Genomic DNA, 57302 nt, shown 5'->3' on the forward strand with positions numbered 1-57302 from the left:
AAGGAGGAAGAAGAAATGGCGAAGGAAATCAAACAGTTGCCTGATGCGGAAAAAATAATGGAGCTGCCGATTTCGTATGAAGAGCGTGGAATTGAGAAAGGGAAAGAGATTGGGAAAGAAATTGGCAAAGAAATTAGAACCAAAGAAGTAGCGACTGAAATGTTGAAAAAAGGGATGTCCATTGAACTAATAGCGGAAGTAACACATTTGGAACATGAGGAGATTGAACGGTTGCTGAAAACGCTGGAATAAAAGAAATGGATCCAGGACATGACGGGTGTCTTGGATCCATTGCTTTGTTTATGTCATCAAGTTGTTTTAATCCAGCGTCAATTTTAGATTGAATATATATTTCCTCCATAATATCCTCATAAGTTGCATCGTTAGGAAGTTCTTCTATTACTATACATCATACCCAAAGGGCTAAGGTGGTGCAACTTTATTTCAAGCCACATAATGATTCAGTTGGGGTAAATTATTTAGCTTTAAGAATGTCGATTACTTCTTTTGTTGCCAGTTCAATAAGTTTATCATCAGTATCCGCTTCCTCTTCATCATGGCTGGAAAGAATGGCTAAAACAATCGGCTCTTTTTTCGGGGGCCAAATAACAGCAATGTCGTTTCGTGTTCCATATGATGCTGACCCAGATTTATCCGCTACAACCCAGTTTTTTGGTACTCCTGCACGAATCAATGTATCACCAGTGGCATTTCCCTTAAGCCAATCTGTTAAAAGCAAACGTTTCTCCTTTGGAAGTGCGTCACCAATTACGAAGGACTGGAGACTGCTAGCAAGCGCCTTGGGTGTACTAGTATCATGGGTTTCACCAGGTTTCACTTCATTTAACTCCGGCTCGAATCGTTCAGGATTTGTCACGTCATCGCCAATTTCTCTGAGTGCTTTTTTAAGTTCATCAGGTCCACCCAACTGCTTAAGGATAAGATTTTCTGCTGTATTATCACTATATCTTAGGGAAGCCTCACATAGTTCTCTCAGCGTCATTCCTGTATCAACATGCTTCTCTGTAATTGGATTATAATTTACAAGGTCATCGTGCTTATAGGTGATCCTTTGGTTAAGGTCTTCTATTGATATTTGCTGTAGCAGTGCACCTACAGCTAAAGCCTTATGTGTGGATGCATACGTAAAACGCTCATTTGATCGGTAAGTGACGGTTTGGTCTGTACCCGTATCAAGCGCATAGATACCAAGTCTGGCATCAAATTTGTCTTCCAGTTTGGCAAAATTATTATTTTTTGATTCGGATGGATCGGGTTGAGCACTATCCTCTGAACAACCTGCAAGTGCCACACATGAGAGAAGCAGTACAGGTACCAATTTCTTAAATGTACCAAAGATTGGTTTCCTTAAATTCATTAAAATCAAACCTCTTTCTATCTTTTATTTACCTTCCTATGTTAGTTATACATATCAGGTTTGGCGGCCAATCAAACCCGGATGATATTTCGTGCTCCATAAAATGAAGGGTATAAATTAAAACTACATATGTAATACTACATTTGTAGTTTCCGTTTGTCAAATAGTTTTTTAGCAAAATAGGCTGCTTTATGAATCGACCTTGGTGGATTCATTGACCTGTTGTGAGGGATTGAGGCTGGGGGAAGTTAGAACCAAAGAAGTAGCATGTGAGATGTTGAAAAAAGGGATGTCCATTGACCTGATCGCGGAAGTGACGCATTTGGACAGTGAAGAAGTTGAACGGTTGCGGGAGACGTTGTAACACGATAACCCAAGACTTTCTACGTCTTGGGTTATCAGACTGGATTTCAAATATTCGTAGTCACTTTTCCGCAGTTTTCCGGCTCCATTTGACGGCTATCTCCTTCATATTTTCATATACTAATGTGATTAATCCCCAGTTGTATATGAAAAAAACCAGGATTGCCAGACAAATGCTGATCACGATCCCAACCCAGTTAAAGATAAACGGAACAATCATGGCGATTGCTGTCAGTGGTAATAAAACAGCCATGTCCCGGTAATTCATTTGAATATGGAAATACGCCCCGGCAAAATATACACGCATAAGCCACATGACCAGAAAGGCGACAAAGGTCGAAATCGCTACCGCATATAACCCAATATACTGGATCAATAGCAGGTTTACCAATACATTAATAGCCGCGCCTACCAAGGATGAAATGAAAATAAGGTTGGTTTTTTTGGCGCCGTGATATCCAGCTGCCCAGAATTGTGAGAATGCACTTACCAGCGTTGCCAACAAGAGAAATCCGATATATTTCCAAGAACTATAAAAATTATTGGCAATGAAGATGGCCAAGACAGGTTTGGTTAACAATGCCAGGCAAATGACTGATGTGGTCATTAACCGGAAAAAATGATGAAAAACGTTTGTATAATAGTTATCCTTGTCTATGGAATCATACGCTAAGATCGCGCTGTCTTTCCAGGCAAGCGAAAAGACCGAGCTGATCATCATCAATATGGCGGGGATCTTGTTCGCAACCGCATAAATTCCATTATCGTCCATCCCTAAAAATACTGTGATAAAATACCGATCCGACATAGTCATTACCCACCAGCTGGCAGCCCCGGGGATGATCGGCATCGAATAGATGAGCAGGGACTTGATGATGCTTTTGGAATAAGCCTTGGCTGATAAGTAATGGCTAAATTTCATGGTCAGCCAGCCAACAATTGTGACTCCAATCCCAGCGATAATAGCCGAATAGAAAAATGCGTCCAGCCGTAAATGGAAAATCAGAATAAAAACAAGGTTTAGCGCCACTGTGATCACTGTTTGCGGAACCCCAATCAGGGCAAATAGTTTATTGTACCCAAGCCCCCTTGCGCATTGCTGAATAAAACTGACGACAATGGAGATATCTACATATAACAATGCAAGCCAGCCGTATGGAATGGAAGTCAATAGGAGTACGGCCACAGCAACCACATTGAAAAGGAGCAGGTTACGTAAAATGATGACTGCTCCAGTGGTAATAATCTGTTGCTTTTTGCTTTCATCCGTTTCCCCGAGCAGCCACCTGTAAACCCCAGCAACTAATTCAAATGTAATAAATGGTGCGAGCAATGTTGCTGTGGTTACAACAACATCCCAAAGTCCGTATTCTGCAGTTGTAAAATAACGGGTGTACAGTGGGAGCATGAAAAAGACGAGTATTTTTGAGCCAAAATTAGCAACCGCATAGAGTATTGTATTCTTTAATAAATTGTTTCCATTTGCCATACAACGTCTTTCCTTTTGTAGATGTTTTTTAATATCCCGGACAAAACAACTATTTCATGTATTTATCCAAATGCAAAAAGTGCTCCTCCGCTTCCTTCACGGGATTGGAAACATTGATTGTACTGTTGTTTAAGCTGGCAAAGACATCATTTGCTTTTAATGTATGCAATGCGTCGAAATCACAGTATTTCCCGGTAAAATGTAAATCCTGCATAACATTGGTCATTTTTCGGCTGTACACAATCGGAAATACTGGTTTTTCCATGACCCAGCCAAGAATCATCGCATGGAATCTGGATGCGACAATAAAGCTGGATTGTGCCAGAATTTGCAGTGCTTCATCTATATGATATTGATATACATAGGTTGCGACGTTTGAGATCAAATGTTTTGGAATACGTTGTTTGATTTCAGTGAGAGCCTCATCATCTTGTTCGATTACGCAAAAGGCCATTAGCGTTACCTGGTATCCTCTCTCTATAAAGTGAATCGCAACCTCACTCATTTTTTGATAATACAGCTGATCACTATTTACCAAGTGCTTGCGAATCGATGGCTTAATTACAGTTAGGACGACCATTTTTTCCTGTGTATTGGCTGTTGGCATTTGCAATTGAAAGACGATGTCAGCTGCCATTCGTGTTTGTGGCAAGTCACGGAACAGTTCAAGTGAATGACGGTCGCGAAAACAAATATCTGTATATGTATGAAACAGCTTCTTATATGCTATATAGAATTCATCGTCATCATAGGGTCCGAAATTTGCCCCTAATAGAAAAAATGGTTTATTTGTTAACTTTAATGCTTTATTGTTCCTGAACTCCTTCTTCCAATTTTCACCTTGAATGAAAAGAGATCCCCCGATGTAAACTGCCATGTCATAGTTTTTGGCAATTATGTTACATAAAACATGTTCCAGATGAAGTTTCCGGGATAATAAACGGACGCCACGAAACCATAATGTATCGCTAGGGAAAACCCGGAGATTCGGTAACATGTGAAATAATTTTTGGTAACCACGTGGCGCATAAAGCAGAAACTGTGTGTCCGGATAGCGTTCGCATAGTATTTTTATAAATAAATCATCACCCAGATTAAATTGTGTGTACGCATAAATGATCACCTTTTTCATGCTGGTCATTCCTCGCTTTAACAAGGGGATTCAATCCCGGGATTACTATACCTGCATGGTTGCACAATACAGACTGTTTTAGACATGAAAAGTCATGCCATTTTACAGGTCCAAACAACCGAAGATGCTAAAGACATTGTTTGGTACAAGTTTTCTTAAATTGGTGAACGGTGATTGAATATATCAGCGATTTCTTGCATTATATCAGCGACTTTGCACGATATATCAGCGGTTTTAGCACTTATATCGGCGATTTTACGTGCTTTATCAGCGATTTCAGCATTTATATCAGCGATCCCCAAAATTAGGAAAAAACCTTTTCTCGGTCCATCGCACTTTGGAATTTGTGCCATCATCTCAATAGTTGCTGCCCAAGCCCTAAACCGGAAAATCAAGAGAACCGTTTATATCCATGCCGGCATGCCCCCCTCATCTTATCGCCGGCTAGTTGAGTTGTTTCAGCAAGTTAAATACGGGATGGAGGCGTTGGTGGAGCAGGTTTTTTGCAGCGAAAAACCAGTATATGGCATGTATCGCTTGACGTTTAACCAGTTTTCCAACTAAACGAGCTTGCAAGGTGTCGGAAAAATGGGCCATGGGTACATAGCTTGCGGTAACGATAGCGTTGATTGCTTGTTTTTTTTGTCTGGATGTAAGCGGACTGTCTGGGTGAAATAGATTGTTCAGACCATTCACAATGCTATTGGCTTGAATCATGGCCATGAAATATTGATTATCCGCGGTGAAACAGTTTTTTTTACGCAGATAATCTTTGACCCGAACAAGCAGTACTTGCTGGTTTTCCATCAAGTCCTTCTTAAACGCTTTCGTTAATGAATCCTGGTTAATACAATACGTATATAATGGATCGGTGATGATATGGATCTGCTCACATGCTTCAATATAACCAAGGTTAAACAGCAGATCTTCACCCATGGAAAAATGTTTGTCAAATTGAATATGGCAATCGTTAATCAGAGTAGCATCATATAGTTTGTTACAGGGTGAAGGAAGAATGATGTTTTTATAAAGTTCCCCGATATGCTGCATGAAGTCTGTTTTGGAAAAGATGCCAGTAATGGATGGGATAATCGGTTGTTTCATTGTTTTTTGGGCAATATGATATCCGCAAACAACCATCTGAATACCGGGCTTCATCGCTTCCACCAAACGTTGGGTCATGGTTGGTTCCAGATGGTCATCGGCATCGACGAACTGAATAAAGTGTCCCGTTGCTGCTTTGATACCACCGTTACGCGCAACGGATGGTCCGGCATTTGGCTGATGAATGACCCGCACCCGCTGATCCCGTTTGGCGTAACGCTCACAAATAAGCCCGCTGTCATCGGTAGATCCATCGTTAACCAAGATCACTTCAATCAGCTTGTATGTCTGTTGCAAAATACTGCTGATGCATCTGCTAAGATATTTCTCAGCATTGTATACAGGTACAATAATACTGACTATATTAGGGGACGTCATATTTTCCCACCTCAATATTTTCCCGAACTAAAGCAATCATACCAATGGTTACATATGTCATAACAGATGGCGCAAATAATACATGACCGGCTAATGCAGCTATACCAAGGCATAATCCGAGTGTACAAGCCAAAATAAGTTTTCTAATGGTAAATGGAAACATGTTTTTGCAAAGCTTACTGACTAAAAAGATGAGCGGCATGACTAATAAAAAACTGCCAATAATACCATAGCCAAAGAATAAATCAAAGAAGTCCATTTCAATCAACTTCTCAACATCTTGATTATCACCAGCAAACCCTAGTCCGAATAATTTCCTTGCCACCGTAGCATCGGCAAATTCTGTTTTTGTTTGTTGCAGATACATATCACGAGAACTAAGGATATTCGTTGGACTTTTGGTTTCGGTTTGATCAGAGACAGATTCTATTTGCTCTGTTTTATGATCCGCCCCATGTCCCAACTGTCCCGTTGCTGAAAAAATCGGTGTTTTTGGAATAAGACAAATGAATAAGATAACGATTGCCAGGAAAAGAATGGCGCTTTTTTCTCTCCCAACGTGCCGAATAAAAAGCAGTATATATCTCACACCTGTTAATAGGAGGGCGACTCCACCTACAAAAGCTGTTTTTGTCCCGATCATTGGCACCATGCTGATCATGAATGCTAAAGAAAACCAGGAGAGATATGTTCGTTTATAGGTAAGGTGAACCAGACTTAATCCCAGCAGAACAATGACAATAACACTCAATTCATTCGCAGCGAAAAACCACCCGGAAAAGCCCGCACTCCCATAGCGGTAACTGTCAATACCTGTGCCGGTTGCAATGGCCAGCCAGTAACTGACTCCAACGATCAGACTTGTAACCGCTGCCGCCCTGTATATGGTTGCTTTTGATAATATTCTTTGTTTGAGTAAAAGGATTGATACATGAATCATGACTAGGTAATAGCCGGTTTTAATCGCAAAATTTATTTCCTGAAACAAGTTAAGTTGGGGTTTATATAGCATCGTTATGGCCAGCATCAGTATAATCGCAAAATAGGATGCAAAAAAAGCCCATACCTGTTCCTGTTTATATAAGTATATGAAGCGTATCATCCAAATAAACAACCCAGCCATTAAAATTGCCCGAAAAAGGGAACCGATTGTAACAGTCATCCCATGGTAGCTGGAAATAGATGTCGCAATATCTATAAGCGGCTGAATGATAATTAATAAAAAAATCCACTTTTCCCGCTTCTCTATTATTTCCATGTGAATAGTCCTTTCATGTCACGATCATTCCATATTCACAATTATGGGCAGTTATGTAACAAATATGCATAGGAGGCTTATAGGAAGCGGGCGTTCTTTCGCCATATTACGGAAAGAAAAACCCGCCGATAATACTAAAACATACAGCCCGGATTCAACAAAAGCACGAACTACATTGCAAATGCATCCCCTAAAAAAGCATGAAAACAGCCATCCTTGGGCAACCTGTAAACAGATTCAATAAAAGGTAGTGAAAGTTACATATGAAAATTTTACATTTAAATGCCGGAAATGAAACAGGCGGCGGGATGCATCATATTCTGGGGCTGTTAAAAGAATTTAACCGGGATGAATTTGTTTTAGGTGTTTTAGAAAAAGGCGAACTGCTCAAACAGGCGAAAAAATGGGGGATTCAGACCGTTTATTTTTCCAATCACCTGAAATTAAGTATTCCACTGATGCGTAAAATTGCCAGCTTTATCAAAAAAGAGCGCATTCGTTTCGTTCATACTCACGGGCCACGGGCGAATGTGTACGCAAAGATATTAAAGAAAATGGCTTCCTTCCATTGGATAGTTACAGTTCACAGTGATCCAGCCCACGACTTTATGGGGAAGGGGCTGTACGGGAATTTCCTCAGCCATATCCATTTAAATGCAATTCGGCATGCTGATCGTGTGATTGCAATTTCTGAACCATTCCGTACCAATTTAAACGGTGCCGGGGTAGAAAACAGGAAAATTATCACCGCATTAAACGGCATTGACTTTCGGAAAAAGCTTGATTCCCCACATGTAAGGGACGACTTTGGTTTCTCTAATCATGATTTTTTATTTTTGATGGTAGCAAGGCTGGAACCGGTAAAGGGTCACCAAATTGCCTTCGAAGCTTTGGCACAATTACTAGCCGGACATGCAAATTGTCACTTGCTGCTGGCGGGTGACGGCTCCCTTACCGACAAATTAAAAGATGCTGCACGCGATTTGGGCATCGAAAATCATGTTCATTTCCTCGGGCACAGACAGGATATCGACAAATTTTACGGGATGGCAGATGTCACGATGCTAACCTCGTTAAGCGAAAGTTTTCCGCTCGTATTGCTGGAATCTGCCCGGGCGAAAACACCAGTGATCGCATCAGATGTTGGCGGTGTAGCGGAATTACTTTGTGACAAATCATACGGATGGCGTACGAGTCCGGGAAATATCCGGGAATTGACCAGTGCGATGGAAGAGGCGATGGTTTTTCGTGATAGGGGAATGCTGCAATCGATGGGGGAAAAGCTCAAATCTCATGCATCAAGTAAATTTTCATTGGAGATTTTTGCTGAAAACGTTTATAATATATATTTAAGTATGGAACATGTAAATGACAGTATAAAAAGCAGATGGATTTGAGTACCTGCATACAGATTTCTGGTGTAAAGGCCGAATATATATAGTATAGAAATAAGAAGCAGGCAGATGGTGAAAATAAAAATTGCATGCGTAAATGCTGGCAAACGGGGTGGGCTAAGTGATAAAGATAGTGGGATTAGCCTTTTTAACACTGTTCATTTCATTAATCATAACGCCGATTTTGATAAAAGTTTCATTGAAGTTTAACGCAACAGATAAACCAAATCAACGAAAAGTTCATAAAGCGCCGATTCCAACGCTGGGTGGAATCGCCATTTATTTAAGTTTCCTCATTGGCTTATGTATACTACAACCGATCAATCAATACCATATTGCCATTCTTTGTGGCGGTTTTGTTATGGTGCTCGTTGGTTGTATTGACGATTTATTTGACCTCTCTCCAAAGGTTAAATTTATAGCCCAAACGGGAGCTGCTTGTCTAGTCGTTTTCTGGGGCGGCCTGCAGGTGGAATTTATTAACCTGCCGTTTGGTGGACAAATTGAATTTGGCTTTTTAAGTTCAGTAGTTACGATTATTTGGATTGTCGGGATTACGAATGCCATTAACCTGATTGACGGCCTGGACGGGCTTGCCGGCGGGGTATCCGCAATTGCCTTATTTACCATTGCCGGAATGGCCGTAATTATGGGCAATATTTATGTAGCGACGATAGCTTTGATCCTATTTTTTAGCACAGTTGGCTTTTTACGATATAACTTTTTCCCGGCCAAAATTTTTATGGGAGATACTGGTGCATTATTTTTAGGTTATATGATTGCAGTATTGGCACTGCTCGGGTTTAAGAATGTAACGATTATTTCGTTTATCATTCCGATCTTTATTTTGGGTGTGCCGATTTCCGATACCTTGATTGCCATGGTTCGCCGGTATATTAATAAACAGCCGATATCGAGTCCGGACAGTTCACATTTGCATCATCGCTTGGTTAAGTCCGGATTTACCCATAAGCAAACTGTGTTAATTATCTACACGCTTAGTGGTATGTTTAGTGTTGCAGCAATTTTATTCTCGATGACAACAGTTTGGGGATCGCTGCTGATTTTCGCGATTTCCTTGGTAGCAGTACAATTTTTAATTGAAAATCTGGAATTAATCAATGCTGAATATAAACCTTTGACAAATTTGGTGAAAGGGTTGAAGCATAAATAGCAGTGGCTCGGGTGGGTTGCTGCTATTGATCGTGTGCGAGATGATTGGCTACAAGCTTCAAATCAGACTTGTTTATGGAGTCGGACACGGCCATAAACCCAGAATTTTCATATCTTCTTATCTCGTAAAAAACCCCGCTAGTTTTATAACTAGCGGGTTGTTTATATTAATAGGTCAAATCCGGGTTCGTCTCCGGTTCTGTTCCTGCTTCAGTGCCTGTTTCCACGTTGTTATCGTCACCCGCGGTTGCACTCACCGAATCAGACAAATCCAGTTGTTTTCTTAGTATATGCTGTGTTTCTTCCAGTGCCACTTCATCCAGCTGGTAATAATAGACATTGGCTGGCTGGTAATCCTGCCCCTCCAATGTTAGTGATTCGATGTCTAAATCTTTGCTTGTTCCATAGGATATAAAGCTTTTCATTTCATCGAATGTCATGTTGGTGGTCATATTCTTGCCAACTGCTTCAATAACATCGTCATATTTTAAGATGGAATTCATTGATATTGCCCTATTCATGATGGCTTTGATTACTTCCTGTTGCCGTTTGCCCCGTTCAATGTCATTATCCTGTTTTCTTGTTCTGGCAAATGCCAAAGCCTCTTCACCATTTAATTTCTGCTTTCCCGGGAGCAAGTGAATTTTGTTCGCCTTATCTTTGGAGTCCTGTTCATACATTTCGTATGGTACATTAACATCCACACCATCGACTGCGTTAACCACATCGATGAATGCTTCGAAGTTTACTTTGACATAATAATCTACAGGAATGTTCAGCAGGTTCTCCACAGTTTCAATCGTTGACTTTGGTCCGCCATAGGCATGAGCGGCGTTAATTTTTGACTGAAAGCCCGCTTCAGGAATATAAACAAAGGAATCACGTGGAATGCTAAGCAGTTTTACACTTTTATCATCTTTGTTCAATGTGGCAAGCATCAATGTGTCCGTACGTGAATTGTTGCTATCTTTATTATCACGAACATCACTGGCATCTACACCCATGATCAAAACGGATACATTATCGATGGAGGGGTCAACTTTTGTTTCACGTAAACTTGATTTCTCCCTTCCATCATCCTGAAATGACTCGGAGAAAACAGAGCCGGCTTTCATATATAGATATGTGCCATAGGTAGCAACTCCGATAAATACTAATAAAAATGGGACAAGGATGAAAACAACCTTTTTCCGCAGTTTACGTTTTCTTCTGTGTCGCACAAAACGTGTTTGATTGGACATATTCATTCCCCTTTTATGCGTAATACCTATATATTAGTATTATGCATGAATATTTAGCTATATTTCAAAATGCGTTAGAAAAATCTAATGATACATGATATGATAATTTCGAGTATTTTCTACATAAAATTCGAAAGCTATCATTAATTTTACTAGAAAAACAATCAGCAGTAAATTAAAATTTGATAACAATTTTGCACCTTATATGTAAATTGTTACAAACATGGTCGCTACTTTTAACGCTTGTCGAGGGCAAAAGGAATTAAATTATAAAAAACGATGGCTTCAGCTAGATAGAGGGCGATAAGCTGAGTTTTCAATAGAAAGGTTGCGAAATATGACGAATTCCAGGACTTCAGTAACTATTATGGGCATCCCATTTATCCATACAACGAAGCAGGAATTTCTTGAAAAATACCTTGCACCAAGAATCGCGAATCAGGAGAATACATTTGTAGTTACGGCTAATCCGGAAATCGTAATGCATGCCCGCGAACACCCAGCCTATAAGGAGATTGTTCTTAGTGCCGATTATGTAGTTCCGGACGGTTCAGGCATTTTGATGGCAGCAAAATATCAAAAAGAACCATTGCCGGAGCGAATTCCCGGCTTTGATCTCATGCTTGATTTGCTTGATCATGCAGAACGGTGGGGATACCGCTGCTTTTTTCTGGGTGCTGAAGAAACTGTCAATGAAAAGATGGTAAAAGAAGTCAAACATAAATATCCCGATTTGAAGATTGCCGGACACCATCATGGTTTTTTTGATTTGGATGACACGGAAATTGCTGCTAAGGTGGAGCGCACCAATCCTGACATCATTTTTGTTGCGCTTGGATTTCCCAAACAAGAGGAATGGATTGCCAAATACAGACAGCAATTTTCCAAGGGATTGTTTATCGGGTTAGGTGGGAGTTTTGATACGATTGCCGGAGTGACCAAGGCAAAACGGGCTCCGCAATTTTGGATTTCGCTTAATCTGGAATGGCTGTATCGTTTGATTAAACAGCCAACACGATTGAAACGAATTTTGAAAGTATTTGCGTTTATGGGGCGAGTGATTTTAAAACGTGATTGAAAGCAGGACAGCGTGTGTAGTGAGAGATGTATCCTTGAAAAAGCAGCGGATCGGGTAACTTGTTCGCTGCTTTTTCATTTTTAGCTATCGTCTCTTTCTCTAAAATAGAGGGCACGGCAGTAATGGTATATATTAAATTTACTAATCACATGGCACCTTTCTCCATCCACAAACGATTGTAGTTGTGAAAGGAGGAGATGAACATGGCAGTAGCAGAATTGTATAGTTCCACTTTGCAAATTATCCTGGACGATGGCCTGGATATGGACTCAGGGAAGCAGGTTTATAAGACGAAGAGCTTCAATAATATCAAGCCTGAAGCAACTGCTGATCAGCTTTATGCCCTAGCCCATGCTTTTGTCGAATTGCAGGAGCTTCCACTTTACGACATCGAACGTAAAGACAGCTCCCAGATTATGGAGTCATAGGTTCAGGACCGGGGCTCATACATGGCGGGTAAAGAGGAGGTGGAAACGTGAAAAAGCTTGAGTTGAAATTTTTAAATGAAGATGGCAAAACCGTTACCTATTCGCTGGATAAACCGGTGGAACCAGTTGATCCAGCAGCTGTTAAAAGCGCAATGGATGAGATTATCAGCCAGGATGTGTTTACAACTTCAGGAGGTGACCTTGTTTCAATCAAGGGAGCCCGACTGGTTGATCATCAGGTGACGGAGATTGAGCTTGACTAATGATAGAGGGCGGTGCGTTGTGACAACGTGCTGCCCTTTTTGTTTTAGCGGAGGTGGGGAAGTTTTTCTAACGTTGGCCTCCGCCTCCATGAAATATCGGAATCGCCGTAAAAAATATGTAAACCGCCGTAAAATGAGCTGAAACCGCCGATAAAATTTAATTTATATTTTTAATTCCAGCCCTGCACTTTGCGCGAATTCGGTTGAAGCCGTTCCATGATTTTGTTAAATCATCAGGCGATCAATTTCGCATGATATTTTCGATTGCGTGGCCCGTCAAATTCACAAAAATATACCCCTTGCCATGTACCAAGTACGAGTTCCCCGTCAGAAATAATGATGGTTTGGGCATGTCCAACAGTACTCGTTTTTAAATGGGCTGCCGTATTTCCTTCGACATGCAAGTCTTGTGGGTGGTTCCATGGATAGATTTCATCGAGCCGCATAAGCATATCAGTTTTGACATCGGGGTCGGCATTTTCATTCACAGTAATCCCAGCTGTCGTGTGTAAGGATGAAACAATTAAAATGCCATCTTTTACTTTCATTTCACGAAGCCACTGCTCTAGCGTAGGTGTAATCTCAATCATTTCCGAATGCCGGTTTGTTTTTAAAGTGAAGCGTTTATTCATTTAACATCATCCTTTCACTGAATAATTTGCATAAGGCACCGACCAATTTTTGAATTTACGTCAATCATATGCGTGCCAGACATCTACCTGAAATGTTGTGCTTGATGTATCAATAGTTTTCCCTGTTTTCGCACATGAAAAACACTTGAATAAATGAGGCTTAATGCCTAATTTATTTGAACTAAAAAACAGTACGTTCTACCCCTGTTGCCTAGGGTGATAATACCATATAATGTGTAGATGGCTGAGAAATAATTCTACTTTAAGATTTAAGCAGATCAGGCGGTGAAACAAGAAATGAATGATACAATTGATATGCAAATCACAACCCTTCAGAGCACCATTTACTCCATGAATCAACAACTTATCCAAAAACGTGACGAATTAGAACGGTTAAAAACAACGCATCTACAACTTGAAGATTATCAAGAGGAATTCCAGGTCAATCAACGGTACTGCCTCGACCCGGACTTGTCGAGGCGTACGTGGAATGGGCAACAGGCAAATCAATTTGATGGGTTCCGAAACGGTGAAATTAAGGCAACGTATAAATCCATCCCGGATCAGCAACTAGATCATATCATTTTCCTGTTAACGGATAAAATTGAGGAAATACGCGCATCAATTGGCGATATGGAAAGTGATTATGCATCCAAAAACAGACTGTTAAGTGATTTGCGGTCACAGCGAAGGGGGAGTTAAGTAATCCATGGGTACAGAAGTAAAGATTAGTTTTGCGGACGTGGAGCAGACACTAAATGAAATGGAGTCATCGGGTCAAGCCTTGGAATCGATCCATGTTATGATTGCGGATGATAATCAACTTGATATGGCCGATAAACTGAATACGATTAATCAAGCGCTGGATGATATCATCGGATCCTATCAGTCATTGTTGCTTAACAATAAAGAGGCTACAATTCGGTCGGTGCAAACGATGCAGAAAACGGATGAAAAGGCAGCAGATGCAATACAATTTTCTGATTAAATAGAGCTGAATACTCTGTAAAATGGAAGTAATATTGCAGGGATTTTTACCGGAATTCCTTTTGAAAGCGAAATGAATGAAAGGATGTGCTTATAATCTGTGGGCATCAATGGCATACTGCAAAAAGACCCAGATCTATCAGAGAGTACTATTATGATAAATTGCTGCACGTCAAGACAGGAGAAAGTAAGAACGTTGCATATCCCGATTCACCTTATCACTACCCATATGAACCGACACCCTATGACGCACTTGATACATTATTTACCAATTATTCGATAAAGGCTGGCAGTCAGGTAGTGGATTTTGGATGCGGAAAAGGTCGTTTGAATTTTTATCTGCATTATTTTCAAGAATTAGCTGTAAAAGGAATTGAAATGGATCAGGATTTACTAAAAGGTGCGTCTGACAATCTAAGAAGCTATTTGCATAATACAAAAAATCAACAGCAACCAATTGAATTTATTAATTGTCTGGCGGAAGAATATCGAATTGTCCCGGAAGATACCTATTTTTATTTTTTTAACCCTTTTTCCATCCAGATTTTCCGGAAAGTTGTCGATCATATTTTGGTATCGGTTGCCGAAACTGATAGGGACGCTGAACTCATTTTGTATTATCCAGACGAAAAATATATCGATTTTTTGGAAAGTGAAACAATGTTCACCTTGAAGCAGGAGATTATTGTGCCAGGGTTATACGACTGGGACCTGGATGAACGGTTTTTGGTTTATGATTTGATATAAGGAGATATTTAACAACGGGAAAAACTTTTTTGACGGGAAAGAATCGACAACAATAATAGCTATTTCCCGGGAAATATCGACAGCAAATATTCCACAACAGTTGTATCTAATCACAGCGACATACTTTTTCCAAAAACAAAGAAGCCGAAACTGGAATTCCAGTTTCGGCTTATCTTATTGAAAGACGGTCTACCGCAGTGAGTGTTACTGTGGTATTTTTTACCTTGTCGCAACATATACACCTTTTTATCCTAGCACACTCCTTATGCGTTCAGGTGGCGCTGAGGGATTATTTTTTCTTAATGCTGCCTGACCCTCTTGATGGGGTCTAGTCTATTCGGCCGCTTCATGTTGGTCTCATGAGGCGGTCGTTATTATTTTATGGATCTCTACCGTTATTATACCACGATTTTAACAAATGTACACGTTCGTTTTTCTTATTTACCTAACCAAACCCAATTGCTTCAATCCATTAAAAATTCCGGAATTCTCCACCGTTGTTGTTCTGCGGTTTGCATATTGCGATAAAGCTGGGCTGGCATTTCCCATAGCGAAGCCCTCTCCAACGGTTTGCAGCATTTCTTTATCATTCATCCCATCCCCAAAGGCAATCGCACTTTCTTTGGGAATATCCAAACGTTTGAGTACACGCTTAACCGCTTCTCCTTTGTTGACGGTTTTGCGAATAATGTCATAGCAATGTTCGACACCAGTTATGTTTACTTGGGAAAGGTGGATATTAGCATCAAATTCATAATGGATAACGTCCGCTGGATTCATGTTAATGATGGTTGCGCCAAGCACCCGGTTCATTATTTCGCTGGTGAAACGCTCGTTTTTGTGCATTTGGAATGTTTCGATGAATTGGTTGACTTCTGGTGTATCCAGAGCTGTATAATAATTTTTTTCGCTAGTATATAACACGAGTTCTTGTCCACGATCACTTGCAATCTGCAAAAATGTCGCAATCGTATCTGGATTCATGGGCTCGTCAATAATGGACTGGTTTTTGTAGATGGCGTGTGCACCGTTGTAACCAATAAATGAGGTAATACCAAGTTCATCGGCCAGCTCAGAAAGTTCATGGATTGGTCTTCCGGTTGCGAGAAAAACCTCAATGCCCTTTTCTTTAAGCTGGGTAATCGCATCTTTGGTTGATGCCGTGTAGGTATGGTCTGGTTTTAATATCGTCCCATCGATGTCGAGAAAAAGTACCTGGTAGGTCATGTTGTTCTCCTTTTACTGCGAATGATTGTTATATTAAGTCTATCACATTTTTGGGACAGGGGCACGGTTTCTGATGATGGATGATTGGATAGGGGGGAGCATATCGTATTTTATTACTGAGAATGAATGTCATTTATTTATGCTTTCACTTTTGAATTTTGTTTTTTAACATAATCGCTTTAAAAACTGCATCACAATCTCTAAAGGCACATGCTTATGGCGTGGAATAAATAATGTTCCTTATGTTTAATTACCATATTCAATGGGTAAATAACATTGAACACAGGTTTGGAGTTTTGTTTTTCGATGGATGCCCACCTTCAACCCATGGGCATCCAATTTTTTATTTTAGTGGCTCTGGGACAGAACTTAACAAGATACTGTCGATTTTTCTTCATTACGTTTTTCCTGGACAATCCATTTAAGGAATTCTTCTTCATTATTTGTAAGCTTTCTATTTAATTTGCTTTCGAACTCCTTGGATAATTTTATATACAAGATGACTGGTTCCATCAAGCCACCCCCTGATAGTAGATATGTCCCCATTGTATCAAAATTTCAGAAAGATTATATCGTCATAACTCAATTGTAATGAAAATGTAATAATGAAGCTTTTGGTAATTTAGTATGGAATGTGTTTACTTTCATACTAAAGTCCTATAAACTAAATAATATATATCATGGGTTGGGGGTATTTTAATTGTATATACATAAAAATTTACAGGAGTCAATCCATATAAAAAGAAGACAAATGATTGATTTAGCTTATGAAAAGGGATTTACCCATGAAGAGACAGTGAAATGCAGCCAGGAGTTAGATGATCTATTGAATTTATACAGAAATTATTTGTTAACTGGGCAGGGGCAACATTGGAAACTATTAAATCATTATATCTGATAATTAATTTCCTTTCCATGTATGCGATTGTCGTATGTTTCACGGTTTACATAGGTATTTTTAACTAAAATTAATTGTTCAGGTGGGTAATGAGGCTGGGTAGTAGTTTCTGAAAATGTAGAATTATTTACGGATGAAAGGCAAATGAAGAAGCATGTTTTGAAAAGGTTGAATCAAAACATGCTTGAATTTTGCAAGAATGTGGGAGAATTATTTCTAGGCAATCATGATATAGATAGTATTAGTTGGAGATGTCATCGGAATAGCCACTCTCCCTAAATCAAACCAAGTACGGTGCGCGAGATGTTCATGGTGTGATGGTAAACTTGCATGAGCTGGTTGATGATATCCAGGTAGACGGCGCTGATGTCCGGATTGTGTTCCTGTTTGGTGATCAGGTTGTTGAAGTGCTCAAATTTGGCATCTTTTTCAAACTGGTTGACGGCCGACTGGGATTGGATATTCTTTCGCGCCTTTTTTAGATCGTCTTCCTTAAATGCCTGTAATGAATCAGTATAGGATTGTTCAATATATCCAAGCAATTCGGTTAGTTGTCCCTGGTCTTTTTCACTTAATGCAATGTTTTTCTCACTAACTTTTTCTGCTTTGCTAATAAACCGAATCACAATATCCCCGATATGTTCAATATCATTTAAAATGTTCAACAATTTGACTTCCTCATTTGACTGGCTGCTCGACAAATCAAGCTGACCAACTTTTAGTAAATATTGCTGTATTTTGATGTAGGAAGCATCAATCGCTTGTTCGACCCGATCGATGTCGTCTTTCGTAACCGTGCCGTCGATATAACCTTTCAACTGATTAATCATATTTTCCCGAACCATGTCAGCCAACCGGAAAATTTCCTGTTTACTACTAATCAAAGCCTCCTCGGGTACAGTCAATAAGCTCTCATTGAGATAGATTTGAAAATTGGGTGCAGTTGCAGTTTGCTGTTGCGGGAAAAACCGTTTAAACAATGTCGCAATCCAGGGCAGAAATGGGAAAAATAACATGGCAATCGCAATGTTAAACGCCGTATGAAAATGAGCAATCTGCCGTGCTGGGTTACCAGGCAAATAATGAATCCAATCGGTGATAAAGGCTAACAATGACATAGCGATAACCACACCGATACCTTTAAATAAAAAATAAAATAGTGCAAGTTTCTTTCCTTCCAGTTGGGAGGCAAGGCTAGAAATGACGACTGGCAATGTTGCCCCAACGTTGGCACCAAGGACGAGTGGTAATACATCCGGTAGGGTCAGTACGTCTGATGTTACAAAGGCAATCCCGATAATAATCATTGCAGCACTGCTATGCATTAGGGCGGTAAAAATCATGCCAATTATTGCAAATAGAATTGGATTTTGTGAAAGAGTGACCAGAAAATGTAAAACAGCATCCTTTTCACTTAACGGTTCCAAGGAAGATGTGATGACGCCAATCCCAAAGAAAATAAAGCCAATACTGAGTGCTATTTGGCCAATCGATTTCCATATATTCTTGTTCAAAAACATGATAAAAACTGCACCAAGAAAAATGAAAATCGATGCATAGCGTGCCACATCAAACGTTAAAATCTGCACAGTAAGCGTCGTTCCTATCGCTGATCCAAGCACAATGCCGAATGCTTGCGACAGGGTAATGATGGAGCTGCTCACTAGTCCAACGACAAGAATGTTCGTAACGGTGCTGCTTTGTAAGAAAAATGTCACACTAATTCCGCTTAAAATGCCTTTCCATCGAGTATTAGTCATGGCAGCAAGGGATTTTCGCATTTTGGATGCGCCCACCTTTTGCAGGCCGTTGCTGAGCAGGTGCGTACCATAAAGGAAAATTCCCAAGCCACCAAAAAAGCCTAATATACATGTAAGCATAAGGATTCCTCTTTCTATTTTATTGTGCGTTTGTTGTAGGGCGGGGGTGTCGAATGAGTTTTATTTGGTAGCAGATGGGAGGTATCTGGTGTTGGATTGTGTGTTATTTCGGATTTAGCAGCGTTGTCTCCCGAGTAAGTGAGTTTGTGTCCCGACATAGCATGGTTTTCTCCCGAGTGGACGACCTTGTGTCCCGACATAACGGGGTTTTCTCCCGAGTAGACGACCTTGTGTCCCGACATAACGTATTTGTCTCCCGGGTTAGCAAGACTCTCTCCCGACTTGACAAGTTCCTGTCCCACGATTGGTGTACCCTCCACCGCTCTTATGTTGTTCATCCCCCACCCAACAACCATGATGTACACTAATTCATTGGTAAACCTCAATCGCATCCTTATACGTCCGCGCTGCATTCACCAGATGGTCGCCGATTCGTTCCAGAAAACGGCTGACAATTACCATTTTTAACTTACTTTCAGTCAACTGCTTCTCTTCATTAATCAAATGAACCAAACCTTTGTATGTCTGTTTATTTAGGTGATTCACATATGCATCGTGTGTAATGACGGATTGAAGCTTTTCGGCATTATTGTCTTGAATGCCTGCGGTGAGCCACGATATCATATCTTTTTCGTAATCAAAAAAAGACCGGATCATAGGCCGGAGAATGTTGGTATCAATCACATCACTGATTGTTACGATATTGGTTAACTGATCGCCAATTCGCTCCAGTTCGCGAATAATCCGGCTTACCGAGAATAACCATTTAATTTCCGATGTGTTCAGTTGTTCCAGCGAAATTATTTCAAGGATGTATTTTTCAATCTTCTTTTCATCAGTATCTATCTCATTCTCAATTTCAAAAATAAACGCTTTGTTTTCGCTTGTCGGTTTGAGCAAATACGCATCAAACTGCACCATCATTTGTTGCAGATTATCCAGAATTTCCAATACAAGTTGCTGGATTTGCTGCCGTTTGTGATCGTAATAATTTTGTCGGATGAGCATATTTTCACCTCCTTGGATGAACCGCCTGTATCCTTTGGAAAATAATTGCGGATGTCATTTTGCTGTTATCTTTCCAGCATATTAACTATGATCAAAAAATATGATCCACAAAGTTCTTTTATAGGAGCAAGTGTTTGACTCGATCGATTTTGGTTGCATCTAGGCCGATCAACTTTTATGTGTTCTCGATCAACTTTGGGCATGAGTCGCTCAACTTTTATGTGTTCTCGATCAACTTTGGGCATGAGTCGCTCAACTTTCATGTATTCTCGATCAACTTTAAGCCAGAGTCGCTCAACTTTCATACGCCTCGATCGACTTTGCGCTCTGGTCATTATTAATCTGGAGAATTCTATATCAAAGGTCGTAAATGATCTGTAGCGAGCATATAATCAATAGATGGTTTTTGTTACAACGTATAGGTGGTGATTCGATGGTTCCATATCGTTTATTGGCGCTGGATTTGGATGGTACACTACTTACTGATGATAAGCGGATTTCACCGACAGATAGGAAATGGATAGGGCGGGCGACCGATGCGGGGGTTATGGTTATTATAGCCAGTGGCCGGGGGAGACAGTCTGTGAGAGCATTTAGAAAAGAGTTAGGTTTACATACTCCCATGGTGTTAGTAAATGGCGGTGAGGTCTGGGGGAGATCGGGTGAGTTGCTGGAACGATCAATTATTCCAAGAAAAGATATACGTACATTGAAGGAGATTGCCGAACATTATGGAGCGGATTATTGGGGATGCGACGTAAACGGTCTCGTTCGACGCCACCATTGGACGGAAAAAATGGGCTCCAGGAACTGGTTGAAGTTTGGTATTCGGGATCCGTATGTACAGGTTTTGGATAGAGTGAAAAAGCGAATTTGCAGTCTACATGGGCTTAGCATGACTAGTTCCGCTCTAAATGTTATTGAGGTTGGGGTGAAGGGAAAATCAAAAGCAACAGGTGTCAGAAAGGTTTGCGAGCATGTGGGAATAAAGATGGAAGAAGTGATGGCTATTGGGGATAATTGGAATGATTTCCCATTAATCAGGGCTGCCGGTTTTGGTGTGGCAATGGGAAATGCAATACCGCAATTAAAAGATGTTGCCAAGGCAGTGACGGATTCCAATGAACAGAGTGGGGTTGGAAAGGCGATTGAGAAATATTTACTTAGGGGAGATGTTCAAAAAACCGGAGAAAATGGGAATCGCTGATAAGTTTATCTGGTTACTTTTTGTGAGGAAGCGGCCGGGTACTTCCTCACTTTCCAAATTCAAAATGATCTTTCCATTCTGTGGTTATCGCAAAACTTCCTGAATAGTTTCTTGGAAAGGTGACCATATGAATGACCTATTTATGATTGGTGGGAATTGATTGACGCTTCCTTTTCAGCTTCACTTTTGTTCGAATCCCCGCATAGCCTGCAATGATCAATGAGCTAATCATACCGGCAATCAGGTCTGTCATCGTATCAAAGTTACCGCCGCCCTGCATTGTCGTTTGAAAGAGCTGATCACAGGTGAACTCATAAATTTCCCATAAAACCCCACCGAGTGCAGAGAATCCGAGTATAAACAGAAATACAAACCAGGGTGAAATAGCATTGCCGGCATTACGACGAATAAGCCGTTCATATAAGGCGATGGCAGTAAAAGCGAGCACTCCACCGCTGATAAAATGAATGAATGTATCCCACCAGCCGAGTCCATACCATTCCCGGATGGTACCGAGATACTGTGAGCCAAATAAGAAAACAAGATAAGAAATAACGAGGGGAAGATGAAATTTGAGCTTGAAAAACAGAGCCAACAGCAAAGGGATGGCACCACAAACTGCTCCGCCAACACCTACCAAGGCTTTTTTCATTTCTCCGCTATTGAAGTAATACACCGCCAGAAACGCCATGAAAATGGTAAATATCAGACATATTGCAATGACAATTTTACGTTTCAATCTATCACCTCAAAAACTTACAACTAGCTGTTACAAATCCGCTCATTTTGGTGTTCCCTTTTATATATGTACTATAACTTGCCCTATTTAACTGGATACATGCCTTTTTAAAAATATAATTCTGGGTTAATATCCGCGCTTAGGTCCATACAGCCGGTCGATAGTCTATACCTCTTAATGGATCCATTCCATTCACTTCAACCAAATCCCCGTGTCACGCTTTTAACCCGGGTATAGTTTCTTTGTTTTGACAAATAATGAAATTGGTTAATGAATATTTGTCAAAAGGGAGTATTGCAACGATGATTGGAAAGAGTGTAAAAAGAAAAGAGGGTGTCAACAAGGTTACCGGTAGGGCGCAATATACGGGTGATTTTTCAGCGTCGGGGATGTTGCATGCCAAATTACTGACAAGTCCTTATGCTCATGCAAAGATAAAATCAATCAATATAACAGAAGCAAAAAAATGTCCTGGTGTGCGGGCAGTTGTAATTGGCGAGGATTATCCGGTTTTGACGGGATCGGCCATTGCGGATCGCCCTATTTTGGCATTGGGAAAAGTCCGCTATTTTGGCGAGCCGGTTGCTGTTGTTGTAGCGGATAGTGAGCATGAAGCACAACTTGCCTGTACGAAAATTCAGGTGGCGTATGAACCCTATCCGGTCATTAATTCGGTTCAGGAAGCAGTCGCGGGAATGCGCCCGTACGTTCATGAAGAATTGATGCACTATACAAGGGGAAAAGAGGTCAGGCCGGATCCAGATCGTAATATATCAAATCATGTCAAGGTTCGCAAAGGTGATATTGATGAGGGACGGGACCTAAGTGAGGTGACAGTTGAAACAGAAGTATCCCTGCCGCAAACGGATCATGCGGCAATGGAAACGCGTACCGTTCGCGCGGAAATTTTACCAAACGGGGAAGTGCATATCCATACATCCAGTCAGGCGCCGTTTATGGTGAAACAGGATATTAGTAAATATTTTTCCTTAAATGAAGATAAAGTGGTTGTTCACACGCCATTGGTAGGGGGCGGATTCGGTGGGAAGGCTGCGATTCAGCTAGAATTTATTGCATATGTAGCTTCTAAGGCGGTTGGCGGTAAGTTGGTGAAAATTGCAAACACAAGAGAGGAAGATTTGATCAGTTCTCCTGTACGTATTGGCATGAGCGCCAATGTGAAACTTGGGGCAAAGCAAACGGGAAAATTAATGATGGCGGAAATTACCTTTTTATTTGACTCAGGTGCATATGTCGATGAAGCGTCCGACATTACTACCACTGCGGCATTGAATTGTACAGGTCCTTACAAGATTGATCATGTATGGTGTGACTCCTTATGTGTCTACACGAATCATCCTTATTCCACGTCAAGCAGGGGGTATGGGCATGGAGAACTCGCATTTGCTATTGATCGTGCCTTAGATATGCTTGCAGAAAAATTACACATCGACCCCATTGAATTAAGAATGATGAATATGATCAAACCAGGCGATACCACACCGACCCAAGCACCCTTGACAAAAAGTAATATCGGTAATACGGCCAAATGCTTAGAGCGTGTCAAGCAATTAATCAATTGGGAAGAAGGGCAGGTTGTTCCGGTATCTGACCGTATGGTGAGGGCAAAAGGGGTCAGTTGTTTATGGAAAACCTCCATGTCCCCAACAGATGCAACAGCTGGTGCAATCATTACCTTTAACGAGGATGGCAGCATGAATTTGAATGTTGGTGTTGTGGAAATTGGTCAAGGAACCAAAACCACGTTAACCCAATTGCTTGCGGAAAGTATGCAGGTAGATGAAAGTAAAATCCATGTCATGATGGAGGTTGATACCCAGACAAGCCCATGCCATTGGAAAACAGTAGCAAGTACGGCAATATACATGGTCGGTAACGCGGTGTTAGAGGCAGCCGAGGATGTGAAACGGCAATTAAAAATCATCGCATCCCACGCTTTACGTTGCAAGCCAGAGGATCTTGATGTCGCAGAAGCCAGGGTGTTTGTAAAAAGTAACCCGGACATCAATGTGAATGTGAAAGATGTGGCCCATGGGTATAAATATGATAATGGAAACGCGGTTGGCGGCATGGTGGTTGGACGTGGCGGCTTCATTATGAACCACCTAACCAAAGTCAATCAGCAAACGGGACAAGGGATTCCCGGACCCGCTTGGACGGTTGGTGCACAGGCAGTAGAAGTAGAGTTTGATACGAAAACATTTTCCTATAAAATCAGTAAGGCAGTATCGGTCATTGATGCCGGAAAAATATTGAACCCAAAAGGTGCCCGTGGACAAGTGACCGGTTCGATGATCATGGGATTAAGCTGGGCCAATCGTGAACAAATCGTGGTTAATGACAATGGCAACATCGAAACGAACCAATTTCGCACGTACAAAACCTTACGCTACGAGGAACAACCCGAATATATCGTGGAGTTTTTGGATACTCCACAGCTCGATGCCCCATATGGTGCGCGGCCGGTTGCGGAACATGGAATCATTGGCATGCCGGCAGCACTGGGGAATAGTTTGTCGGCAGCTGCAGGAGTTCCATTGAATCAATTGCCACTTGTTCCGGAATACATTTGGCAGCAGAAAAAGGAGGCGGGGAACCTTTGATTGCGGTAGATTTTGAATATTATCAGGCTTTTTCTATAACAGAGGCTGTCGGGATGTTCCAGAGATTACGCAATGAGGGAAAATCGCCCATCTTTTTCAATGGTGGAACAGAAATTATCACCATGATGCGTATGAATAAGGATTACATGGATACAAGAGCTGTGATAGATCTGAAGACTATCCCGGAATGCTCCGTTTTGGAATTCCAGGATGACCACTTGGTGATTGGTTCGGCCATTCCTCTGGCGCAACTGGAGGAACTGCGCATTTTTCCATTATTGAGGAAAAACTGCAGCCGGATAGCTGATCACACGTCACGAGAAAAGATTACAATCGGCGGCAATATTTGTGGAAACATTAAATATAAGGAAGCAATCTTACCGTTATTATTAACTGACTGTGATTTAGTAGTTGCTGGGAAATCAGGAGTGAAGCAAATTCCGATTAATCAAACGTTTGATCAACAGGTAAATCTCGATCCCGGTTCATTTATTGTCCAGATCCTGGTAGATAAGCAATGGATTGATTTGCCGTTTGTCAGTAAAAAAATGACTAGAATTGGCCGAATTGGGTATCCCCTGTTTACTGTTTCCGGAATACAGAAAGAAGGTCAGGTACGATTTGCGTTTAGTGGTTTGTGTGAATTTCCGTTTCGTTCAAGTGATGTGGAGGAAACCCTAAATAGGTCAGACCAGTCGCTGGAGAAGCGGATTACCGAGGCGATCAGCCAGCTCCCCGCACCACTCCTGGATGATATATACGGATCCGCAGCCTATCGAGCGTTTGTGTTACGTCATGTATTGGAAGAATCGCTATTGGAGTTGAAAGGGGATGGCAACGGGCGATGAAGGTAACGGTTGAATTAACGATTAATAATGAAACAAAAAGCGTTCACGTTAGGCCTGCGGATACGTTGTTAAACACATTGCGGGATGAACTTGGATTGACAGGAACCAAACCCGGTTGTGAGAATGGCGATTGCGGGGCTTGTACGATCCTTGTTGATGGCAGACCCATGAAATCTTGTTTGATGTTGACTGTTGAAGCGGTTGGCCATCACATCACAACGATTGAGGGATTGAAAGATACCCCGATTCAGCAAGCATTTATCGAGAAATTCGCCTTTCAATGCGGATACTGTACGTCAGGATTTTTAATGAACTGTTATGCATTGGCTGAACTTCATCCTAATGCCGATGATTATCAAATTAAAAATTGGTTGCAATCCAATATCTGCCGGTGTACCGGATATGAGGAAATCAAGGAAGCGATCACGTCGGTGTTGGAGGCAAAAAGAGATGCCTCGGGGTGAGGTAATGGCTGTTTATAGTGGTGTGAGGGAGATTTGGTGGGAAGTGCTTCGATAATTCGAGGCCTTTTCTTTTTTATGGTATTCTGCGAGGACAACCATATAATGCGAACTTATTCGTGTCGATATTTCCTGGGAAAGTTCATCATTTCCCGGGAAATATCGACAGTTTTTTAATTTGCCCATTATGCAGTAATAGTTTCCAATAATTCTTTTAAAGTAATGTCTGACATCGATGTTATTCGGTGTTCTACCTGGCAGAATTCCATGGCTTCGGTTACTTCATTAGGTACGATGACGCAGCTCATGCCTGCTTTTTTTGCGGCGATTGCTCCATTTGCCGAATCCTCAAAAACGAGACATTCACCAACTTCCAACCCTAAACAGCTGGCGGCTTGTAAATATAATTCCGGGTCCGGCTTGACATGTTCCACATCATCTGACGTTTTAATGCAATCAAAGTAATCAATTAGATTTAGGTTTTGCAAGTGGTTGGAAACCCATTTATAGTTAGAGCTTGATGCCAATCCAACCTTCAAATCAAGTGTTTTTGCTTCTTTTAAATATTCCTCTACTCCAGATCGGGCACTTTCATTTGTTAATTGTTCATGGAATAAAGTATTAAATTGGGTTTCAAGTTCCTTCTGATTCAGTTTATTGCCGGTTTGTTCGCACAAATATTCAAATGGCTTAAATCCTGTATATGTTCCGATTTCTTGTTGCCAACGTTTTAGCGACAGCTCGGCTCCATGTTTGGCAAAAATATCACTTAGCAGTCTATACTCGACGGTTTCTGTATCAAAAATCAAACCATCAAAATCAAAAATCACACCTTTTATCATATATCTGTTCCCCTCTGTAATGAATAATCTAGGGTCATTATATACACAAAGCACTTAAACATTCAAATAGGGAAAGAACGAGGGTTTGGGATTGCCATCGATCAGATATTTAATGGAACGATTATAGTCAGTCGAGTACTATTTCCAGGTCCATCATATCATCGAAAAAACGGACAAGGCAGTCACTACGCCTTTGTCCGTTTATGCGAATTATTTCTTATCAACAACCCGGTACTTATGATGTGCAACAACCGTATTCGGATATCCAAACGGTAGTTTTTTCAGGTTGTTCAGTGATTCAATATCTACAATGATACTTTTTTTGCAGCTAGAAGGTAATACTACTCCCTTCATAATAAAATCGTTTTTCTTGAATTCCACAATATCACCAGGTTTGGCTTTTTTCTTGTCAGGTGTAAACAACTCAATTCTCCTCCTAAGTATTGTCCATTCATCAATAAGCATTAATGAAACAAGCGCGCAAATGATGCTTTGCTCGTCTCATAATTATTGGATGCAATTTCCCGTTTTAATGTCGCAATCTCTTGCTTTAGCTCGTTTATATCCTCAACTTGCTTTTCCAACTTTTTAATCCGTTTCAGTTGTTTGCGTTGTTGTTCTTGCAGTTCATGGATGATTTTTTCTTGGTTTGTAACGTTGGATACAGTTTTTCCAATGGTTTGCATGATTGTTAACATATTTTCCTTGTCATTACCATGATCCAGTGTTGTCTGTGTTTCTTTCATTGCATGATTCTGATTGGTTGGAAGTGCGTAATTGGCCAACATGATTTTTATTTGTGCATTTTCATAGTTTTTGGCTTTCCATTTTTTTATACGTTTTAACACGTCAACAGCATCGGGGTAGTAATAAGTGGCGTCTCTTTCCTCCGTTTTCGGGATATAAACATCAAAATCCTCAATCCAATTCGCTGCCGTATATAGTGAGATTCCGACCATACGGCTTAGGCTTCTTATGCTCAACAATTCCAATGTTTTCACCGTCTACTTTCTTTATCAGTATTGAAGTGCCGTTTTCCATTTCCGACGCTACATGTTTATCATAAAAGAAGAAGTTGGGATGAATATGTGATAAATGTGGAAAAAGTTAGGGATGGATCATACCATCTGATATTAGCGGTTATCCGTTATCTATTCCAAAACGTCTGCAACTGAAACTAGACCAGTTGTTATTTAAGATTTTGAAAATGATTGTTCAGTGATTGCCTCCCACTAGATAATTAAAATATCTTCAAAATGTTCTTGTTTACAGAGAGACCTTTCAATCTTTTCGCAAAAATGCTACTCCAAGTATTGTATTCCGATGAATTTAGTGGTATTTTAATTGTAGGCAAAGTAATTTATCAAAGGAGGTTTTTTGATGACTGTGAATAAAGCACTTGTTACAACGGAGTGGGTGGCAGAACATAAGGATGATGACAAGGTCCAACTGGTGGAAGTGGACGTTGATAATAGCGCGTATGAATCTGGTCATATTGAAGGCGCAATCGCATGGAACTGGACGACCCAGTTAAATGATCAGGTTCGTCGTGATATTTTAAACAAAGAGCAGTTTGAGGAATTACTTGGAAACTCTGGCATCACCCCTGACACATTAATTGTATTGTACGGTGATAATAACAACTGGTTCGCAGCATATGCATACTGGCAGTTGAAAATTTTTGGTCACGAACAAGTCAAATTATTGGATGGCGGCCGGGTAAAATGGGAGCTTGAAGAACGCCCATATGTAACAACTGAACCTAATGTAACCCCTGTAAAATATGAGGCGAAAAATCCAGATCTGTCTGTTCGTGCGCTTCAACCTGAAGTATTAGCTGCAGTAAAGGATGGCAACGTAGCGCTTGTAGATGTCCGCAGTCCACAAGAATTTAGCGGTGAAGTTATTGCGCCACCAGGAATGACCGAAACAGCTCAACGCGGTGGACATATACCAGGAGCTGCCAATGTGCCATGGAAACAAGCTACGAATGAGGATGGTACGTTTAAATCTCCAGAGGAATTAAAAGAATTATATGGAACAAAAGGAATTACTTCCGATAAAGATGTTATCACCTATTGCCGAATTGGTGAACGTTCTGCTCACACATGGTTTGCCCTTCACGAGTTACTTGGCTTTGACAACGTCCGCAACTATGACGGCTCCTGGACCGAATGGGGAAGCATGGTTGGCGTACCGGTTGAGAGGTAAAGCAATGGCGGTAGAAACCATTCGTGTGAGTGACGTTCCAATCATAAAACAGCTATTCTCAAAAGCGCTAAAGGATGGACAGCTTGAAAAACTACCAATCTATTTGGATGCATCTGTGTTAGATTCCTATAAAGAAAAGGACGATTATAAAATCATTCGAACCGATACGTCTGGACGAATTTCCAAAACCGGTGGCTGGTCCTTGGACTTTGGAATTAGTGACGATGATGTGATTCTTCAGGTTACTGCAGAAAGTTTTGTCCACAGGATTCCAGATAAGGAAAAGGAACAATGGCTGGCTCATCTGGTGTCATTGCCAACTAGCCAAAACTTTATCAAAGGTGTCATTCGTCCCGGTTGTTTGGACGATGGAGCAATACGTTCCTGGTAGGATCATCCCCCCCAAGCATCAAGGGGGGATGTTTGTTTTTGTTTCTTTTGATAGCTGAAAATATGAAACAGTCATTGTATGCTCATTGCATGTTTTCAATAAAAAAGGAACTCCTCCATTAGGAAGTTCCTAATAAAAATCCAGACTATCCCCACAACACTACAGAGACCCTTGAATATCCTTAACCGAAGACATTTCGAGATTGTACCAATGATCAAAAACCCCATACTTCATTGGCGATCTCGACAATAAACTTCAGCTTCCTCCATTGATCTTCCTCAGTTAATTTATTTCCATGATGAGTTGAGGCAAATCCGCATTGTGTACTTAGAGCTAGTTGTTCAAGCGGTACATATTGTGATGCTTCCTCGATTCGTGCTTTAATCTTTTCCTTATCTTCCAGCTCACCAGATTTGGAAGTGACCAGGCCAAGTACAACCTGTGCCCCTCCATTTGGGATATATTCCAATGGTTTGAAATCACCGGAACGATCATCGTCATACTCTAAAAAGAATCCATTGACATTTTCTTTGGCAAATAATGTGGGTGCAATCCGTTTATAACTTCCTGCAAATGCCCAGTTAGATCGATAATTACCGCGACAGAGATGGGTTGTCACATACAAATCATCCGGTTTTCCTTCCAGTACGCCGTTAACAACCCGCAATGCCAAATCAATTAATTGTTCTCGATTAAATGTACCGTCATTGAACGGAATATCGGGTGACGAAAGACCGGCAATATACACATCGTCAAATTGTAAGTATCGTACACCAGCATCATAAAACGCCCGTAATGCATCCCGGTAGGTTTGAATAATATCATCTGCATATTCCTCTATATCCGGATAGATACTTTCATCGCGAATACCGGGATTGAATAATTGGTTAGGACTTGGAATCGTTTGTTTGGCAACTGCCCGGCCATCTACAATGTCATGAAACAAGGAAAAGTCTTTTAGAAACGGATGGTCCGGATTGAACGAGATCTTGCCAATGTTTCGTACATCATACTTTTCCGTTTCCTCCTCGCCGTGAAAAACGAATCCAGTTTCAGGAACATAGCCTTCTACACCATTTAAATGTTCCAGGAAATCTGTATGCCAGAAGCGGCGTCTGAACTCTCCGTCACTCACGGCTTTTAAACCGACCTCAATCTGCTTGTCAACAATGCGCTTGATTTCCTTCGTTTCTACCTCACGCAGTTGTTCAGCGGAGATGCTTCCTTCTTTGTATGCCTTCCTCGCCTGCTGCAAATTTTCTGGACGAAGCAAGCTGCCAACAAGATCAGCTTTAAATGGTGCTTTGGTTAATGTAATCGACATGTAATATACCCTCTTTCTTTTTTGTGATGGTTAAAATCAATAGGTTCAGCTATTCCTGCAACACCGCTCCTTTCTGTCTAGTTTACGCGGGGCCTTTATGGAATCAAAAAACCCCTTCTTGAATTAAGAAGAGGTTTCACGATCACAGTTGTTCGCTCTTCTTATCTTCAAGCATGACGCTTCTGGAATTGGCACAGTACTCTATACCGAGTCTGCTGCCGAGGCTTCCAAGGGCCAGTCCCTCCACCTCTCTGGATAAGAAAAAATTATATTAAATTATTAATATTTACGTTACACGTGACGATACTAAATGTCAAGGGATTTTTGAATGTTTACAAAAGTAACATACACTGACCCAAAGCCAATAAAATATATTCAATGGATCAAACAAGTAAAGTACTTATTCCCTTTTCTCCTAAGAAACTATTCCTCCTCCATTTTTTAAATACTGAATCATTCCCTCTGTCGCACGGTAAGCGAATGCGCCGATAGTAACGGTTGGATTGTAATTACTGTTATGCGGGAAGGAAGAGCCGCCTACAACGAATAGGTTTTCCATATCCCACATCTGTGAATACGTGTTGACTGCTGAATTATCCTTACTATCACCCATGATGGCGCCACCGAAGAAATGATCGGTATAAAATTTGTGGTCGAATTGCGTATCATCATCAATTTCATCGACATCCACGATATCGGCACCCATTTTTTCCACGATTTTTTTGGAAGTGTTAATACCGTGACGGGTGCGGCTGATATCATAGTCCTGGTATTCACAGGTTACTCTGAGCAGCGGATTGCCAAGATAATCGGTGTACGTTGGATCCAGGTCCATGTAGCTGTTCTTATTCGGCAAAAATGCGGTCTGTGGGGTCAGGAAGATATTGCGATTCGTGTAGTGCAATGAATTTTTCTTAAATTCCTTCCCCCAGATTGGTGTACCTTTTGGAACTTGGTTATTGGCAATCGGCCGCATTCCCGTCTGGAAGTAATGCACTTCATACCCATGTAGAAAATCGAGATCGGTATGGTCGATATTATCACCGCTAAAGTCATCAATCGTCGTACCCAGGGCACCTGCACCGGCATACAAATTGAATTTTTTATCTTCAAAGAAGCCGCGGGTACCGACATAGGTAGAGAGATTGGAAAAATGGCCGGTGAAGTTTTTGCCGATGATACCTTTTCCAGTTTTAGGATTGTATGGTTCGCCAATCTCAGATAATAATAATAACCGGTTATTGGTAAAAACAAATCCGGCAAGCACAACAATGTCAGCAGGTTGCTCGTATTCTTGACCGGTTGAGGTATCGGTATAAATGATCCCGTTAGCCCGGTTGCCGCTATGGGTAACCCGGGTGGCAGTGCATTGATTACGCAGTTCGTAATTGCCAGTCTTTTCGGCAGTTGCAAGTACAGTTACAATCGGATCCGCCTTCGCACCAAAGTCACAGCCATATTCCTCACAAAATGCACAATACATACAGGCGTTAATGGTTTCTCCGTCCGGGTTCGTGTACTGCTTGGTGACGTTGGCAGATGGTATGTGATAGGGATGATATCCGAGTTCTTTCGCGGCTTTTTTATACAGCCGGGTAACCGCGGTCTCCTGCATCGGCGGATTCGGATATTTATCTGAACGCTTGGGCCCGATTGGGTTTTCTTCTCCGGATATACCGGCAGTTTTTTCGAATTTGTCGTAATACGGTTCCAATTCGTCATAGGTAATGCCCCAGTCCTGAATGGTCATATCTTTGGGGATTTTATCCTTGCCGTAGCGATCCACCGTTTTACTGTAAATCTCAAAATCATATGGCAACCAGCGGAAACTAATGCCATTCCAATGTACACCTGCCCCTCCAGTGTCTGTGCCGATGCGGGCGTGACTATTGTTGCGCACGGGCAATGCTGTATCGTTTATACTACTTCTCGAGGTAATGGTGTCCTTATTTAATTTCTGCATCAAATCATAGCGGATGGAATATTTTAATTCATCCTTGGTACCAACAAAATCATCTTGCTTTTTGTTCTCTCCGCGTTCTAACACGACAACTTGGTAACCTGCTTTGGAAAGTTCTGCAGCGGCAATACCACCTGCCCAACCAGAGCCAACGATAACTGCATCCACTTTATCGAGTTTTTGGACCATATTCTCTCCTCCTTGTCATGTTGATTAATGTCCTTGATATTGCTTTAGGCTCATTGGTTCGATTTTGTCGAATTTCTCGTTGCTAATAATATTAGTGTACGATGGCTGGGAACCAGGAAATTCCTTCATACGCCAGCCGTCCATGTTTTTGTTTCCGCCATATAGCGGGTCAGCGTAACACCCCTCTAATGTTGCTTGCCGTAACAAGGTGAAAAAATCAGCTGCAGAAACACCTTGCATCTTGACTTTGTTATGTTCAAAGTCCTGTAAAATTTCAATTTGCTGATCTTCATCAGCCTTATCAAATGTTGTATCGAAGCGTTTTTTACTTTCATCATTCATTTTTCGCAACCCATTGAGAAAAATCTGCCCGCGATCCAGCATAGACTGATCGGCCTGTCCTTCATTACTCCGATTTTTTTTCTGATAAATAAACGGGCGATGCCGGTAATCTCTGCCGTTAATGCCCCAAAGACCGGCTAGCTGATTATCAATAAAATAGGGTACACCAAGCTCGATTGCACCCGGCCCATTATCATCCTTGGGATAAATTCGTTCGACGGCCGCTTCCAATACCGTGAAGTCCCCGATGCGATGGAAAAATTGCCGCGCGTTTTGATAGTCAGCTGTATTTTCTTTCTTTGATTGTGTTTTTGGTGTTTTCGCTTCTTCGTTTGATGTGAACTGATTAGTCAAAAAGCCGCCAAGTAATCCCCCGCCAATCACACCGCCAGCTACCATCCCGCTGTTTTTGAGAAAGCGGCGGCGACTGGGGTCATGTGTAACATCATCATGTTGGTCACCTGAATGATTTTCCGGATTGTCCTTTTTGGGATCCTGATCATTATCACGCTTATCTGTCATGATATATACCTCCTGCATTTTTTGTATACGGGTATTTTTACCAATGGGTGGGGAAATATACAGTTCTTAGAAGCATGTTCTTTCAAATTGCGGTGAATTACATTTTTGTAGGGGAAGAAATAGTGCATAGGTAGATTGCTAAAATTACGGGGTTTATCAGCGACTTTGTCAATATATCCCGGTATATTGACATTTTAAACATCTCTTTTTGCATGTGGAAATAGATGCTTTTGTGAAATAGTAGTGTGTCTTTACAACCTATGAAATTTCCCCCTGGCGGATCGGAAATATGTTACACTAAGTAAAAGAATAAAAGAAGGTGAACCGGTTGGAAAAAGAAGACAAAATCATTGGAATGTTGGAGTCTATTGCAGAAAGGCTCGATGGCATGGATAAACGATTTGATCGTACGGATGAGCGAATGGATGGGTTTGACCAAACACTGAAAATGCAAGGGGAAACACTAAAAGAACATGGACAGATTTTGCGTGCTTTACAGTCCGGGCAAGCGTATTTAAAAGCGGAAATTGACGGTATGAAAATTGCAAATGCAAAGGAATTTGGTTCTTTGAAAGAGGCGTTGGATGACCATGCCGCAAAATTGGAACTTGTGCGGGATGACACCTGGGCAAACAAAGTCGACATTCATCGTATCAAGACAACCATGGGTATGAAATAAGATAACTACAAGATTACTTCACAAATAAGACTTCGGAAAAATTTTTCTTCAGATCAAAGGGGGCAAATGTTCGTCTTTTTTTATTACTCATTTGAAAGTTAATTGGGGAAGACCAAAGTTGACCGAATGGATCTGGAAGCCAATTAAGGGGAGCATCAATCGCGCGGTTAGCCTTTTCCATCACAAAAAAACAAGGGACTATCTATTATTAATCCCTCGCTGCAAATAAATCATTTCATTGGCAAGTTTTTTAATCCTTTCTGAAACGTTACGATCAATAATTTCATCGCTTTCTTCATTAAAGGAATCATTTTGGATAAAGACGTTGCCTGTTGGAATCAATCCTTTAAAATAAGAAAGGACCGGCTTTAATTGATATTCCGGCACCAAGAAATGTTTATTGGACCAACCAGTTGCGACAATACCGGTTACTTTATATTTAAAGGCATTTTCAGGAAAAAGGTCTAACAAGTTTTTTAATGCTCCTGAAATGGATGCCTGATAAATGGGTGTGCCAAATACCAAAAAATCGGCGGACAGCATCTTATTCACAACATTCCAGGTATCATCGTTATAATCCGATAATGGGGCGCCCACAGAAAATTCCACTTCATAGTCCCGTAAGTCAATCAACTCCGTCTGTATAGATGAGTCAATCAATTTGGCCGCAACCAACACATCGTTTACAGCCAGGGATGTCTTATCACCGGCTAATGCTCCTGATACTCCGACAAGTTTCAATAGGATTGTCTCCTTTCTCATAACCATTCATAACATGAAATAAGGCACCGATATGGAACCTTATTCCTATTATTGTATGACTATTTAGTTGATTGTTTATGTACCTGTTAAATAAGTGCTGCATATTTATTACAGTTGAAGCTTATCTTGTCCTGAATTTTAACGCAAGCCATTTGCTCGTATCCGGGTGAGCGGCATCCCCCCAGCCCGCGCGTCAATCATTGCACCGCCAGCATAACAACCAGTGTGCAAGAGAGACATGTAGTTTTTGATTAACAGGAAAATCTGCCCCAAGGTGTGAGTCGCCAATAAAAGTTGTGATGCTGGCGATAACCTTATCTTAGGTACAATCCACGATTTCAGTAACAAAGGGTATACGCAAGGGTGGTAAAACATTTAACGACGATTTTTGCTATATATACGGTGATTTTATTACCCTTCGAACTATCATTTCATCCTCAAAAATTAAAAAAACAGTACTTTTCCCTCTTTAAAATTGGTAGAGATTTCCCATATAATATAGATAGAATTCATGAAATATTTGTGAGAAGTAGTTGCGAAAATATATCAAATAGAGAATTGCAACTATGGGTTACTGGGACAAAGGAACCGTCCCTGTGTCCCATTTGGGGGTGTTGGTTTATTAAGGTTTTAGATGTTTATCAGTTATTGAAAGGAATTAGAAAAACAGGGAAGCGCTTACATGGTTTAGGTGAACAGGTTCAGGACCTAAAGAAGCGGGTGATGGCGGTTGTGACACTGGATGATTCGTTTCGTGGGAAGGGTGCGCAGGCGATTCGTTCGTTTTATAAGGAATTGCATCTGCCCTTTTTGCTGTTTTTGGAGGGGTTTATTGCTGATTATCAGGATGTGTTAAAAGGTATGGAAAGTGAACTGCTGGCGATGGAGCCTGATGAAAATGGTTATATTCACCAGGAGTTTCTAGAAGGTGATTTGGTCGATGGGTTGAAAAAGGCGGAGCAGATGACAACTGCTTTGACGGATGAAACCAACGCAGCGATTAAATCTATTCGAGATATTGTATCGCTTCCGACTGTCGATGATGAGGAATTCCTGTTCACGTTGACCCAAGGAAGAAGCCAAATTTACGAAACGGTAGAAAAGCTACATGCATACGATGCCGACCAAACAGCCAAGTTGGAACATGTGGAACATGATATTCAGGTGATGAAACAATATCTGCAGAAGATCAATGAAAAGCAGGTTAGCGGTGATCTAAGCATTGCTGGTTATTCAGTGAAACAGCTGTCTGGTGTCGATGCGTATGATGAATTGCTTAAAGGCCTAAAGGGTAAGAGGGCGAGTAATGCCTTTTCCCGTGATAATCTAATGACTTATGGTGTTAAGGGATTTTTGACGCGGTTTTTGAACATACCGATACCAGGTGCTGTGGTGAAATATGCGCAGAAAAAATTTGAGATGCGCACCATGGATTATAGTCTGCGCTCCATGCAAACGCTGCTTGATATAGGCGGTAGCTCCATTTCTTGATGAATGCGTGTCAATACGTCACGTTACAAGACAAGGTTGTAAATGCCGAGGAAATTTCCGATTACAAAGAAGAGCTCCAAGGAAAATATATGACCTTAAATAATGGCCGGATTGTCCGGGAGTTTGAAGAAGATGAGGAAATGAGGCACTTGTTTGTTGACCCGTATCCCGGAAGATCGGCTGGAACCGGAGAAAAGGTTAAGCCGTTTGAAATGATGTGATAGAATGATAAAAGAATTGATTAATCAGTTAAAAAGTGAAATGAAGTCATTTGGAGAAAAACCTCCACAGCCTGCTGATGAAACTAGTTTAAAAAAGGTTAGGAAATGGGTGTTAAATCGTTTCGAGGGAGAGAACTTCTTTAATGAATATGAAGAATTTTTAAAAGTAATGAATGGCTTTGATTATAATGGCTTGATTATTTATAATTCCGATATTAATGATGAAAACAATGGTTTTATTAATGCCAATACCATTTGGTGGGAAAACGAGGAACTAGAAAACTATGTTTTTTTTGGGGATAGTGATATTTCTTGGCTCTGCTACGATTTGAAACACAAGCGTTTTTGTGAATTGGATAAACCTAGCGGGGACCTCATTGAGGTTTATACAACATATGAACAAATGCTGGAAGAAGCGATAAGGAATATATTGTGAGTGAAATCAAGATCCATCTGGAGATAAGGTAACAGATTGTTTTTCATCTTTTTGATCAACCGGTATTCCCACAGGTGTTTACTACAAAATCGACAGTATTCCAGATGAATGCTGAATTTGCTTGTGAGAAGACAGTATATACAAGATTTATGCAATAGGTTTACTAAATCAATCCTGGTAACATGTAATGTACTATAAAAAATAATGCCAGTAATTTTAGTGAATTTATGCATGCATAGAGATGTTGGAAGTTAAAAACAAATAAAATAACAAAACGTTGGACGGAAGGTGTATAGCCTTTTGGTCCAACGTTTTAATTCAGGATATGGGTTTATACATAAAAAGTAATTCCATAAGTGTGGGGGAGTCGCAACATTGGCATGATATCACGGACATTCTTGGGATTGACAGGTTACTGGGCATTGCAAGGACCCCTGTTAAGTCAGGTGGTTCAAATACAGTAAAATCCGCTGGCAAAGCTGCAAAGACAGAAAATAAAGTGGGTTCAGTTAAACACGGAGAGAAATCATCAACGAAATCCGTATCTAGGGCTTCAACCCCGATAGTAAGAGGAAATTTGATGGAACCATTCTAGATTCCGACAGTTAATAATTTGATAAACTCGTTGAAAAAGAGCGTTCCAGAAGTTGGGGCTGTGCAGGATAGTGCTGGTGGGCAGTATTGGTTTGTGCGGAAGCAAGATAGAAATGACTTCAATAAAAAGAAAACTGATGGCCAAGTCTTTGGGGTAATAAATGGTTTTGAGGCTAAAGTGCACCCGGGTAAGCAAGGAAAACATATACAAGGGCATTCAAATTATAAAAAGGGAAAGAGTATTTTTAACGGCGATGCGCAAAAATTATTGGATGAAAAAGCAGGAACTGGGCAATGGCTAGGAGCAAATAAGGAAAGGGTGGACTTTGGACAAGTAATAGGTAAATATGTCGATCCTATAACTGGGGAGTATTATGAAACTACTAAGGGAATTATACATTATTCAAAAAATGGTGCACATATTGTACCTTCTAATCCTATTAGTTGGTAAAAAAGGAGGACGCAAATATTATGGAAACCGATTCACTTCATAAGGTTCTACTTACTAGTTTAAAAGACAGATATTATGTCATAATTAAGTGGAAAAGTGGTTTAGAAATCAAGGGGAAAGTGGATACCTGTTATGAAACGGATAATGGGCTAGAGATAGAAGAAGATTATCAAGAGTTTTATGCATGTGCAGTTGAAGTTATTGAGATTTTAAATGTACCGGTCAAAGTTGATAATTATATAAAGAAAGGGAATTTGATAGAAGTATCTATCCAAAATAAACCAAAACAAGTTTTATTAGAGGATTATACAGTGATTTGGTCCCAGTAAATACTTGTTAGAACCTTAGAACAGAATATTTACTAATAAAAGTTTACTTCCGATTAGAGAAGATCCCAGAGGAATGTCATGTTTTTCAAAAGCCTGTTCTAAGATAAAACAATACCCCAAGACGTGATCACCTTGGGGTACATGTTAAACAATAGACGTTAGGCTGAACGAGAAGGTTATTGATGCATCGCTGTTCCCGATGACTCGCTTATAGAACCGCATGCCAGTCGGTCACCTGCGTCTCCAGCAGGCTGTGATTTTCCGTCATCAGCACCTTCATGAATGACGAGGGATGTTCTTTCATCGGGTAGTAAAGAGTTATTCTCGCCTTTTTCCAATGATACGTTTTCAACCAGAAATGACTGTTTCACCGTGCCATCATTCCCTACCACAATATTTGGCATGTCGCCAGCGTGTGGTCCATCCGGGTCATCAAACCCATGATTGGTATCATCCGGATTGTAATGGCCTCCTGCTGATTCGAAGTCTGGCGCCTCACATTGCCCTTTTTCATGGATATGAAAAGCGTGGGTACCTTTTGGGAGGTTTTTTCCTTCAATCATGATTTCAACCCCATCCGAAACCTGATTTAATGTTGCCGTCCCAACCGACTCACCATCACCGTTATTTAGGTTAACGTTAACCTTTTGGGTATTCTCGTCCTTGTTTACTTGTTGGGCGTCGGCATCTTTTTTAACCGTGTTGTCCCGATTTTCTGCGTTGTCATTATTTGCGTTTCCACCACATGCAGTTAAAACAACCGCAATAGTTAATAGAAATAAAAGGGAAATCCTGCGTTTCATCCATGCAACTCCTTTCCAACTCCAATGTTTACAATATATATTTAACATAAATGGAATAAGTTAAACCTTTTGGTGTTAAATCATTTCTATGTCGAGACTTCCTTCAGCCTTGTAAGCAAATGGGCCACTTCATCAATTATTGGATAAAAGCACCCGTTTTTTAGCAAATTGAATAAAATTATATTGTGACGAAGGGGGGAAATGATGTATAACTATTATCCACTCCGACCAAATGCAAGGAATCAAGAGAATGAAGCAAAAAGTAGTGTAATGCCTCCACCTGGCTTTCGAAGTCCATATCCGTACAATCCATATCCGTCAGGCCCCCAGGTTGCTAATCCGTCTAACCAGCAATATCCCGGGAGCTTCCCTGCACCACCCAACACCAACAAAGGGCCTGAAAAAACGTCAGAGCAACACAATGGAAAAAATACGGAGGGTTATTCCTATAATCCGATGATGTATACACCATATATAAAATCTGGAGGCGATATGCAAGCACAGTTAGAGCATATCCAACAGCTGCTTGTACAACTAATTCAGCAAAACAATGCGATATTACAGCAACTACAGCATCAGCCAGAACAAAGCCAAATGGTTTCAACACCATCTGGAGGAGGCGCGGTTATTGTACGCATGTAATTCAGTGCCAGGCACCCGGACAATTCTGAATGGTTTGGGTGCCTGGCACGTGTACCATTTGTCACGGCAGAAAGGGAAAGAAATTAGTTGAAGAAGATCAGTCGCGCATAAAAATGGGGACGACAGAGACCCTCTATCCCATGTTATAATAGACCTATCGATTTGAAGGAAAGGGTGTTTGCCTACATGAAAGTAACGGTTCTTGGTGGAGGAAGCGAAATAGGTGCTTCCTGTTTACATATTCAATTGGGCGAGACAAATATTTTGATTGATGCCGGGATGCGGATGCATGGGGAGGATCAGCTGCCGATGCTGGGAATGACAGACGAGCTCGGTAAGCCGGATGTGATTCTGGTCACCCATGCACATGCGGATCACATTGGTGCGTTGCCGGTCGTTCATGCGTTATATCCGGATGTTCCGATCTACGCGACGCCGCCGACTGCTGATTTGATGCAACTGATGATGAAAGATTCCTATAAAATTTTGACAGAGCAAAGCTGGTTGAATCAGACACTGATGCCATATACAGAAGAGCAGATGCAGCAAATGCTGAAACAAGTGCTTGTTTTGCCGGCAAATGGTGTGCTGAAAATAGGTCAGACGACGGTAACTGCTTATCGTGCCGGACATATTATGGGTGCGGTGATGTTTTTGCTGGAGAATAACGGTGAGCGTCTACTGGTGACCGGGGATTTATCGTTTAGTGGTGGGCGGACAATCCCAGGTGCCAAGGTGGCGGAAAATATCCAGCCTGATGTGGTGGTGATGGAATCGACTTATGGTAATCGTTTGCACGCGGATCGGAATATGGAGGAAAAGCGGCTGGCACAACATGTGGCGCAAACGATTGAGGATGGCGGATTTGCTTTGATTCCGGCGTTTGCACTTGGCCGGGCGCAGGAGGTTCTGTTGGTTTTACAAGATTACATGGAAAAAGGGCTGATTCCGACATTTCCAATTTATGTGGATGGCCTGGTCACACCGGTCAGCCGAATTTATCGCAATTACCCGCATTACCTGAAAGGCCCGGTTGCGCATCGGGTGCGGACAAATGGGGATGCGTTTTTAACCGAGGGCAGGTGCATACCGGTTGACCCGAAAGAACGGAAAAACGTAATAAACGGTCAACCTGCCTGTATTGTTGCGTCATCGGGAATGCTAACCGGCGGGGCGAGTGCTTGGTACGCGAAACATTTGGTCACGGATAAAAAGAATGCAGTTTATCTGACCGGTTATCAAGACGAGGAAAGCCCGGGTAAAAAATTGCTGGCACTTGCTGCGGGTGAGGAAGATACGCTGGATATTGATGGCGAATCTTATCAGGTGAATTGCCAAGTGGATAAATTTGGCTTGTCCGCACATGCGGATGCGAGTGAGATGACCCGATTTATTGAAACGCTGAATCCAACGTATACCCTTTTAGTGCACGGAGATGATGATGCGCGGGTTGCGTTGGGCGATAAAATTCATCCCCGTTTTCATCCACTGTTAACGGAAAATGGAGAAACGTATCCTTTTGATAAACGGAAAGAAGGAAAGGGCGTTGTTGGCAAAAAATACAAACGCAATCATGAACAGGAGCGGCTCCGCAGTTATATTGGTCATGTATTACTATATAAGAAAGAAGCAGATGAAACATTAAAATTTGGCCTCTGTCAAAACGTGCATCCGAAAATCGCGACATTTTACTGCGACACGCCAAAAGGAAAGCTGGATAAAGTGGAGGCCAATCGTATGATGGAAACACTTGGCCCGTGGGGATTATCCATAGAAAAATTTGCAGATGTAGCCAATCGCGTATTGACTTTTAGCCGTCCATATCTGGAAAACGTGAATTGGGATCTGGTGCCCGATTATACCTTGTCGTTGCAGGAAATTTTCCAGCGGCTTGGGATTGAAGATGAAGCACAGCAATTTGCCGTTGCCTTGGCACTGCAAAGTATCCCAGATTCACATCGACATGTAGATGTGGAAGGACGCGTTGGGTACAAACTGGATCAGAAGCTACGGTTTCAACTGAGCAATTTGGACTTGCCCATCCAGGCGAAAAAAATGAATGCCAATCATGCGATGGACAAGATCCGCGACTATTTTGCCGATCACCCACGATTCTTGCGCTGTGGCGTGAAGGAAAATGGAACGGAAAATGAGCACATGCTGTTGTCGTTTGATTTTCCCGATAGTATTTCCGATAAAGAGCAAAAACAGATTTCCCGGGATTTGATGAAGCAAACTGGCTGGAATGTGGCATTTTCTGATTCCGTCCGGCACGAAGCATTCCAGCCACTGCTTGCATCACTGTTGGAAAAGAATGTTGCCATGCCATCGGTTCACATTCATGATGCCACGGTTGTGACCAAGGAAGCGAAACCGGAAAATAGCGCGCACATCGCCGAGCAATTTAAACAAACCACCGGATTTACACTCGTGTTTGCCGAAGATGCGCATGCTGTTAAGGGGACTAGCGGTGGTGCAAGTGGTCCGGATGACGTGTACACTCCTGAAGTCGGTATCGAACCGTTGGAAAATAATCAGGCTATTGCAGTCGCCAAACAATATGGTGAAGATTACGGTGTGACCATCTTCAAAACAGGAATGAAACAAGCTGCCGGTCAACCGTTGATGGAATTGCATTTTATATCGCCGGAAGTTGCCCAGCGATATGGCGAGATGATGCAGGCGTTGAGCAATGAAATCGGTATGGCCGTAACGTATGCCAAATCCCCGAAACAAAATGAAATCATCCGCATCACCAATCAAGCCATCCCACCTGAATGGGAACAAAAAGGCAACCCATCCGTACACATGGACAAAGCGGAAGTTTCCGTTAAAGTGGGAAATGAACCTGGCGAGGAAGCATTTGCAGCAGTTAGCAGGGAGATTGAAGAGGAGACTGGATATACGTTGCGATTGAAATAGATGGGAAAAGTTTGGGGGTGGGGTACTGCTCCCTTAAAGTTGGTCGAGTGCGGGAGTTGGTCGAGTGAGCGTGAAAGTTGATCGAGCGAGCGCGGAAGTTGATCGAGCGAGTGCGGAAGTTGATCGAGTGAGAGCGGGAGTTGATCGATCGAGTGTGAAAGTTGATCGAAAAGATGCAAAAGTCAATCGGGAGGGGAAGAGATATGGTATCGATCGCCATTTTTTTAAGTTGCACAATTGTCATCTCATCGGTACACAAACCCTTGTATAATAAGATATAATGAAATATATCTTATTATACTAAGGGGACCAGAAGATGTGGCAACAGCTTAAACTTGTGGCGGTGTTTGTTTTTTTACTGGCGGTTATTGTTGCATGTTCCAATACTGAAAATACCGATCAATCATCCGGGAGCAAGAAGGCTAAGGCTAAGGAAAAGATGGAATTAACCATTTCCGCGGCAGCCAGCTTAAAGGATGCGATGACGGAGATTCAGGATACATATAAGAAAGAGCACCCTGAAGTGGCGTTGAAATTCAACTTTGCCGGTTCGGGTTCCTTACAGCAGCAAATTTCGCAAGGGGCACCGGTTGATTTGTTCTTCTCCGCGGCGGAGGATAAATTTGATCGGCTGGTGGATGAAGGAAAGATCGAAAAAGAGGATGGTGTGGATCTCCTTGGTAATTCGCTTGTCCTGGTTGTCCCCAATAAAAAAAGTTCCATAAGCAGCTTTAAGGATTTAACAAAAGCGGATATTGATCAAATTGCGGTTGGAACACCCGAATCGGTACCAGCGGGCAAGTATGCAAAGGAGTCCCTGAAAAAAATGGAGATTTGGAATGATGTCGAACCGAAAATAGTTTATGCCAAAGATGTACGGCAGGTATTGTCTTATGTGGAGACGGGAAATGTGGCAGCGGGGGTAGTTTATAAAACTGACGCAGTGATTTCGGACAAGGTAAAAATCGCGGCCACTGCTGATGCCAAGACCCACACGCCAATCATTTATCCACTTGGCATTGTCAAAGACACGAAACACAGGGAGGAAGCAAGGGATTTTTATCAGTATTTGCAAAGTGATGAGGCATTAAAGGTGTTTGAAAAATATGGATTCACTGTGGAATGAACTGACAACGAATGAATTTCTGAGCCCGATTTGGCTATCCATAAAAGTTGCGGTGATTGCTGGGATTATCGTAATTTTAACCGGCACGATTGTTGGTCGAATTTTGGCTCGCAAACGTTTCAGGGGCAAGGCTGTCTTGGAAACAATCCTGATGTTGCCATTGGTTCTTCCGCCCACTGTTGTCGGGTTTTTCCTAATTGTTATTTTCGGTAGGCAAAGTGTTGTGGGACGAATGATTGAATGGGTTTTCCAGCAACCGGTTATTTTCACCTGGGTGGCTGCCGTGATTGCCTCCGTTGTGGTGGCCTTCCCGCTCATGTACCAATCAGCAAAGTCGGGTTTTCAAGGCATTGACCAGGGGATTGAGGAAGCGGCTAGAGTGGACGGTGCAAAGGAATGGAAGCTGTTTTTCCTGATTTCCATCCCGTTAGCATCAAAGGCGCTCATTTCCGGAAGTATCCTAAGTGTGGCACGGGCATTAGGTGAATTTGGGGCGACATTGATGTTTGCCGGCAATATTCCCGGGGAGACGCAAACGATCCCGACAGCCATTTACATTGCGATTGATTCGGGAAATATGCAAATGGCCTGGATGTGGTTGCTGGCGATTGTCATTATTTCGTTTGTGATGTTGTGGTCGGTTCAGCGGAAATAGCGGGATGTGGTGATGATGGTTGTGTATTGGGAGTGGTGGTAAGCTGGGGGAGAAGTATGCTAGGGTGGGAGAGAATGCACGGAAGTCGGTAGAGAACGCGCCAACGCCTGCCCCAACGCATCCGCACCCCATCAAAAAAGAAATCCCGCCCGCCGAATTCTAACCTCCTCCCCCAATAACCGGCACTTCATTAACCAAAAGCCGGTTACAAAACCACATCAACAAAACCACTGATACCCTTTAAATTGCTTTTGCCCTTACGTACGACTTAGCCTAAACAAATATGCCAGGCCCCCGAACTAATATGCATCGCTCAGGTGCTTGTTCATTTTCTACACAAGTTGTTGTTCGGAAAATTCACGGTACAATGCGTGTGACTTGATTAATTCCTGGTGTGTCCCACTGCCTGTTACTTGGCCTTTTTCAATGAAAATAATTTTATCTGCATCGACGATTGTTGAAAGTCGGTGGGCAATAACAAATGTCGTTCGTCCTTTCATTAATTGTGTTAAAGCTTGTTGGACAGCTTTTTCCGATTGACTGTCCAAGCTGGCGGTTGCCTCGTCCATCATTAGGATTTTCGGATCGCGCAGGAATGCCCGAGCGATGGCGATGCGTTGGCGCTGACCACCAGATAGCTTCACGCCGCGTTCCCCAACCTCTGTATATAATCCCTTTGGAAAAGTTTTGATGAATTGGGCAGCGTACGCCATTTCGGCAACACGCCATAATAGTTCATCAGGTATTTGTTCTTCATTTTCCAGACCGTAACACAAATTTTCGCGTATCGTCCCGGCCATCATGGCGCTATCTTGGGGGACATAGCGGATTTGACTCCGCCAAGATTTCAGGGACAAATCTTGAATATCGGTGTTTCCAATGCGGATGACACCTGTTGCCGGTTCGTAAAAACGCTCAAGTAGTCCGAACATGGTTGTTTTTCCGCCGCCGCTCGGACCGGCAAAAGCAATCTTGTCGCCGGGGTTAGCGGTAAAAGATACTTGTCTAAGCACGGGTTCATCCGCTTGATAGGCGAATGATACGTTCTCAACATGGATTGGCAGGTTTGCAATATCCATTTCCATACCGGTTTGACCAATTTCCAGTGGCAGCTCCAAGATATCGATAATCCTTTCCGTGGCGCCTTTTGCTTTTTGTAATTGGGTAAAAAACATGGCAAAAGCGGTAATTGGCATAATGATTTGGAAAAGGTAAAGTAAAAAGGCAACGAGGGATCCAGTTGTCATCGTTCCACTTGCCACACGCATACCACCGTAACCAATGATCGTCACCATTACGACCATGACGATGAGGGACATAAGTGGTGCGACCAGTGCAAAAATACGAGCCTCCTGTAAGCCAAATCCGAGCAATTTCTTGATTCCTGCCAGTCCTTTTGCTTCTTCGTTTTGTTCTGCATTCGAGGCTTTCATTAAGCGTGCTTCGCCAAGTGTCTGCTGGACGTTACCAGTAAAGACAGCTGTTTCATCCTGAAGTCCACGCGAAATCTTGACCATCTTTTTGCCAAGCGGGACCATTGCTGCCACTGTAATCGGAACAGCAAGGAGCATAATAAGTGTCATTTTCCAATCCATTATTAGGAGGATAGCGACTGCTCCTATGATCGAGATGATACCTGTAACAAATTGTGGAAAATGCTCCGAAATTAAGTCTTTGACGATATTCGTGTCGTTTACCACGCGGCTGACTGTTTCGCCGCTTGAAGTTTTGTCAAAATAACTAATGGGCAGGCGGATGAGTTTTACCCACATATTTTCCCGAAGATTGGCTACGATTTTTTGGCCGACTGCAGTTAACAGATACGTGGACAATCCATTGACGACAGCCTGGATAATAAAGGCACAAGCAATCGCCGTAATAAGTGGGATGCTTAGCGAGGAAGCGGAAAAGCCGTCGACTAATTGTTTGGTCAGTAATGGAACGACCAGACCGGCGATTGTTGTGAGGATGCTTGCGATTAAGCCGATTGTTAACGCAACTTTTGGAATGTTTGTTGATAAAATAAGCGAGAAAAATGGCTTAAGACCGACTTGTTTGTTATTTCCCATGGTATGATAACTCCTTCTACGGGGGAACTGTGAGGCGTCCCGTACGGTGTTATTATATCATGTTAGGGCGTGTGTGTTAGAGTGAAAAGGGTTACGTGAAATTATTCGGGTGCCAGGCACACAAACAATTTTCCTCATATTATGTTGTAATTATATAAATAATCATAATAATATTGACAAGAGGTTTTGATATTCCATTTTTGTCAATAACGGACCCGCAAGCTGAAGGACGGGATGCCTATTTTTCCATGCAAGTAGGCGAACAGTTTTGGATGGTTGAATGCAAACAATGGCTTGTACCTTTGTTCCAATATAAAATATAATGTTGCCTGAGAGGAGTGTTTATATGGAACCGTCAAAAGAGGTACGGTGGCGACAGCGGTTTGAAAACTTCGAACGATCGTTCAAACTGTTGAATAAATATGCTACACAATCCGTTGAAACGGAATTAGAGTGGGCTGGGGTCATTCAGTTTTTTGAAATGACATTTGAACTATCGTGGAAAGTTCTAAAAGACTACCTGGAAGCACAAGGGTATGTAGTAAAGAGTCCAAGAGAAGCGATTAAACAGGCATATCAAATTGACTTAATTGATGACGGACATGTCTGGATGGATGCTTTATCCAAACGTAATTTAATGACTCATACATATGATGAACAGATGGCAAAGGAATTTGTCGATGAAATTGCAAACGTATTTTTGCCGCAGTTGAAGATATTGTATGAAAAACTTCAGGAGGAAAGAGAATAATGTTTGGCTTGCAATCTCGAGATCAGACGTTAATAAAAAATGCGATAGGTCTTTTTGATGCAATTGAACGCATTGATTTTTGGAAGTCGAGCGATGGGAAATTATAAAAAAGGCTCAGACGTGGATATTGCGATAGTAGGGGAAGAAGTCACGAGAAAAACGGTATCCGAACTACATTTCCTGTTAAATGAAGAGTACCCGCTTCCATATTTCTTTGACGTGGTTCATTATGAAGGGATTACGAACAAAAGCTTAATTAGACATATTAATACAGAAGGGGTTGAAATGTATCGCAGGAAGACCGGGTGAAGGCACGCCATCAACCCCGGAATACGCTGAACTGTCCGGATGCCAGGTACGCAAACAATTGACTGAGAAAGCTTCCTGCCATTGGAACAGTTCAAGCAAGGCGAAAAATCGATCGAGCGCGGTGTGAAATCGATCGAGTGCAAGAGAAAATCGATCGAGCAAGGCGCAAATCGATCGAATGCGATAAAAACCAGGAAATGACAGCACCCTTTCAATGAAATATTCGGGTGCCAGGCACACATCTAATTCTTATCATTCAATCGGTATATTTGTGAAACCATCTGTATCGTCATCTGGTTGTTGCTTGCCTGCAAAATAGCCGCTGTGGCCTCGACCGTGGTAATCAAGATAGGATTCATCACGTGACCCATTATCCGCCCCATTATCCGGCTGATTTACTGACTCACCCTTGGATTCATCACCTGACTCATTATCCACCCCATTATCTGATTTATTTACTGCCCCATTATCAGATTCGCTCCCAGAATCACTCTCGTCCATCATTTCTTGTTGTTCAGCTTCTTCTTCAGGGTTTTTCCAATCATCTATCAGCTCATCAGTAATTCCTGATGGGAGGGCGCTTTTTCCGTAAGTTGCCCCTATATTCAGTTGCCCACTAATATTTTTGATTCCCAAGTTACCAAAATTATTGTTCTGCTCGTATTTATCCAGCATAATTCTATCTACTTTCAGTTCCCGAATGACAACCGGTTTTTCTTCCCTTGGGCTTAATCCCGCTTTTATGCGTTCCATCTCACTTTTTAATTGCATTGTCTGCTGCAGGTTTTTCTCGATCAAATCGCTCATTTTCAGAACATTATTTTCCATAACAGACAACCTTTCTTCTAAGCTGTTCATTTTCTTTTGAATGGGACTTGTGGTCTGTTTGACATAATCGGACACTTGTGAATAAATATGATTCTCCATGGCGGAAAGTGTTTCACGTGTTAAAGCATTTTTCTCCGCTGATTTCCGCGTCTCCTTTGATTTATTATTGCTATATTTGGAGGTATAGGCTTCTGATCGCAATTCGTTCTCAAACTTTGCAAATTGTCGCATATGTACATCCAACGTATTCGTTTTCGATTCAAGTGCCATTACCCTTTTGGCCAGCATCTCTATTTCATCATCATTATTTTCATCCCTGTTGAATAAATCTTTTATAGGCATCTTATCTCACACCTTTTCAAAAAATATTGTCCAAAAAATGACGAAAGGAGATCCTGCAGATGAAAGCAAAGACGACTATTGGGTTGCATCATGTAAAAATAAATACAATCGATAAAAATTCCACCATTTCCATTGGCAAAACGATTGCACGTGGAAATCATGTAGTCAATCATCGAAATGAAGGATTTGGTGAACAAAATGCGGATGAAGTCACCCAAATTATGCCTGCTTCTACCGTAGAGGATTCTGATTTCACAGACGCGGAAAATATAAAAAAATAAGCTCTCTCTTATTGGATGGAAATTGGTTCATGCTGGTTATATTTTCTAATATATGTAACCAGCAGGAGACCATTGTCAAATTTGGCTTGCATGTCTTTGCTTTCAGTGGGCTCCGGCAGCTCAATCTGTCTTTCAAATTCACCATATTTCCGTTCTTTTAGGAAGGGTGATCCCGACACAATAGGCATCTTACTTTCTCCTTTGACAAGCAATTTATTTCCGGAAAGGGACAATTGAATATCCTCTTTCTTCAACCCGGGTAGTTCAATAATAATCATTATTTGCGTGTCCGTAACAAAAATATCAGCCAGGGGGAATTCGGCCGAGGTATGATGCTTCGGTGATTCTTCTGTATATACATCATCATTTTGCCCCGTTGCCCCCATATTTTGTTGGTCTCCATTTGTGTTTTGCTGGTCCATACCAGGATATTGATCAAAGATAGCATCCCAAAAGTTACCGTTTTGGTATTTTTGCGCCATCTCCATCCATTGTCTGAGTTTTTCCATGTCCATTATCTCTACCTCCTGACAAATGTCATTACACCTGGACAGGAACTAAAATTAGTTGTACATCTACGTTCTAAAAGGAGGACTTAGCCGAATCAAATGATGAAGAGCACCGTAAATGTTCATTCGGATTAAAGGTCTAAAAACATGAAGGAAAAAGTTTTCCCGGTTTTTCGATTGATTCAACTTCCACGTTAAAATAGTAATAGCGGTGTTATATATATGTATTAAGCCAATGGAACGTTCATTACCTTGATCACACAATGAATATGAAAATTTCCTTTTTTCTCATAAGCAAGCAGGCGGTGTAATATATTCACTTAAGGGAGGGGGCAGCAATAGATGAAAGGTGCATCAGTCAATATCAATATTTTTGTGTTAAAAATCAACTCCTTTGAAAATGCGTCTGCCGTCAATGTAGGTCAAAACGTGCTAGCTGATTGGAATAACTCGGATAAGAAAACACAAGGGTTTGGGCAAAACTTTGGGGATGGAAGTGACTTTGTAAGTCCGCAAAGTTTTATTGATGACCGGGATCAAGTGGATTCGCCATCAACCTTTCATGCCTTACCCAAAAAGATGGAGGGATAACAAATGGTGTTTTTTGGACCTGTAGCCGTAAATGTCTTGGCGATCAAGGTGAATGCAATGGATAGGAATTCATCAATGAACTTGGCACCTTCCCCGCGTGTAGATACATTTTTAACCATTAAGCAAAACTATGGGTTAGGAGAAGAAAACGGCGATTTTACAATCACGAATGTCCCGCTCAATCTCGTCAATGATTTGGATGTAAATGACACAAATGCCCAGAAGACAAGTATCGTGTAATGCTGGCAGTTCTGTTCACAAAAATCATCGGAAAGGCGGATCTGGTAGTGGTTCGCCTTTTTGGGTGATTTAGAGTAAGCAACAAGTCGATTGAGATAAAGCTGCGGTGTCCGATGGAGATATAAACAGTGATGCATGCGCCGATAACGTATAAACCGGTCAAGCTACCGAACATCTCATATTCCGATAACGATCACTTTTTCATTCACCTTGATCAACTTTCACGCATGTTCGACCAACTTTCCCTCGTTTCCGATCAACTTTCATGCATGTTTGCTCAACTTTCCCTCGTTTGTGATTAACTTTCCCGCTAGTTCGCTCAACTTTCCCTCGTTTTCGATCAACCTTCCACACCGGTCCAAGTAATTCTTATTAAGATTAGGTTAACTTGTCTTATAACCGGCCTTTGGTTAATTAAACACCGGTTTATGAGTGAATCGTATCCGTTATTTAACTTGTGCGGGACATCAGCGTTTTTTCGTCCAGTATTTGCCCTTTTGGAAATAAGTCAAGTTATATGATTTCAAAATTCTTGAGGCTAGATGACGCGAATTAATTTTTAGGAACCACATATATTCACGGTTCGTTACTTTATCACTAATCAATAGGAAATAAACATCTAGCGCCCGTGTATGTGCATTTTTGCTTAACTTCCCACATCGTCTACATTTCCAGTTCGCATACTGTCTTTCCATTGCCAAAACTCCACACTCCGGACAACCCACCCCAGGCAAAATCATTTCCTTCGTCATACCATATTTCCCCAAGATATCTATATCAAATTCCTCACATTCACTCAAAATAGCATCACTTATCTTTTTAACCGGCAAGTTGGCACTATTGCTCTGTGCATATGCTGCATCTATTTCGAGTATTCGCTGTGGGAGATGTTCTGCATGTGTGACGACTTTGGCGATTCCCTGCTTGTCTCCTTCTACTTTTATAATCGTACCTGGATCGGCGATAGCTATGAAATAACGAATGGGTACATTTGCAAAATGATGATCGTGCAGCCAATTTTCGAGGTGCAGCTGATGATTCTCCGCTTGTGTAATTGGGTATTTAAAGCCTGTCTCCTTTTCACCGTCATCACGGATAAGTTGCTTGAGAAGCGTGTCAAAGGTGATCGTTCCTTTATAATTTTTAATTTCAATGATAAAGATGGCATATGGAGTAAGAATAAATGAGTCGATCTGGATAGAGTTTCCATATGGGAGTTTGAGGTGGACATCATGCAGAATGGTATATTTCTTGGCGAGCGATCTTAGGTGATAATCAACTCTTTTTTCACCGATATATCCTGTCATTCGTTTTGCCAGATCCTGTTGCATATCTGGTAAACAACTGAAATAAGAGGGTGTTCGTGGAATAAGCACTTCCAGTTTCCGTAGTGGCAGTGGCTTGGGGCGTTTTCGAAGTAACATAGAATTCTCCTTTTCCTATTAAATTGTTAGTATATATTTCATATTATAGCATATTTCGGGGAGTTTAATAGCACTGAAATGATGTTGGCGAATTAATTAAACTGGAGGAAATTTTAGGTACGTTCCTCCACCCGGAAATGCCTTGGCACGGATTCCCTGAATGTTGACCGTGCCAGGTGTTACACTTGGTATGGACTTCTCATTGGAAGTGTCTTATGGAAAATTTGATCGATCGAATGTGAAAGTTGATCGGGAATGAAGAAAAGTTGATCGATTGAGCGAGAAAGTTGATCGGGAACGAGGAAAAGTTGATCGAAGGAGCGAGAAAGTCGATCGGAAACGGTGAAAAGTTGATCGAAAGGGCGAAAAAGTTGATCGAGTGTCCCGCCCCGCCCCAGCCCACGCACCAACCCAACATAAAAAAGGAATCCGACCAAAAGCCGGATTCCTACCATCTTCTCCAATAACCGGTACTTTCATTAATCAAACCAAATGAATCAAAAGCCGGTTATACTATCATTCAATAAGGCATACCAAAGGGAGCAGTTAACTCGATGTATTAATAAAACCGCTTATATCCTTCAAAGTGCTTGCTCCAATACGGGTTGCTCAGGCTGTTAATCTTCACGCCATCTGATTCGGCGCTGATGAATTGGTTGCCGCCCAAGTAGATGCCGACATGGGAGATGCCGCTCTTATAGGTGTTCTCGAAAAAGACGAGATCGCCTACAGCTGGTTTGTTGACATAGGCCGAACGGTTGTAATAGCCTTCAGCTGATGTACGGTTGATCGATTTGCCTGCTTGATTGTAGGCGTAATAGATAAATCCGCTACAGTCGAACCCGCTTGGACTAGAGCCGCCCCATACATACGGGACCCCACTTTGACTTTTGGCAATGCTAGCCACTTTGCTTGCATCATAGCTGGCACCGCTGGAAGAATCGCTTGAGCCGGATGAACCAGAGCCCGAGTTGGAATCGGAACCTGCTGATGATGAGCTCTTGCTAATGTTCAACTTTTGCCCAACAATAATCAGATCAGATTTCAGGTTGTTCCATTTTTTCAAATTGGCAACGCTAACGCCGTACTTGCTACCGATGCCCGATAACGTGTCACCGGAACGAACGGTGTGCACTTTTGCTGAGCCAACACTACCACCATTCGAGCTTGATCCCGAAGAACTTGAGCCGCCAGATGCATTCGAACCGCTGGAAGAACTTCCATTTTTCGTGACAGCCAATACATCTCCAGGAAAAATTAATGTCGATTTCAAGTTGTTCCAGTTCATTAATTCAGAAACGGATATGTTATGTTTGGCGGCGATCCCCGATAAGGTGTCACCCGATTTTACAGTATATGTAGAACCAGATTTATTAGTAGAATTAGAGTTGGATGGTTGTTTTTTATTCCCAGTTTCCAGTACCTGCTTTGGATAGATAACGTCACTGGTCAGGCTGTTTGCCGATTTCAATTGACCAACCGTTGTATTGTATTTTTGTGCGATGGCCCATAGCGTGTCACCACTTTTTACTTTATAGGAAGCTGCGTCTGCTTCATCGGCGACAAAAAATGCCGAAGCGATGGCTGCACTCGCAGATACTGACATAATTAATTTCTTATTCGTCAATTCTCTACCCCTCTCACATGAAAATTTTACTAACTATGTCACGATTATATCAATTAAGGTAAAAGTTTGATAGATTTCCAATAGATTTGTAATATTATTGTAATATGACAGTAAGTTCGAATAGTTCGGTAACAGACCATTTCAAAAAAGTCTCACATCACTAGACAGGTTTGTGGTATAATGTCGAATGGAATTATCAATTTTTCAATAGACATGAAGTATAATTCTTATAAAAATCGGCAAACAAGCCCATTCATCAGCAGTGCGTCGTTCACATGATCTGACCTGCTCGGTAACTTGGCGACGCTTGACGAGACATGTTATTGGAGGTACAAAAATGGAAGAAACGATCTCCCTTGGGGAAATTTTTGCAGTGATCAAGAAGCGGTTGCTGCTGATTGTAGCGCTGGTTGTGGCAGCAGCCCTGATTAGTGCCGGGGTCAGTTATTTTGTGTTGACACCGACCTATGAATCTAGTTCCCAGTTTATCGTTAACCAGAGCGATAAAGATGCGAAGACACCATATGATGAAAATAATATCCGGACAAATGTGGAACTGATTAATACGTATAATGTCATTATTAAGAGTCCGGCGATTTTAGATGAGGTCATCGACGAGCTGAATTTGTCACTCAGCACGCAGCAGTTGCAGGATAAATTGGAGGTATCCAGTGCGGAAGATTCGCAGGTAGTAACCGTCACGGCTACGGATGCGGATCCGCAAATGGCTACCGAGATGGCAAATACGACGGTGCAAGTATTCCAAAAGCAGATTCCGGATTTAATGAATGTGGATAACGTAAAAATTCTCTCGGAAGCACAAACGAAAGCAGATCCGTCACCGGTTAGCCCGAGACCATTATTGAATATTGCTATTGCTATTGTACTTGGTGCAATGGTTGGCGTCGGATTGGCGTTTTTGCTGGAGTATCTAGACAATACAATTAAGTCGGAAAACGATATCGAAAAGCGGTTAGACATACCTGTGCTTGGTGTCGTGTCACACATGGAAGACAGCGACATTAAAATCGATCATTCAAGACAGGCACAACGGCGGGTAAGGAGTGGGATGAATGCGCAAAAAGAATCAATCTAAACAGAGTAAAACCAAGCAGTTAATCGCCCAACTCAGCCCGCGTTCCCCCATTTCGGAACAATACCGGACGATTCGCACCAATTTGCAGTTTTCTGCGATTGATGAGGAGCTGCAATCAATGTTGATTACCTCGTCTGAACCTGGAGAAGGCAAAACAATGACTACAGCAAATTTGGCGGTTGTTTATGCACAGCAGGGGAAGAAAGTGTTGCTGATTGATGCCGATTTACGTAAGCCGAACATGCATTATACGTTTCGCGTCGATAATATTAAAGGACTCAGCAATATCCTGGTCGGGGATACCACGATGGAGGACGCCATTTCCATAACAGATGTGCCTGATTTGGATGTGATCACTTGTGGACCAATCCCACCGAATCCTTCTGAACTCTTGTCGTCAAAACGAATGGAACAACTGGTGTATCGGGCCAAAAGTGCGTATGATCTGATCATATTCGATACCCCGCCAATCCTCGCAGTGGCGGATGCGAAAATTTTGGCCAACATTTGCGATGGGGCAATCCTGGTCGTACGCAGCAAGCAAACGGAATATGAAGCTGCAGCCAAGGCGATCGAATTATTAAAACCAGCTCCCGCCAAAATGCTTGGTACTATTTTAAATGATCGCAGCAAGAAGGAAGACAATTATTACTATTATTATGGGGAAAAATAGGCGATAACTCCTCTTCATCCAGTAAGGGGAGTTTTTGCTATACGATATAACCTTCAACTACTTCTCAAACCACTCTGAAAGTAAAAGGAAGCCGATTTCATGGCATCGTCGACGTTGGCGATGCTTTTCCTGTGTCTGCATGAATTTAAATACAATAGGCTATGACTTTTTACTTACAAAGTGACTTTTTCGTGACCTTTATGTTTTCCGTAAATTTTCTTAAGCTGGTATGATTAAAGAATAGAGGTTCATGAATGAGGACGATTAGATGTAGAAATGGTCTATGCTTTTTACGTGGAGGACGCTTGCTAAAAGCTTTCTACATATAATGGAGGGTGAAACATGATCGATATACATTGTCATATATTGCCTGGGATTGATGACGGTGCTGGTACATTAGCCGAAAGCATGGCAATGGCACGTGCAGCAGCGAGCCAAGGGATCCGGCAAATCATTGCGACCCCCCATCACTTGAATGGGACCTATCATAACCCTGGGGGAGATATTTTGGGAATTGTAGAATCTCTGAACGGAAAATTACAGACGGAGGGTATTCCGGTGAAAGTCGTTCCGGGGCAAGAAACTAGGATTAATGGTGATATCGTGGATGGGCTGCAAAGCGGGGACATTCTTCCGCTTAATGTCACAAGCGGATACGTGTTTATCGAACTGCCAACCAATGATGTACCGCGTTATACGAGTCAACTGATGTTTGACATACAGATTGCCGGGTACAAGCCGATCATTGTCCATCCGGAGCGAAATCGGGCCATCCGCGAGAATCCGGACAAGCTATATCGGTTGGTTAAAAATGGTGCTTTAACACAGGTAACTGCAGCGAGCATCGTCGGTAAAGTTGGCGGCAAAATTCAAAAGTTCACCAACCAGCTAATGGAGGCAAATTTGACACACTTCATCGCCTCTGACGCACATCATGTCGAAAAACGTGGATTTTATATGCGTGAGGCATTCGATATAATTAATAGGGAATTTGGGGATGCAAAGGTTTACGAGTTGATGGAAAATAGTGAGGCATTGCTAATTGGTGAGCCGATATACATGGATGCACCAGAACGAGTACGGCGCAAGAAAATTTTTGGATTATTATAGGGAAGCGGTGAGCAGATAAATTGTCAAAATCATCAAATTCCTGATATTCTAAACAGTGAATATTGGGAATTGGAGATATATGGCGGGATATGGAAGGGCTCTTTTGAGAAAACTTGAGTCACGAGCAATTGGTATGAATAGGACGAGTACAGCCCAGATCAATTAACGTTTAATGGGAACACGTAGCATGAAGCTTGTTTTACGGTGAAAATAGGTCATTTACACTAGGTAGGATTGTAGTCCTTTATCTATCAATAAGTATTTGTCAACTTAGAAACCGCATCATGATCCAAAAATATTTTCATCGTTTTCATATTGGTAAATATTGGATTCTGACGTGGATTGTATCCGGGTACATTGATGGAGATGGGAGATCATCCCTAGGGAACGGTAGTGTTAAACGGGGACAGAAGAACCATCCTTCTGTTCTGAAGGGTGTGTGGTAGTTAGATGATAAAGGTTATGCTTGTTGAAGATCAGCGTTTGTTTCGTGAAGGTGTCCAAGCGATTTTAGATAAAACAGACGATATTCAGGTCATTGGGATAGCGGAAAATGGGGAAGCTGCCATTCGTGAAATAGACAAACGTGAAGTAGACAAAACCCGGCCAGACGTTGTGTTGAT

62 protein-coding genes, 1 pseudogene and 1 riboswitch (1 of these 64 running past the window's edge) are annotated in these 57302 nt (G+C 41.7%); of the genes and pseudogenes, 37 read left to right on the top strand and 26 right to left on the bottom strand.

What is annotated here, in order from left to right; genetic code table 11:
* Positions 1 to 252 (top strand): annotated as a pseudogene (locus ABRT01_RS08555) (hypothetical protein); the annotation flags it as partial.
* A gap of 223 nt (positions 253 to 475) precedes the next feature.
* Here ABRT01_RS08555 and bla read toward each other — a convergent pair.
* The gene (gene bla / locus ABRT01_RS08560; protein WP_269410426.1) at positions 476 to 1378 is read right to left on the bottom strand and encodes a class A beta-lactamase; all 903 of its coding nucleotides are present in this window, start codon (positions 1376 to 1378) and stop codon (positions 476 to 478) included.
* 214 nt (positions 1379 to 1592) lie between these two features.
* Here bla and ABRT01_RS08565 point away from each other — a divergent pair, with 214 nt between their 5' ends.
* Complete coding sequence (locus ABRT01_RS08565; protein WP_367746810.1) at positions 1593 to 1742, top strand: hypothetical protein; 150 nt, start codon at positions 1593 to 1595, stop codon at positions 1740 to 1742.
* Positions 1743 to 1802: 60 nt separating this feature from the next.
* Here the strand turns inward: ABRT01_RS08565 and ABRT01_RS08570 are convergent, their stop codons facing one another.
* The 5 genes from ABRT01_RS08570 to ABRT01_RS08590 all read right to left on the bottom strand — a co-directional run bounded on the left by ABRT01_RS08570 (position 1803) and on the right by ABRT01_RS08590 (position 7102).
* Positions 1803 to 3230 carry a lipopolysaccharide biosynthesis protein gene (locus ABRT01_RS08570; protein ID WP_367746811.1) on the bottom strand — a complete coding sequence of 476 codons (1428 nt, stop codon included), beginning with the start codon at positions 3228 to 3230 and terminating at the stop codon, positions 1803 to 1805.
* Positions 3231 to 3279: 49 nt separating this feature from the next.
* Positions 3280 to 4362 (bottom strand): polysaccharide pyruvyl transferase family protein, encoded by a 1083-nt coding sequence (locus tag ABRT01_RS08575; protein WP_367746812.1) that lies wholly within the window; start codon positions 4360 to 4362, stop codon positions 3280 to 3282.
* A gap of 155 nt (positions 4363 to 4517) precedes the next feature.
* Positions 4518 to 4718, bottom strand: coding sequence for a hypothetical protein (locus ABRT01_RS08580; RefSeq protein ID WP_269410422.1), 201 nt, complete (start codon positions 4716 to 4718; stop codon positions 4518 to 4520).
* Positions 4719 to 4806: 88 nt separating this feature from the next.
* Positions 4807 to 5844: a glycosyltransferase gene (locus ABRT01_RS08585; protein WP_367746813.1), complete on the bottom strand. Its 1038-nt coding sequence runs from the start codon at positions 5842 to 5844 to the stop codon at positions 4807 to 4809.
* The gene (locus ABRT01_RS08590; RefSeq protein ID WP_367746814.1) at positions 5831 to 7102 is read right to left on the bottom strand and encodes an O-antigen ligase family protein; all 1272 of its coding nucleotides are present in this window, start codon (positions 7100 to 7102) and stop codon (positions 5831 to 5833) included. Before ABRT01_RS08590 ends, ABRT01_RS08585 begins: the two co-directional genes overlap by 14 nt.
* Positions 7103 to 7365: 263 nt before the next feature.
* Between ABRT01_RS08590 and ABRT01_RS08595 the strand changes: the two genes are divergently transcribed.
* Complete coding sequence (locus ABRT01_RS08595; protein ID WP_367746815.1) at positions 7366 to 8499, top strand: glycosyltransferase family 4 protein; 1134 nt, start codon at positions 7366 to 7368, stop codon at positions 8497 to 8499.
* Positions 8500 to 8626: 127 nt separating this feature from the next.
* A complete protein-coding gene (locus tag ABRT01_RS08600; protein WP_269412621.1) occupies positions 8627 to 9670 on the top strand; it encodes a glycosyltransferase family 4 protein in 1044 nt (347 codons plus the stop codon).
* A gap of 166 nt (positions 9671 to 9836) precedes the next feature.
* On the opposite strand, the gene ABRT01_RS08605 is transcribed toward ABRT01_RS08600, so the two are convergent.
* Positions 9837 to 10910: an LCP family protein gene (locus tag ABRT01_RS08605; protein WP_269410418.1), complete on the bottom strand. Its 1074-nt coding sequence runs from the start codon at positions 10908 to 10910 to the stop codon at positions 9837 to 9839.
* A gap of 337 nt (positions 10911 to 11247) precedes the next feature.
* Between ABRT01_RS08605 and ABRT01_RS08610 the strand changes: the two genes are divergently transcribed.
* From ABRT01_RS08610 to ABRT01_RS08620, 3 genes are all read left to right on the top strand, one after another.
* Entirely contained in the window at positions 11248 to 11988 is a 741-nt protein-coding gene (locus tag ABRT01_RS08610) for a WecB/TagA/CpsF family glycosyltransferase (protein WP_269410417.1), read from the top strand.
* Between the two features lie 203 nt (positions 11989 to 12191).
* On the top strand, positions 12192 to 12416 hold the full coding sequence (locus ABRT01_RS08615; protein WP_367746816.1) for a DUF1659 domain-containing protein: 225 nt from the start codon (positions 12192 to 12194) through the stop codon (positions 12414 to 12416).
* 47 nt (positions 12417 to 12463) lie between these two features.
* On the top strand, positions 12464 to 12679 hold the full coding sequence (locus tag ABRT01_RS08620; RefSeq protein WP_269410415.1) for a DUF2922 domain-containing protein: 216 nt from the start codon (positions 12464 to 12466) through the stop codon (positions 12677 to 12679).
* Positions 12680 to 12912: 233 nt separating this feature from the next.
* On the opposite strand, the gene ABRT01_RS08625 is transcribed toward ABRT01_RS08620, so the two are convergent.
* Positions 12913 to 13311 carry a secondary thiamine-phosphate synthase enzyme YjbQ gene (locus ABRT01_RS08625; RefSeq protein ID WP_269410414.1) on the bottom strand — a complete coding sequence of 133 codons (399 nt, stop codon included), beginning with the start codon at positions 13309 to 13311 and terminating at the stop codon, positions 12913 to 12915.
* 285 nt (positions 13312 to 13596) lie between these two features.
* Here ABRT01_RS08625 and ABRT01_RS08630 point away from each other — a divergent pair, with 285 nt between their 5' ends.
* From ABRT01_RS08630 to ABRT01_RS08640, 3 genes are all read left to right on the top strand, one after another.
* A complete protein-coding gene (locus ABRT01_RS08630) occupies positions 13597 to 14013 on the top strand; it encodes a YwqH-like family protein (RefSeq protein ID WP_269410413.1) in 417 nt (138 codons plus the stop codon).
* Positions 14014 to 14020: 7 nt separating this feature from the next.
* Positions 14021 to 14299 (top strand): DUF5344 family protein, encoded by a 279-nt coding sequence (locus ABRT01_RS08635; RefSeq protein WP_269410412.1) that lies wholly within the window; start codon positions 14021 to 14023, stop codon positions 14297 to 14299.
* A gap of 137 nt (positions 14300 to 14436) precedes the next feature.
* Positions 14437 to 15045, top strand: coding sequence for a methionine biosynthesis protein MetW (locus tag ABRT01_RS08640; protein WP_269412620.1), 609 nt, complete (start codon positions 14437 to 14439; stop codon positions 15043 to 15045).
* Between the two features lie 441 nt (positions 15046 to 15486).
* On the opposite strand, the gene ABRT01_RS08645 is transcribed toward ABRT01_RS08640, so the two are convergent.
* Both ABRT01_RS08645 and ABRT01_RS08650 read right to left on the bottom strand, forming a co-directional pair.
* The gene (locus ABRT01_RS08645; RefSeq protein ID WP_269410411.1) at positions 15487 to 16272 is read right to left on the bottom strand and encodes an HAD family hydrolase; all 786 of its coding nucleotides are present in this window, start codon (positions 16270 to 16272) and stop codon (positions 15487 to 15489) included.
* A gap of 369 nt (positions 16273 to 16641) precedes the next feature.
* Positions 16642 to 16785: a hypothetical protein gene (locus ABRT01_RS08650; RefSeq protein WP_269410410.1), complete on the bottom strand. Its 144-nt coding sequence runs from the start codon at positions 16783 to 16785 to the stop codon at positions 16642 to 16644.
* 187 nt (positions 16786 to 16972) lie between these two features.
* Between ABRT01_RS08650 and ABRT01_RS08655 the strand changes: the two genes are divergently transcribed.
* Positions 16973 to 17170, top strand: a complete 198-nt coding sequence (locus ABRT01_RS08655) for an aspartyl-phosphate phosphatase Spo0E family protein (RefSeq protein ID WP_269410409.1) — start codon at positions 16973 to 16975, stop codon at positions 17168 to 17170.
* Positions 17171 to 17445: 275 nt separating this feature from the next.
* On the opposite strand, the gene ABRT01_RS08660 is transcribed toward ABRT01_RS08655, so the two are convergent.
* Together ABRT01_RS08660 and ABRT01_RS08665 are read right to left on the bottom strand one after the other, a co-directional pair.
* On the bottom strand, positions 17446 to 19050 hold the full coding sequence (locus ABRT01_RS08660) for a Na/Pi cotransporter family protein (RefSeq protein WP_269410408.1): 1605 nt from the start codon (positions 19048 to 19050) through the stop codon (positions 17446 to 17448).
* A 369-nt stretch (positions 19051 to 19419) separates the two neighbouring features.
* Positions 19420 to 20058 (bottom strand): phosphate signaling complex PhoU family protein, encoded by a 639-nt coding sequence (locus tag ABRT01_RS08665; RefSeq protein ID WP_269410407.1) that lies wholly within the window; start codon positions 20056 to 20058, stop codon positions 19420 to 19422.
* A gap of 433 nt (positions 20059 to 20491) precedes the next feature.
* Here ABRT01_RS08665 and ABRT01_RS08670 point away from each other — a divergent pair, with 433 nt between their 5' ends.
* The gene (locus ABRT01_RS08670) at positions 20492 to 21265 is read left to right on the top strand and encodes an HAD family hydrolase (RefSeq protein ID WP_269410406.1); all 774 of its coding nucleotides are present in this window, start codon (positions 20492 to 20494) and stop codon (positions 21263 to 21265) included.
* Between the two features lie 136 nt (positions 21266 to 21401).
* Here ABRT01_RS08670 and ABRT01_RS08675 read toward each other — a convergent pair whose 3' ends face one another.
* Positions 21402 to 22004 carry a DUF2238 domain-containing protein gene (locus ABRT01_RS08675; protein WP_269410405.1) on the bottom strand — a complete coding sequence of 201 codons (603 nt, stop codon included), beginning with the start codon at positions 22002 to 22004 and terminating at the stop codon, positions 21402 to 21404.
* Positions 22005 to 22306: 302 nt separating this feature from the next.
* On the opposite strand from ABRT01_RS08675, the gene ABRT01_RS08680 reads away from it, so the two are divergent.
* From ABRT01_RS08680 to ABRT01_RS08690, 3 genes are read left to right on the top strand one after another with little or no spacing between them, the layout of a single operon-like run.
* Positions 22307 to 24628 (top strand): xanthine dehydrogenase family protein molybdopterin-binding subunit, encoded by a 2322-nt coding sequence (locus ABRT01_RS08680; protein WP_367746817.1) that lies wholly within the window; start codon positions 22307 to 22309, stop codon positions 24626 to 24628.
* On the top strand, positions 24625 to 25476 hold the full coding sequence (locus ABRT01_RS08685; RefSeq protein ID WP_367746818.1) for an FAD binding domain-containing protein: 852 nt from the start codon (positions 24625 to 24627) through the stop codon (positions 25474 to 25476). Before ABRT01_RS08680 ends, ABRT01_RS08685 begins: the two co-directional genes overlap by 4 nt.
* Complete coding sequence (locus tag ABRT01_RS08690) at positions 25473 to 25940, top strand: (2Fe-2S)-binding protein (protein WP_367746819.1); 468 nt, start codon at positions 25473 to 25475, stop codon at positions 25938 to 25940. The genes ABRT01_RS08685 and ABRT01_RS08690 overlap by 4 nt, the downstream gene beginning before the upstream one ends.
* A gap of 182 nt (positions 25941 to 26122) precedes the next feature.
* Here ABRT01_RS08690 and ABRT01_RS08695 read toward each other — a convergent pair whose 3' ends face one another.
* From ABRT01_RS08695 to ABRT01_RS08705, 3 genes are all read right to left on the bottom strand, one after another.
* Positions 26123 to 26779, bottom strand: coding sequence for an HAD family hydrolase (locus ABRT01_RS08695; RefSeq protein WP_367746820.1), 657 nt, complete (start codon positions 26777 to 26779; stop codon positions 26123 to 26125).
* 210 nt (positions 26780 to 26989) lie between these two features.
* Complete coding sequence (locus tag ABRT01_RS08700; protein ID WP_367746821.1) at positions 26990 to 27202, bottom strand: DUF2187 family protein; 213 nt, start codon at positions 27200 to 27202, stop codon at positions 26990 to 26992.
* A gap of 41 nt (positions 27203 to 27243) precedes the next feature.
* Positions 27244 to 27780, bottom strand: coding sequence for a MerR family transcriptional regulator (locus tag ABRT01_RS08705; RefSeq protein ID WP_367746822.1), 537 nt, complete (start codon positions 27778 to 27780; stop codon positions 27244 to 27246).
* A gap of 379 nt (positions 27781 to 28159) precedes the next feature.
* On the opposite strand from ABRT01_RS08705, the gene ABRT01_RS08710 reads away from it, so the two are divergent.
* Both ABRT01_RS08710 and ABRT01_RS08715 read left to right on the top strand, forming a co-directional pair.
* Positions 28160 to 28990 carry a sulfurtransferase gene (locus ABRT01_RS08710; RefSeq protein ID WP_367746823.1) on the top strand — a complete coding sequence of 277 codons (831 nt, stop codon included), beginning with the start codon at positions 28160 to 28162 and terminating at the stop codon, positions 28988 to 28990.
* Positions 28991 to 28994: 4 nt separating this feature from the next.
* A complete protein-coding gene (locus ABRT01_RS08715; RefSeq protein WP_367746824.1) occupies positions 28995 to 29381 on the top strand; it encodes a hypothetical protein in 387 nt (128 codons plus the stop codon).
* Between the two features lie 214 nt (positions 29382 to 29595).
* Here ABRT01_RS08715 and ABRT01_RS08720 read toward each other — a convergent pair whose 3' ends face one another.
* The 3 genes from ABRT01_RS08720 to ABRT01_RS08730 form a co-directional block, all read right to left on the bottom strand.
* Entirely contained in the window at positions 29596 to 30705 is a 1110-nt protein-coding gene (locus ABRT01_RS08720; RefSeq protein ID WP_367746825.1) for a 5-methyltetrahydropteroyltriglutamate--homocysteine S-methyltransferase, read from the bottom strand.
* A gap of 158 nt (positions 30706 to 30863) precedes the next feature.
* A riboswitch (SAM riboswitch) is annotated at positions 30864 to 30967 on the bottom strand.
* 153 nt (positions 30968 to 31120) lie between these two features.
* Positions 31121 to 32854, bottom strand: coding sequence for a GMC family oxidoreductase (locus ABRT01_RS08725; protein ID WP_367746826.1), 1734 nt, complete (start codon positions 32852 to 32854; stop codon positions 31121 to 31123).
* A 24-nt stretch (positions 32855 to 32878) separates the two neighbouring features.
* The gene (locus ABRT01_RS08730) at positions 32879 to 33718 is read right to left on the bottom strand and encodes a gluconate 2-dehydrogenase subunit 3 family protein (RefSeq protein WP_367746827.1); all 840 of its coding nucleotides are present in this window, start codon (positions 33716 to 33718) and stop codon (positions 32879 to 32881) included.
* A 328-nt stretch (positions 33719 to 34046) separates the two neighbouring features.
* Here ABRT01_RS08730 and ABRT01_RS08735 point away from each other — a divergent pair, with 328 nt between their 5' ends.
* Positions 34047 to 34397, top strand: a complete 351-nt coding sequence (locus ABRT01_RS08735; RefSeq protein WP_269410393.1) for a hypothetical protein — start codon at positions 34047 to 34049, stop codon at positions 34395 to 34397.
* Between the two features lie 198 nt (positions 34398 to 34595).
* Here ABRT01_RS08735 and ABRT01_RS08740 read toward each other — a convergent pair whose 3' ends face one another.
* A complete protein-coding gene (locus tag ABRT01_RS08740; RefSeq protein ID WP_367746828.1) occupies positions 34596 to 35138 on the bottom strand; it encodes an NADPH-dependent FMN reductase in 543 nt (180 codons plus the stop codon).
* A 543-nt stretch (positions 35139 to 35681) separates the two neighbouring features.
* On the opposite strand from ABRT01_RS08740, the gene ABRT01_RS08745 reads away from it, so the two are divergent.
* The 5 genes from ABRT01_RS08745 to ABRT01_RS08765 all read left to right on the top strand — a co-directional run bounded on the left by ABRT01_RS08745 (position 35682) and on the right by ABRT01_RS08765 (position 38681).
* Complete coding sequence (locus ABRT01_RS08745) at positions 35682 to 36650, top strand: ribonuclease YeeF family protein (protein WP_367746829.1); 969 nt, start codon at positions 35682 to 35684, stop codon at positions 36648 to 36650.
* Positions 36647 to 36871, top strand: a complete 225-nt coding sequence (locus tag ABRT01_RS08750) for a hypothetical protein (RefSeq protein WP_367746830.1) — start codon at positions 36647 to 36649, stop codon at positions 36869 to 36871. Before ABRT01_RS08745 ends, ABRT01_RS08750 begins: the two co-directional genes overlap by 4 nt.
* Positions 36872 to 36875: 4 nt before the next feature.
* Complete coding sequence (locus tag ABRT01_RS08755; RefSeq protein WP_367746831.1) at positions 36876 to 37307, top strand: YrhA family protein; 432 nt, start codon at positions 36876 to 36878, stop codon at positions 37305 to 37307.
* 625 nt (positions 37308 to 37932) lie between these two features.
* A complete protein-coding gene (locus ABRT01_RS08760; protein ID WP_483308153.1) occupies positions 37933 to 38352 on the top strand; it encodes a polymorphic toxin type 50 domain-containing protein in 420 nt (139 codons plus the stop codon).
* 20 nt (positions 38353 to 38372) lie between these two features.
* Entirely contained in the window at positions 38373 to 38681 is a 309-nt protein-coding gene (locus ABRT01_RS08765) for a hypothetical protein (RefSeq protein WP_367746832.1), read from the top strand.
* A gap of 176 nt (positions 38682 to 38857) precedes the next feature.
* Here the strand turns inward: ABRT01_RS08765 and ABRT01_RS08770 are convergent, their stop codons facing one another.
* Complete coding sequence (locus ABRT01_RS08770; protein WP_367746833.1) at positions 38858 to 39484, bottom strand: superoxide dismutase family protein; 627 nt, start codon at positions 39482 to 39484, stop codon at positions 38858 to 38860.
* A gap of 204 nt (positions 39485 to 39688) precedes the next feature.
* Here ABRT01_RS08770 and ABRT01_RS08775 point away from each other — a divergent pair, with 204 nt between their 5' ends.
* The 5 genes from ABRT01_RS08775 to modB all read left to right on the top strand — a co-directional run bounded on the left by ABRT01_RS08775 (position 39689) and on the right by modB (position 44829).
* Positions 39689 to 40126 carry a hypothetical protein gene (locus ABRT01_RS08775; RefSeq protein WP_367746834.1) on the top strand — a complete coding sequence of 146 codons (438 nt, stop codon included), beginning with the start codon at positions 39689 to 39691 and terminating at the stop codon, positions 40124 to 40126.
* A 186-nt stretch (positions 40127 to 40312) separates the two neighbouring features.
* Positions 40313 to 43048 carry an MBL fold metallo-hydrolase gene (locus tag ABRT01_RS08780; RefSeq protein ID WP_367746835.1) on the top strand — a complete coding sequence of 912 codons (2736 nt, stop codon included), beginning with the start codon at positions 40313 to 40315 and terminating at the stop codon, positions 43046 to 43048.
* Between the two features lie 64 nt (positions 43049 to 43112).
* Positions 43113 to 43319, top strand: coding sequence for a hypothetical protein (locus ABRT01_RS08785; protein WP_367746836.1), 207 nt, complete (start codon positions 43113 to 43115; stop codon positions 43317 to 43319).
* Between the two features lie 45 nt (positions 43320 to 43364).
* Entirely contained in the window at positions 43365 to 44174 is an 810-nt protein-coding gene (modA, locus tag ABRT01_RS08790; protein ID WP_367746837.1) for a molybdate ABC transporter substrate-binding protein, read from the top strand.
* The gene (modB, locus tag ABRT01_RS08795; protein ID WP_367746838.1) at positions 44155 to 44829 is read left to right on the top strand and encodes a molybdate ABC transporter permease subunit; all 675 of its coding nucleotides are present in this window, start codon (positions 44155 to 44157) and stop codon (positions 44827 to 44829) included. The genes modA and modB overlap by 20 nt, the downstream gene beginning before the upstream one ends.
* A 332-nt stretch (positions 44830 to 45161) precedes the next feature.
* On the opposite strand, the gene ABRT01_RS08800 is transcribed toward modB, so the two are convergent.
* Complete coding sequence (locus ABRT01_RS08800; protein WP_367746839.1) at positions 45162 to 46898, bottom strand: ABC transporter ATP-binding protein; 1737 nt, start codon at positions 46896 to 46898, stop codon at positions 45162 to 45164.
* A gap of 346 nt (positions 46899 to 47244) precedes the next feature.
* On the opposite strand from ABRT01_RS08800, the gene ABRT01_RS08805 reads away from it, so the two are divergent.
* On the top strand, positions 47245 to 47649 hold the full coding sequence (locus tag ABRT01_RS08805; protein WP_269410382.1) for a nucleotidyltransferase substrate binding protein: 405 nt from the start codon (positions 47245 to 47247) through the stop codon (positions 47647 to 47649).
* Positions 47650 to 47742: 93 nt separating this feature from the next.
* Complete coding sequence (locus tag ABRT01_RS08810) at positions 47743 to 47958, top strand: nucleotidyltransferase domain-containing protein (protein ID WP_269410381.1); 216 nt, start codon at positions 47743 to 47745, stop codon at positions 47956 to 47958.
* A gap of 252 nt (positions 47959 to 48210) precedes the next feature.
* Here ABRT01_RS08810 and ABRT01_RS08815 read toward each other — a convergent pair whose 3' ends face one another.
* Entirely contained in the window at positions 48211 to 49128 is a 918-nt protein-coding gene (locus tag ABRT01_RS08815) for a hypothetical protein (protein ID WP_269410380.1), read from the bottom strand.
* Positions 49129 to 49187: 59 nt separating this feature from the next.
* On the opposite strand from ABRT01_RS08815, the gene ABRT01_RS08820 reads away from it, so the two are divergent.
* Positions 49188 to 49409 (top strand): hypothetical protein, encoded by a 222-nt coding sequence (locus ABRT01_RS08820; RefSeq protein ID WP_269410379.1) that lies wholly within the window; start codon positions 49188 to 49190, stop codon positions 49407 to 49409.
* An 8-nt stretch (positions 49410 to 49417) separates the two neighbouring features.
* Here ABRT01_RS08820 and ABRT01_RS08825 read toward each other — a convergent pair whose 3' ends face one another.
* Entirely contained in the window at positions 49418 to 49924 is a 507-nt protein-coding gene (locus ABRT01_RS08825; protein WP_269410378.1) for an Hsp20/alpha crystallin family protein, read from the bottom strand.
* A gap of 336 nt (positions 49925 to 50260) precedes the next feature.
* Here ABRT01_RS08825 and ABRT01_RS08830 point away from each other — a divergent pair, with 336 nt between their 5' ends.
* Both ABRT01_RS08830 and ABRT01_RS08835 read left to right on the top strand, forming a co-directional pair.
* Entirely contained in the window at positions 50261 to 50509 is a 249-nt protein-coding gene (locus ABRT01_RS08830; protein ID WP_269410377.1) for a hypothetical protein, read from the top strand.
* A gap of 3 nt (positions 50510 to 50512) precedes the next feature.
* On the top strand, positions 50513 to 50749 hold the full coding sequence (locus tag ABRT01_RS08835) for a hypothetical protein (protein WP_269410376.1): 237 nt from the start codon (positions 50513 to 50515) through the stop codon (positions 50747 to 50749).
* 467 nt (positions 50750 to 51216) lie between these two features.
* Here ABRT01_RS08835 and ABRT01_RS08840 read toward each other — a convergent pair whose 3' ends face one another.
* Both ABRT01_RS08840 and ABRT01_RS08845 read right to left on the bottom strand, forming a co-directional pair.
* Complete coding sequence (locus tag ABRT01_RS08840) at positions 51217 to 52173, bottom strand: nuclease-related domain-containing protein (protein ID WP_367746840.1); 957 nt, start codon at positions 52171 to 52173, stop codon at positions 51217 to 51219.
* Positions 52174 to 52732: 559 nt separating this feature from the next.
* On the bottom strand, positions 52733 to 53800 hold the full coding sequence (locus tag ABRT01_RS08845) for a C40 family peptidase (RefSeq protein WP_367746841.1): 1068 nt from the start codon (positions 53798 to 53800) through the stop codon (positions 52733 to 52735).
* A gap of 337 nt (positions 53801 to 54137) precedes the next feature.
* On the opposite strand from ABRT01_RS08845, the gene ABRT01_RS08850 reads away from it, so the two are divergent.
* From ABRT01_RS08850 to ABRT01_RS08865, 4 genes are all read left to right on the top strand, one after another.
* Positions 54138 to 54896, top strand: coding sequence for a YveK family protein (locus tag ABRT01_RS08850; protein ID WP_367746842.1), 759 nt, complete (start codon positions 54138 to 54140; stop codon positions 54894 to 54896).
* On the top strand, positions 54874 to 55569 hold the full coding sequence (locus ABRT01_RS08855; RefSeq protein ID WP_367746843.1) for a CpsD/CapB family tyrosine-protein kinase: 696 nt from the start codon (positions 54874 to 54876) through the stop codon (positions 55567 to 55569). The genes ABRT01_RS08850 and ABRT01_RS08855 overlap by 23 nt, the downstream gene beginning before the upstream one ends.
* A gap of 342 nt (positions 55570 to 55911) precedes the next feature.
* Positions 55912 to 56679, top strand: coding sequence for a tyrosine-protein phosphatase (locus tag ABRT01_RS08860; protein ID WP_367746844.1), 768 nt, complete (start codon positions 55912 to 55914; stop codon positions 56677 to 56679).
* Positions 56680 to 57129: 450 nt separating this feature from the next.
* Positions 57130 to 57302, top strand: partial view of a response regulator gene (locus ABRT01_RS08865; RefSeq protein ID WP_367746845.1) — the start only. 499 nt of this gene lie beyond the right edge of the window; the window shows 173 of its 672 coding nt (coding positions 1-173); its start codon is at positions 57130 to 57132; its stop codon lies beyond the right edge, outside the window.

The organism is Lentibacillus sp. L22, assembly GCF_040812445.1.
In the GTDB taxonomy this organism is placed as follows: domain Bacteria; phylum Bacillota; class Bacilli; order Bacillales; family Amphibacillaceae; genus Lentibacillus_C; species Lentibacillus_C daqui.

Excerpts from the sequence above, each read along its gene's own strand:
- bla (WP_269410426.1), bottom strand. The coding sequence starts at position 1,378 with ATGAATTTAAGGAAACCAATCTTTGGTACATTTAAGAAATTGGTACCT.
- ABRT01_RS08570 (WP_367746811.1), bottom strand. The coding sequence starts at position 3,230 with ATGGCAAATGGAAACAATTTATTAAAGAATACAATACTCTATGCGGTT.
- ABRT01_RS08575 (WP_367746812.1), bottom strand. The coding sequence starts at position 4,362 with ATGAAAAAGGTGATCATTTATGCGTACACACAATTTAATCTGGGTGAT.
- ABRT01_RS08580 (WP_269410422.1), bottom strand. The coding sequence starts at position 4,718 with ATGATGGCACAAATTCCAAAGTGCGATGGACCGAGAAAAGGTTTTTTC.
- ABRT01_RS08585 (WP_367746813.1), bottom strand. The coding sequence starts at position 5,844 with ATGACGTCCCCTAATATAGTCAGTATTATTGTACCTGTATACAATGCT.
- ABRT01_RS08590 (WP_367746814.1), bottom strand. The coding sequence starts at position 7,102 with ATGGAAATAATAGAGAAGCGGGAAAAGTGGATTTTTTTATTAATTATC.
- ABRT01_RS08595 (WP_367746815.1), top strand. The coding sequence starts at position 7,366 with ATGAAAATTTTACATTTAAATGCCGGAAATGAAACAGGCGGCGGGATG.
- ABRT01_RS08605 (WP_269410418.1), bottom strand. The coding sequence starts at position 10,910 with ATGTCCAATCAAACACGTTTTGTGCGACACAGAAGAAAACGTAAACTG.
- ABRT01_RS08610 (WP_269410417.1), top strand. The coding sequence starts at position 11,248 with ATGACGAATTCCAGGACTTCAGTAACTATTATGGGCATCCCATTTATC.
- ABRT01_RS08615 (WP_367746816.1), top strand. The coding sequence starts at position 12,192 with ATGGCAGTAGCAGAATTGTATAGTTCCACTTTGCAAATTATCCTGGAC.
- ABRT01_RS08625 (WP_269410414.1), bottom strand. The coding sequence starts at position 13,311 with ATGAATAAACGCTTCACTTTAAAAACAAACCGGCATTCGGAAATGATT.
- ABRT01_RS08635 (WP_269410412.1), top strand. The coding sequence starts at position 14,021 with ATGGGTACAGAAGTAAAGATTAGTTTTGCGGACGTGGAGCAGACACTA.
- ABRT01_RS08645 (WP_269410411.1), bottom strand. The coding sequence starts at position 16,272 with ATGACCTACCAGGTACTTTTTCTCGACATCGATGGGACGATATTAAAA.
- ABRT01_RS08650 (WP_269410410.1), bottom strand. The coding sequence starts at position 16,785 with ATGGAACCAGTCATCTTGTATATAAAATTATCCAAGGAGTTCGAAAGC.
- ABRT01_RS08660 (WP_269410408.1), bottom strand. The coding sequence starts at position 19,050 with ATGCTTACATGTATATTAGGCTTTTTTGGTGGCTTGGGAATTTTCCTT.
- ABRT01_RS08665 (WP_269410407.1), bottom strand. The coding sequence starts at position 20,058 with ATGCTCATCCGACAAAATTATTACGATCACAAACGGCAGCAAATCCAG.
- ABRT01_RS08670 (WP_269410406.1), top strand. The coding sequence starts at position 20,492 with ATGGTTCCATATCGTTTATTGGCGCTGGATTTGGATGGTACACTACTT.
- ABRT01_RS08680 (WP_367746817.1), top strand. The coding sequence starts at position 22,307 with ATGATTGGAAAGAGTGTAAAAAGAAAAGAGGGTGTCAACAAGGTTACC.
- ABRT01_RS08690 (WP_367746819.1), top strand. The coding sequence starts at position 25,473 with ATGAAGGTAACGGTTGAATTAACGATTAATAATGAAACAAAAAGCGTT.
- ABRT01_RS08695 (WP_367746820.1), bottom strand. The coding sequence starts at position 26,779 with ATGATAAAAGGTGTGATTTTTGATTTTGATGGTTTGATTTTTGATACA.
- ABRT01_RS08710 (WP_367746823.1), top strand. The coding sequence starts at position 28,160 with ATGACTGTGAATAAAGCACTTGTTACAACGGAGTGGGTGGCAGAACAT.
- ABRT01_RS08715 (WP_367746824.1), top strand. The coding sequence starts at position 28,995 with ATGGCGGTAGAAACCATTCGTGTGAGTGACGTTCCAATCATAAAACAG.
- ABRT01_RS08720 (WP_367746825.1), bottom strand. The coding sequence starts at position 30,705 with ATGTCGATTACATTAACCAAAGCACCATTTAAAGCTGATCTTGTTGGC.
- ABRT01_RS08725 (WP_367746826.1), bottom strand. The coding sequence starts at position 32,854 with ATGGTCCAAAAACTCGATAAAGTGGATGCAGTTATCGTTGGCTCTGGT.
- ABRT01_RS08730 (WP_367746827.1), bottom strand. The coding sequence starts at position 33,718 with ATGACAGATAAGCGTGATAATGATCAGGATCCCAAAAAGGACAATCCG.
- ABRT01_RS08755 (WP_367746831.1), top strand. The coding sequence starts at position 36,876 with ATGATAAAAGAATTGATTAATCAGTTAAAAAGTGAAATGAAGTCATTT.
- ABRT01_RS08765 (WP_367746832.1), top strand. The coding sequence starts at position 38,373 with ATGGAAACCGATTCACTTCATAAGGTTCTACTTACTAGTTTAAAAGAC.
- ABRT01_RS08770 (WP_367746833.1), bottom strand. The coding sequence starts at position 39,484 with ATGAAACGCAGGATTTCCCTTTTATTTCTATTAACTATTGCGGTTGTT.
- ABRT01_RS08775 (WP_367746834.1), top strand. The coding sequence starts at position 39,689 with ATGTATAACTATTATCCACTCCGACCAAATGCAAGGAATCAAGAGAAT.
- ABRT01_RS08780 (WP_367746835.1), top strand. The coding sequence starts at position 40,313 with ATGAAAGTAACGGTTCTTGGTGGAGGAAGCGAAATAGGTGCTTCCTGT.
- modA (WP_367746837.1), top strand. The coding sequence starts at position 43,365 with ATGTGGCAACAGCTTAAACTTGTGGCGGTGTTTGTTTTTTTACTGGCG.
- modB (WP_367746838.1), top strand. The coding sequence starts at position 44,155 with ATGGATTCACTGTGGAATGAACTGACAACGAATGAATTTCTGAGCCCG.
- ABRT01_RS08800 (WP_367746839.1), bottom strand. The coding sequence starts at position 46,898 with ATGGGAAATAACAAACAAGTCGGTCTTAAGCCATTTTTCTCGCTTATT.
- ABRT01_RS08805 (WP_269410382.1), top strand. The coding sequence starts at position 47,245 with ATGGAACCGTCAAAAGAGGTACGGTGGCGACAGCGGTTTGAAAACTTC.
- ABRT01_RS08810 (WP_269410381.1), top strand. The coding sequence starts at position 47,743 with ATGGGAAATTATAAAAAAGGCTCAGACGTGGATATTGCGATAGTAGGG.
- ABRT01_RS08815 (WP_269410380.1), bottom strand. The coding sequence starts at position 49,128 with ATGCCTATAAAAGATTTATTCAACAGGGATGAAAATAATGATGATGAA.
- ABRT01_RS08820 (WP_269410379.1), top strand. The coding sequence starts at position 49,188 with ATGAAAGCAAAGACGACTATTGGGTTGCATCATGTAAAAATAAATACA.
- ABRT01_RS08825 (WP_269410378.1), bottom strand. The coding sequence starts at position 49,924 with ATGGACATGGAAAAACTCAGACAATGGATGGAGATGGCGCAAAAATAC.
- ABRT01_RS08830 (WP_269410377.1), top strand. The coding sequence starts at position 50,261 with ATGAAAGGTGCATCAGTCAATATCAATATTTTTGTGTTAAAAATCAAC.
- ABRT01_RS08835 (WP_269410376.1), top strand. The coding sequence starts at position 50,513 with ATGGTGTTTTTTGGACCTGTAGCCGTAAATGTCTTGGCGATCAAGGTG.
- ABRT01_RS08840 (WP_367746840.1), bottom strand. The coding sequence starts at position 52,173 with ATGTTACTTCGAAAACGCCCCAAGCCACTGCCACTACGGAAACTGGAA.
- ABRT01_RS08850 (WP_367746842.1), top strand. The coding sequence starts at position 54,138 with ATGGAAGAAACGATCTCCCTTGGGGAAATTTTTGCAGTGATCAAGAAG.
- ABRT01_RS08855 (WP_367746843.1), top strand. The coding sequence starts at position 54,874 with ATGCGCAAAAAGAATCAATCTAAACAGAGTAAAACCAAGCAGTTAATC.
- ABRT01_RS08860 (WP_367746844.1), top strand. The coding sequence starts at position 55,912 with ATGATCGATATACATTGTCATATATTGCCTGGGATTGATGACGGTGCT.